Origin of the sequence: Achromobacter sp. UMC46, assembly GCF_014170335.1 — a bacterium.
GTDB lineage: Bacteria > Pseudomonadota > Gammaproteobacteria > Burkholderiales > Burkholderiaceae_B > Achromobacter.
Genome location: NZ_LZZS01000011.1, coordinates 1 through 57,671 on the forward strand (window position 1 = coordinate 1; position 57,671 = coordinate 57,671).

The window sequence follows — 57,671 nt, forward strand, 5'->3', positions numbered from 1 at the left end:
CCCTGGTAGTCCACGCCCTAAACGATGTCAACTAGCTGTTGGGGCCTTCGGGCCTTAGTAGCGCAGCTAACGCGTGAAGTTGACCGCCTGGGGAGTACGGTCGCAAGATTAAAACTCAAAGGAATTGACGGGGACCCGCACAAGCGGTGGATGATGTGGATTAATTCGATGCAACGCGAAAAACCTTACCTACCCTTGACATGTCTGGAATTCCGAAGAGATTTGGAAGTGCTCGCAAGAGAACCGGAACACAGGTGCTGCATGGCTGTCGTCAGCTCGTGTCGTGAGATGTTGGGTTAAGTCCCGCAACGAGCGCAACCCTTGTCATTAGTTGCTACGAAAGGGCACTCTAATGAGACTGCCGGTGACAAACCGGAGGAAGGTGGGGATGACGTCAAGTCCTCATGGCCCTTATGGGTAGGGCTTCACACGTCATACAATGGTCGGGACAGAGGGTCGCCAACCCGCGAGGGGGAGCCAATCCCAGAAACCCGATCGTAGTCCGGATCGCAGTCTGCAACTCGACTGCGTGAAGTCGGAATCGCTAGTAATCGCGGATCAGCATGTCGCGGTGAATACGTTCCCGGGTCTTGTACACACCGCCCGTCACACCATGGGAGTGGGTTTTACCAGAAGTAGTTAGCCTAACCGCAAGGGGGGCGATTACCACGGTAGGATTCATGACTGGGGTGAAGTCGTAACAAGGTAGCCGTATCGGAAGGTGCGGCTGGATCACCTCCTTTCAGAGCTTAAGTGCTCGTATTAAGTGTCCACTCTTATCGGTTGTTTTTTGTAGCTGGGGTCAAGAATGCTTGACCCCACGTAGAAGCTAACTCATAGCGCTGCTTGCAGCGTTATGAGTTGGGTTTTACTCAACAGCTATATCGTTCTTTAACAATCTGGAAGAAGCACAACGAAATGTACTTATCAAGTACTCGGCGCAAGTCGAAGAAGATAAGTACGGGTTGTGATTGCATTATTTTGTTCCAAGTTCTCAAGACTGAGGTGAATAACCTCAGACTGCTTTGAAACTTATGAACGGCACAAACGCTAATACTCAGGTCCTATAGCCTACAGCGTTATAGGATCAAGCGACTAAGTGCATATGGTGGATGCCTTGGCGATCACAGGCGATGAAGGACGTAGTAGCCTGCGAAAAGCTACGGGGAGCTGGCAAACAAGCTTTGATCCGTAGATGTCCGAATGGGGAAACCCACTGCAGCAATGCAGTATCCCTAGCTGAATACATAGGCTAGTGGAAGCGAACCGGGTGAACTGAAACATCTCAGTAGCTCGAGGAAAAGAAATCAACCGAGATTCCGAAAGTAGTGGCGAGCGAAATCGGAAGAGCCTTTACGTTTTAGCACGCAAGATAGTCGAACGGAATGGAAAGTCCGGCCGTAGCAGGTGATAGCCCTGTAGGCGAAATCTTGTGTGTGGAACTAAGCGTAAGACAAGTAGGGCGGGACACGTGAAATCCTGTTTGAAGATGGGGGGACCATCCTCCAAGGCTAAATACTCGTGATCGACCGATAGTGAACCAGTACCGTGAGGGAAAGGCGAAAAGAACCCCGGAAGGGGAGTGAAATAGATCCTGAAACCGTATGCATACAAACAGTAGGAGCCTCCTTGTGGGGTGACTGCGTACCTTTTGTATAATGGGCAGCGACTTACATTCAGTGGCAAGGTTAACCGAATAGGGAAGCCGTAGCGAAAGCGAGTCCGAATAGGGCGATTCAGTCGCTGGGTGTAGACCCGAAACCAGATGATCTATCCATGGCCAGGTTGAAGGCACGGTAACACGTGCTGGAGGACCGAACCCACTAATGTTGAAAAATTAGGGGATGAGCTGTGGATAGGGGTGAAAGGCTAAACAAATCTGGAAATAGCTGGTTCTCTCCGAAAACTATTTAGGTAGTGCCTCAAGTATTACTGCGGGGGGTAGAGCACTGTTATAGCTAGGGGGTCATGGCGACTTACCAAACTATGGCAAACTCCGAATACCCGCAAGTACAGCTTGGGAGACAGAGCACCGGGTGCTAACGTCCGGACTCAAGAGGGAAACAACCCAGACCGCCAGCTAAGGTCCCGAATTATCGCTAAGTGGGAAACGAAGTGGGAAGGCATAGACAGTCAGGAGGTTGGCTTAGAAGCAGCCATCCTTTAAAGAAAGCGTAATAGCTCACTGATCGAGTCGTCCTGCGCGGAAGATGTAACGGGGCTAAGCGATAAACCGAAGCTGCGGGTGTGCACTTTTAGTGCACGCGGTAGGAGAGCGTTCTGTAAGCCTGCGAAGGTGGCTTGTAAAGGCTGCTGGAGGTATCAGAAGTGCGAATGCTGACATGAGTAGCGATAAAGGGGGTGAAAAGCCCCCTCGCCGTAAGTCCAAGGTTTCCTGCGCAACGTTCATCGGCGCAGGGTGAGTCGGCCCCTAAGGCGAGGCAGAGATGCGTAGCTGATGGGAAACTGGTTAATATTCCAGTACCGTCGTACAGTGCGATGGGGGGACGGATCGCGGAAGATCATCAGGGTGTTGGATGTCCCTGTTGCTGCATCGAAGATGGCGCTTAGGCAAATCCGGGCGCGTAAATCAAGGGTGTGGCACGAGCGAGCATTGCTTGCGAAGTGATTGGAAGTGGTTCCAAGAAAAGCCTCTAAGCTTCAGCTGTACGAGACCGTACCGCAAACCGACACAGGTGGACGGGATGAATATTCCAAGGCGCTTGAGAGAACTCAGGAGAAGGAACTCGGCAAATTGATACCGTAACTTCGGGAGAAGGTATACCCCGGTAGTGTGAAGCGCCTGCGCGCTTAGCATGATGGGGTCGCAGAGAATCGGTGGCTGCGACTGTTTATTAAAAACACAGCACTCTGCAAAGACGAAAGTCGACGTATAGGGTGTGACGCCTGCCCGGTGCCGGAAGGTTAAGTGATGGGGTGCAAGCTCTTGATCGAAGCCCCGGTAAACGGCGGCCGTAACTATAACGGTCCTAAGGTAGCGAAATTCCTTGTCGGGTAAGTTCCGACCTGCACGAATGGCGTAACGATGGCCACACTGTCTCCTCCTGAGACTCAGCGAAGTTGAAGTGTTTGTGATGATGCAATCTACCCGCGGCTAGACGGAAAGACCCCATGAACCTTTACTGTAGCTTTGCATTGATCTGTGAACCGGCCTGTGTAGGATAGGTGGGAGGCTTTGAAGCGTGGTCGCTAGATCACGTGGAGCCAACCTTGAAATACCACCCTGGTTTGTTTGCGGTTCTAACCTTGGTCCGTTATCCGGATCGGGGACAGTGCATGGTGGGCAGTTTGACTGGGGCGGTCTCCTCCCAAAGTGTAACGGAGGAGTTCGAAGGTACGCTAGGTACGGTCGGAAATCGTGCTGATAGTGCAATGGCATAAGCGTGCTTGACTGTGAGACTGACAAGTCGAACAGGTGCGAAAGCAGGACATAGTGATCCGGTGGTTCTGAATGGAAGGGCCATCGCTCAACGGATAAAAGGTACTCTGGGGATAACAGGCTGATACCGCCCAAGAGTTCATATCGACGGCGGTGTTTGGCACCTCGATGTCGGCTCATCTCATCCTGGGGCTGTAGCCGGTCCCAAGGGTATGGCTGTTCGCCATTTAAAGAGGTACGTGAGCTGGGTTTAAAACGTCGTGAGACAGTTTGGTCCCTATCTGCCGTGGGCGTTGGATACTTGACGGAGCCTGCTCCTAGTACGAGAGGACCGGAGTGGACGTACCTCTGGTGTACCGGTTGTCATGCCAATGGCATTGCCGGGTAGCTAAGTACGGAAGAGATAACCGCTGAAGGCATCTAAGCGGGAAACTCGTCTGAAGATTAGGTATCCCGGGGACTTGATCCCCCTAAAGAGTCGTTCGAGACCAGGACGTTGATAGGTCGGGTGTGGAAGCGCAGTAATGCGTTAAGCTAACCGATACTAATTGCTCGTGAGGCTTGATCCTATAACACTGATGGTTATTGACCTGGTGATATAGCGTTCCAAGTGTCGTTCAATACAAAATCTGGCTGCACCGTCGGCAGCCAGCCAACACCAATTACACCCCCCTGTGCATGATCATCGAGCAAGCCTCTGATCATCACACGTTGTGTTTCTTCCAAGATTGGAGCGGTTGCGTTTAACACGCAGCAGCTCAACCAGTTACGCCTGATGACCATAGCAAGGTGGTACCACTCCTTCCCATCCCGAACAGGACAGTGAAACGCCTTCGCGCCGATGATAGTGGACGGACGTCTGTGAAAGTAGGTCATCGTCAGGCTTTTATTCCGCAAAACCCCACAGGTGATCCTGTGGGGTTTTGTCTTTGGGCGATCGGATTGAAGAAAACCCCCTCGTGGCTGACGCCACGAGGGGGTTTTTGTTTTGGGACCGGAATATGTGCGCTTAGAGATCCGCCGGGTTGATCAGTGCGGTCAATACGTGATCGTGCCAGGCGCCATTGATTTGAAGATAAGACCGTGCTTGGCCTTCGCGCTGGAAACCCAGACTGGCCAGCAATCGGGCGCTGCGCGCATTTTCGGGTCGGTAATTGGCCATGATCCGGTGGAGCTTCATGTTCTGGAAGACATGGGCGATCGCAGCGGTCAGCCCCTCGCGCATCAAGCCCTGGCCTTGCCATCGTTCAGCGATGGAGTAGCCCAGGTGGCAGGCTTGAAACGCGCCCCGGACGATGTTGGTGAAGTTGCAGACACCGGCAAGTTCTCCGCTTGCCCGGCTGAACAGCAACAGGTGAAGCGCCTCGCCCTCCCCATTCCGCTTCGCCATTCCCTGCAGCCGCTCGGCGACGGCATAGCGTTCAAAGAAGGCGGCGTGGCGTAGCGGTTCCCAGGGCTGGAGATAGTCGTGGTTGTCCAGCAGGTACGTTCGCAGGCTGGCGGCATGGGACACCGCCGCTGGCAGCAGATGCAGCCGCGGCGTGGCGAGTCCGGCGTCGGGGAAAGCGAGGGGCAGGAGGTTCACGGTGCGCTATTTGTCTGGACTGGGCAAATACTGTTGGCGGTCAATGCCGTGGCGTTGCAGCTTGTCGTAGAAGGTCTTGCGGGGAATACCCAGCGACTCCAGTGTGGCCTTGATGTCTCCTTGATGCGCCGAAAGCGTATCGCGGATGTGTTGGGCCTCGAAGCGCTCGATCCTTTCGGGCAGGCTGCAAGCCTCTGTGTGTGCGGGCGGGGCCTCCAACGCGGGACTGTCCAGGACACCCAGGACCACGCGTTCGGCGAAATGCGCGAGCTCCCGCACATTGCCCGGCCAATCATGGGTCATGACGTATTGCTTGATCGCGGCGGGCATGTCCGGAATATCGCGATTGAAGCGGCGCGACGCATGCCCGAGATAGTGGGCAAAGAGCAGGGGGATGTCGTCCCGGCGCTCGCGCAGGGGCGGAATGCGGATCGTGACGACATTCAATCGGTAGAACAGGTCTTCTCGGAACTTGGCGCGGATGGCGGGATTGCCCAGGTCTTCCTTGGTGGCAGCAACGACGCGCAGGTCCAGATTGCGGACGTCATTGCTGCCTAGTGGCGTTATCTGACGGGATTCGAGCACGCGCAGCAGCTTGACCTGTACGGCCAGGGGCATGCTTTCGATTTCGTCCAGGAACAAGGTGCCGCCGCTGGCGTGTTCGATGCGGCCAATGCGCTTCTTCTGGGCACCGGTGAAGGCGCCCGGCTCATGTCCGAATAGTTCGCTCTCGATGACGCTTTCAGGCAAGGCGCCGCAGTTGATGGCGACCAGTTCGCGATGGCGGCGGCGGCTGAGCCGATGGAGCGCGGTGGCCACCACTTCCTTGCCGGTGCCCGTCTCGCCTTCGACCAGCACGTCGACATCCGCGTCCGCGATATGGCGCAGGGTCTGCTTGATGCGTTGCATGGCGGGGGTGGTGCCGATGAAAGGCACATCGTCTGCTTCCACCGCAAACGCGGCTTCGCGCAGACGGCGGTTTTCGAGGATCAGCCGCCGTTTTTCGGCGGCGTGAGTGATGGCGGTGAGGAGTCTGTCGGGCGGGTAGGGCTTGGCGAGGAAGTCGTAGGCGCCATCGCGCATGCACTGTACGGCGGTGGCGATATCGCCGTGGCCTGTAATGAGGATGACGGGAAGCTCGGGGTCTATATCGCGTAAGCGTTGGAACAATTGCAGGCCATCGATATCGGGCATGCGTATATCCGTCACGACCACGCCGTTGAATTCACGGTGCAGAAGGGGCAGCGCCGCGCGGGCCAAGCCGTGGGCATCCACCTGCATGCCGTGCAGCTTCAAGGTCTGGACGTTCGCCCGCCGCAGTTCTTCGTCGTCGTCGATGAAGACGACGTGAGGCGGGGCGGGCGGACGGAGCCGATCGTCTTCCGGTGCGGAGATGGAAGGCGGGGAGTCGGAAGGAGAGGAGTCAGCGGCGCGGGTCATGGCGTGAAGGCCGGAATGGATGTTACTGAGGCTGCCTTGCGCAGCGTCAGGGTGAACATGGCGCCTTGCTGGGGGCCATGCGGAGCGGGGAAGCCGGGATCGCTCGGGTGGGCCGCGCGCAATTCGCCGCCGAATTCGGTGACGATGTCGCGGCAAATGACGAGCCCCAGGCCCAGGCCTTCCGGCTTGCTTGTATGAAATGGCGTGAACAGGCGATCCCTGTCGTTCGGTGACAGGCCGGGGCCGTTATCGCTGACGTGGATCTGGAGCGTTGCGCCCAGGTCTTGAAGGGCGACGATGACGCGGCCGTCCGGCCGGCCCTCCAGCGCTTCCAGCGCATTCTGGAGCAGGTTCACCAGCACCTGTTCCAACCGCACGCGGTTGGCGAGGACCAGGAAGTCCTGCTCTGCCGGCGGGCGTTGGAGGCTCACGCCTTGACGGCGAGCACGCGGGCCCACCAGCAACAGTGCGCCGTCCAGCGCTTCCGTCAGGCGGGTCGGGCCAACCGAGGCCCCGGCCTTGCGCGAAAACGCGCGCAGTTCGCCGGTGATGTGTCCGATGCGTTCGGTTAGCGAAGCGATGGTGCCGAGGTTTTCCTGCACCGAACCGGCATCGTGGCGCCGAAGGAATTCGGACGCATTGTCCGCGTAGGCGCGGATGGCGGAGACCGGTTGATTGATTTCGTGCGCGACGCCGGCCGCGACCTGGCCTAGCAGGGCAAGTTTGCTGGCTTGCACCAATTCCTCTTGCATGATGTGCAGCTTGGCTTCGGTGCGTTGGCGTTCATCCATTTCGTCCATCAATTGCTCGTTCACGTCCAGCAATTGGGCTGTTCGTTCGTCTACCAGCGCCGCCAACTGTGCCTGGATGGCCGCATGCTGTTCCGCGCGTTCGCGGTGGCGTTGGCGGCGAACCAGCACGATGCCGACCGCGGCGGCCAACAGGCTGAGTGCAAGCAGGGCGCCCAATTGGGCGTTGGTGCTGGCCTGGTTCATGGCGGTTTGCACGGGCGACAACAGATGCAGCGTCCAACCTGGCGATTCCACGATGGGCAGCGTGGTGTGCAACAAGGGCGCGCCCTTGGGCAGCGGCGGCACGGCGTCGTCGGGGCGCACCAGTTGGCCAGTGCTGACCGGCGCAAGCGGGGGGGAGAGCGGCAGGGGCCGGAACTGGGCATCGCCGAATTGCAGGCTGGTGCGCAGGCTTTGCGCCAATCCGGGCGCCAGCGGCGCCAGGACGTCGAAGCGCCAGTCGGCAATGCTGCCCAACAGCACCACGCCATGTTCGTCCGTAACGAAGATCGGCGCGCTGGACTGGCGCCAGTCGGACTCGAGGTCACGGAAATCGACCTTCAGCACGATGACGCCCACCAGGTCGCCGTTGGCGTCGTCGATGCGCCGCGACAGGTACAGGCCGGCTTCGTGGCTGACCGTGCCCAATGCGAAATGTTCGGCGAAGCCGCGGGTGACGGAACCCTGGAAGTAGGGCCGGAACTGGTAGTCCACGCCGACGAACGTCGCCGGTTCGCGCCAGTTGCTGGCGGCGATGGCCAGGCCTTTCTTGTCCAGCAGGTAGATGGCCGATGCGCCGACCCCGCGGCTGAGCGTGTCCAGCTTTTCATCCAGCGACTCGATCTGCTCAGCGGATGCGCCCTGCAAGGCGGCCCGCACGTCGACATCCCGCGTCAACACGAAAGGCAGGGCCCTGAACTTGTCCAGGTTGTTGCGTAGCAGCGCGGCATTGATCTGCCCGGCGGCACGTGCCTGCACGGCTGCGGCCTGTACCGCGCCGTCGCGCGCCCACTGCGTCGCGATGTGTAGCACGCCGAAAACGAGGCCGACGGCAAGCATTGCCATTGCCGTCTTTGCCAGCCACGAGCGGTTCGCCGGCGTTCGCCGAGGCGGCGGCAGGGGGGAGGGATCCCAGTCGTGGCGGCCAGATCGAGGGGATGGGGCGCGGTTGAGCATGTGTGTGCGGTTTTTCGCACATTCTATCCGGTTTTTGTGTGATTTTCCGCCTAATGGGCGGGCAGGAAATCACGGGAGCCATTGGGAAACGGCGAAATATCAATGGCTTGGCGGCACGGTCAGGCTGCTTGGCTGGTTGGCACGGCTCTTGCATATATCAATGTAAGCCGGCCATCGACTGCCCGGTGAAATGGGCTTGCGGCGATAACGCAATGCCACAAAACAGATAACGCTCCGTCGCCCGCTGCGCTCAAGCGCCCGGGGCAAGGGGCAATGGTGGGGACAAACCCAATGATCGACGTGGATCACGGCGCGCCTGCGCGCAAGCTCAAGTTCTATCAAATCCTCTATGTCCAGGTGATTTTCGCCATCGTGGTCGGCGTGTTGCTGGGCGCGTTCAAGCCCGAACTCGGCCAGCAGATGCAGCCGCTGGGCGACGCCTTCATCAAGCTGGTGAAGATGATCATCTCTCCGGTGATCTTCCTGACCGTGGCATCCGGCATCGCCGCCATGAGCGACCTGAAGAAGGTGGGGCGCGTGGCGGGCAAGGCCATGCTGTATTTCCTGGTCTTCTCGACGCTGGCCCTGATCGTCGGCATGCTGGTCAGCCATTTGGTCCAGCCGGGCGCGGGGATGCATATCGACCCCAATACGCTGGATCAGAAGGCGGTGGCGACCTACGTGGCCAAGGCGCACGATTCGACCATCACCGGCTTCCTGATGAACATCATCCCGACGACGATCTTCAGTCCGTTCGTGGGCGGGGACATCCTTCAGGTCCTGTTCGTGGCGGTGCTGTTCGGCATCGCGCTGGCGATGGTCGGCGAGCGCGGCAAGCCCATCCTGAACTTCATGACGGCACTGGCCCAGCCGATCTTCAAGCTGGTCGCGATTCTGATGAAGGCGGCCCCGATCGGTGCCTTTGGCGCGATGGCGTTCACCATCGGCAAGTACGGCATCAAATCGGTCGTGAACCTGGCGATGCTGGTGGGCACCTTCTATGCCACCTCGGTGCTGTTCGTGGTGGTGGTGCTGGGCCTGGTCGCCCGCTACAACGGTTTCTCGATCCTGAAGCTGGTCCGCTACATTCGCGAAGAATTGCTGCTGGTGCTGGGCACGAGCTCGTCCGAAGCGGCGCTGCCGACCTTGATGCAGAAGATGGAACGCGCCGGGTGTTCGAAGTCGGTGGTCGGCCTGGTGGTGCCCACGGGATACTCGTTCAACCTGGACGGCACCAACATCTACATGACGATGGCGGCGCTGTTCATTGCCCAGGCTTGCGATATTCCCTTGTCGCTGGGGGATCAGATCCTGCTGCTGGCTGTTGCGATGCTGAGCTCCAAGGGTGCTGCCGGCGTGACGGGCGCAGGTTTCATCACCCTGGCCGCGACCTTGTCGGTCGTGCCGTCCGTGCCGATCGCCGGCATGACGCTGATCCTGGGCGTGGACCGCTTCATGTCGGAATGCCGGGCGCTGACGAACTTGGTCGGCAACGCCACTGCCACGGTTGTAGTTGCCCGTTGGGAAGGCGAACTGGATCAGGAGCAGCTGCACGCGGCGCTTGACGGCCAGGCGCCGGCCCTGCCCGAACCGGCGCCGGCCGTCGCATCCCAGACGCCGCTGAGCCACAAGGCCTGATCCGCAGGGACCATCCCGCCATGAAAAATCCCCCGGGGCCGGATGGCCTGTCGGGGGATTTTTTTGTTCAGGGGCCGCGTCAGGGCGTCTGGATGCCCGCGGCCCTTAGCAAGCCGGAGGTTTCAAACAGCGGCAAGCCCATCACGCCGGTATAGCTGCCGGAGATATGCGCGATAAAAGTGCCGGCCAGCCCCTGGATGCCATAGGCACCGGCTTTGCCGAAGGGTTCGCCGCTGTCGCAGTAGCGGCCGATTTCATCGTCGCTCAGCTCGCGCATGCGGACTTGCGTGACGGAAACGGCTTCCAGCAACTGGTCGCCTGCCCAGACGGCCACGGCGGTATGCACCTCGTGGGTCGCCCCGGACAGGGCGCGCAGGATGCGGAGGGCGTCGTCGCGGTCGGCAGGCTTGCCCAGCACGGCGCCATCCAGGATGACGGTGGTGTCGGCGGCCAGCAGGGGCAGGGGCGGCAACGCCTGGCTGCGCATCCAGTCGCGGCCGCGCAAGGCCTTGTCGCGGGCGGTGCGCCGCACGTAGTCGGCGGCGCTTTCGCCCGAGTGCTGGGGTTCGTCTTCGCCAGGCGGCGCCGGCACCCGCAGGACCTCGTGGGCCAGGCCGATCTGGGTCAGCAATTCGCGCCGTCTCGGGCTGGCCGAGGCAAGGTAGAGGCGGGGGGAGTCGGAGCCGGTTGTCTGGGACATGCGGGAACAGGATGGGCGCCGGCCCGGTGGGCGGTCAGGCGCGGTGATAGGGGTGGTTGGTCATGATGGCCCAGGCCCGATAGAGCTGCTCGGCCAGCACCACGCGCACCATGGGATGCGGCAACGTCAGGGAGGACAGGCGCAGTTGCCCGCTGCACGAGGCTTTCAGGTCGGCATCCAGTCCGTCAGGACCGCCGACGAGGAAGGCGACGTCTTGTCCGCCCGCCCGCCATTGCTCAAGCTTTTGCGACAAGGCCATCGTGGTGAGGTCGCGGCCGCGTTCGTCCAGCGCCAGGCGCAGGGCGCCGGCGGGCAACGCGGCTTCGATGCGCTTGGCTTCCGCCGCCATCATCTGGGCCGGCGTCTTGCCCGTGGTGCGGGGTTCAGGCTTGATCTCGCGCAGTTCCAGCGCGCAATCGGCCGGAAGGCGTTTGGCGTAGTCGGACCAGGCGGTCTCCACCCAGTCCGGCATCCGCGTGCCCACGGCCGCAACGATCAGTTTCACGGCAGGGACTCAGCTTTCGACGTCGTCGTAGCCGCTGTCGGTGGGGATCGGCGCCACGCGAGTGGATTCGGGCAGGAGCTTCACGCGCACCGGCTTGCCGCCCCAGATCTCTTCCAGGTTGTAGTACTGGCGGATGGCGGGCTGCATGATGTGCACGACGACGTCGCCCAAGTCGACGACGACCCATTCACCGGTGTCTTCGCCTTCGATGGTGATGCCGGACAAGCTCAGCGCACGGCCGCTGTCGGCCACGCTGGAAGCAAGGGCGCGGGTCTGGCGGTTGGAGGTGGCGCTTGCAATCACGACGCGATCGAACAGGCTCGTCAGATGCGTGGTGTTGTAGACCTTGATGTCTTGCGCCTTGACGTCTTCGAGGGCATCGATGACGGCGCGTTGGAGTTTCGTTATATCCATAGCTGCAAATATAACCCGCGGACGGACGGCGGATGCCGGCTCCGTGGCGCTTTGGGCGCCCGGCGGGTGTGGGTTTATCGGTAAAGCTGGTGCGCCGCAATATAAGCGGCGACAGCGGGGGGCAGCAGGCCATCGGTGGACTCGCCGGCCGCCAGGCGCCGGCGGATCTCGGAGGCGGACACCGCCATGGGGGCAAAGGGCAGTTCTTCCAGGCGGTGCCCGTGATCGCCCAGCCAGGTGGCCAGCTCGGCCGGGGGGGTCAACGGGGTGCCGGGGCGGGTCGCTACGGCCAAGTCCACCAGGCTGGCGATGTCGCGCCAGTTGCGCCAGGTGCAGAAATTGGCCAATTGGTCGGCGCCCAACAGCCAGACATAGCGCGCGTGCTGGGGCAGGGCGCGCAAGGTGTCGATGGTGTAAGTTGCGCCGCCGCGTTCGATTTCAATGGGATTGACGGCCAGGCCATCGTGGCCGGCGATCGCCAGTTCAAGCATGTCGCAGCGCTGTTCGCCGGTGGCGTGCAAGGCCGCGCGCTGCCAGGGGTTGGCAGCGGGGATCAGTTCCACGGCCGCCAAGCCGAGCGTTTGCAGGGCGTTCTGCGCCAAGGCAAGGTGCGCGACGTGGACGGGGTCGAAGCTGCCGCCCAGGAGACCGATGCGCTTCAAATCCAGTCCCGCGGCGTCAGGTAGGCGGCAAGCCCGGCTTCTGGGCTGCCCGCTTCCGGCTGCCAGTCGTACCGCCACTGCGCCATCGGCGGCATGGACAACAGGATGGATTCGGTGCGGCCGCCCGACTGCAGTCCGAACAGCGTGCCGCGGTCGAAGACCAGGTTGAATTCGACGTAGCGGCCACGGCGGTAGGCCTGGAAGTCGCGTTCGCGTTCCGTGTAGGCCAGTTCGCGGCGGCGTTCGACGATGGGCAGATAGCTGGGCAGGAAGGCGTCGCCGACCGAACGGGTCAGGGCGAACGAGGCGTCGAATCCCGGGGCGTTCAGGTCGTCGAAGAAAATACCGCCGATGCCGCGTGTTTCATTGCGGTGCTTCAAGAAGAAGTACTCGTCGCACCAGCGCTTGTAGCGCGGATAGTAGTCGGCGCCGTGCGGCGCCAGCGCATCCCGGCACACGGTATGGAAGTGCCGGGCGTCTTCTTCGAAGGGGTAGTAAGGGGTCAGATCGATACCGCCGCCGAACCAGAAAACGTCGGATTCGGCGTGGCCGGGGCGGGCCGCCGCCATGAACATCCGCACGTTCATGTGCGTGGTGGGCACATAGGGGTTGCGCGGGTGCAGCACCATCGACACGCCCATGGCTTCCCAACCGCGCCCGGCAAGCTCGGGTCGGTGGGCGCTGGCCGAGGGCGGCAGCTTGGTGCCCTTGACGTGGCTGAACAGCACGCCCGCCCGCTCGAACAGCTTGCCGCCTTCCAGCAGGCGAGACAGGCCGCCGCCGCCTTCGGGCCGGACCCATTCATCGGCGCGGAAGGCGCCGCCTTCCGCGGTTTCCAGGGCGCCGACAATGCGGGCCTGCAAGCCGGTGAAGTAGTCTCGGACGGTGGCGACGGGCAAGGCGTTCATCTATCGCTTTCCGTTCAGGCTTGGGGCTTGGGCTTTTGCTGGGACGGCTTGAGCGCGCGCCAGCCGATGTCGCTGCGGTACTGGCGGCCATCGAAGTGGATGCCGTCGATGGCTTCGTACACGCGGTCGCGGGCCATCTTGACCGAGTCGCCCAGCGCCGTCACGCAGAGCACGCGGCCGCCGGTGGTCTTGGTTTCGTCGCCGTCGAGTTCGGTGGCGGCGTGGAAGACCATGCAGTCTTCAGTGCCGGCGGGCAGGCCGCGGATCACGTCGCCGGTGCGCGGCGTGTTGGGGTAGTTGTGCGAAGCCAGCACCACGCCAAGCGCCGTGCGGCGGTCCCAGATGATGTCGGCCTGGTTCAGTGTGCCTTCCACGGCGTGCTCAAGGGCGTCCAGCAGGTCGCTCTTGACGCGCATCATGATGGGCTGCGTTTCCGGATCGCCCATGCGGCAGTTGAATTCCAGGGTCTTGATGGCGCGGTCGGGGTCATCGCCGGGGGCGATCATCAGGCCGGCGTACAGGAAGCCCGTGTAGGGAATGCCGTCGCGCGTCATGCCCTGCACGGTCGGCAGGATGATTTCACGCATGATGCGGTGATGGAGTTCGGGCGTGACCACCGGGGCAGGCGAGTAAGCGCCCATGCCGCCCGTATTGGGGCCCTGGTCGCCATCTTGCAGGCGCTTGTGGTCCTGGCTGGTCGCCAGCGCCAGCACGTTGCGGCCGTCGCACATGACGATGAAGCTGGCTTCTTCGCCTACCAGGCATTCTTCGATAACGACGCGCGCGCCGGCAGCGCCCATGGAGCCGTCGCCCAGCATGGCGTCGACGGCAGCGTGGGCCTCTTCCAGCGTGGCGGCGACCACGACGCCCTTGCCGGCGGCCAGGCCGTCGGCCTTGATCACGATCGGGGCGCCTTCCTTATCGATATAGGCGTGGGCAAGCGCCGGGTCGGTGAAGGTTTCGTAGCGGGCGGTCGGGATGTTGTGCCGGACCATGAAAGCCTTGGCATAGTCCTTCGAGCTTTCCAGCTGCGCGGCGGCCTTGGTGGGCCCGAAGATCTTCAGGCCGCGGGCGCGGAACACGTCCACGACGCCAGAGGCCAGCGGCGCTTCCGGGCCGACGACCGTCAGGGCGATACCCTCGCGCTGGACGAAATCGGCCAATTCCTCGGCATTGGTGAGCGCGATGTTTTCCATCTGCTCGGCCCGTTGCGTGCCGCCGTTGCCCGGCGCGACGTACACCTTGTGTACGCGCGGGGAGCGGGCCAGCCGCCAGGCGAGGGCATGTTCGCGGCCGCCCGAGCCAATAACCAGGAGTTTCATGTTGCGTGAGTCTGAAGGTTGCCACTGGCGCGCGGGCGGCAAGGGCCGCCCGTGCGTCAACAGGGGGGATTTACTGCGCTTCGTCGAAAATGACGGTCGTATAGACTTCCTGCACGTCGTCCAGGCCCTCCAGGGCGTCGAGCAGTTTCTGCATCTTGATGGCGTCTTCGCCAGCCAATTCGGTTTCGTTCAGGGCCTTCATGACGATGCCGTCGACTTCGGCCTTCAGGCCGGCGTCGTCGAAAGCCTTGCGCACGGCGGCATAGTCGGCCGGCGCGCACACGACTTCGATCACGCCTTCGTCATCCGTCAGGACGTCTTCGGCGCCCGCTTCCAGCGCGGCTTCCATGACCTTGTCTTCCGGCGTACCGGGGGCGAACACGAATTGGCCGCAATGCTTGAACATGAAGGCCACCGAGCCTTCCTGGCCCAGGTTGCCGCCGTTCTTGGCGAAGGCGTGGCGGACTTCCGCCACGGTGCGGGTGCGGTTATCCGTCATGCAATCGACGATGACCGCCGCGCCGCCGATGCCGTAGCCTTCGTAGCGGACTTCCTCGTAGGCGTCGCCGTCGGCGCCGCCGGCGCCACGCTGGATGGCGCGCTGGATGTTGTCCTTGGGCATGTTGGCGTCGGTCGCCTTGTCCCAGGCCATGCGCAAGCGCGGGTTGCTGTCCGGGTCGGGGCCGCCGGCGCGCGCCGCCACGGTGATTTCACGAATGATCTTGGTCCAGAGCTTTCCGCGCTTGGCGTCTTGACGCCCTTTGCGGTGCTGAATATTGGCCCATTTGCTGTGTCCGGCCATGGCTTCCCAGGATAAATTGTCTGCAAAAAAGGCATTTTACCGTGCCGGCGGCCCGCGCGCCCGGGAGGCCGGCGCCTGTGTCCTTATTGCCACGCGCACAAGGCGGGCGGCAAGCTCTACACTTGGGCATCCCACTGATTTCCTGGTCCGGAGCGCTGCACATGCCCAACCCCATCGTCATTGCTAAAAATGCACAGGCCGAGTTGGCGCTGCTGCCCGCCCTGGCCAACCGGCACGGATGCATCACCGGCGCCACCGGCACCGGCAAGACCGTCACTCTGCAGGTGCTGGCCGAGTCCTTTTCCCGCATCGGCACGCCGGTCTTCATGGCTGACGTCAAGGGCGACCTGACCGGCATTTCCCAGGCGGGCGCGGCCAGCCCGAAGCTGGCGGAGCGCCTGAAGAGCCTGGGCCTGGCCGAACCCGCCTGGGGCGCCAGTCCGGTCACGCTATGGGACGTGTTCGGCGAGCAAGGGCTGCCGGTGCGGGCCACCATTACCGACATGGGGCCGCTGCTGCTGTCGCGCATCCTGGAATTGAACGACACGCAGGAAGGGGTATTGACCCTGGTGTTCAAGGTCGCGGACGACGAGGGCCAGCTGTTGCTGGACTTGAAAGACCTGAGGGCCATGCTTCAAAACGTGGCCGATCGCTCGGCCGAACTCAAGACCCGCTACGGCAACGTGTCGTCCGCCAGCGTCGGGGCCATCCAGCGCGGCCTGTTGGCGCTGGAGTCCCAGGGCGCCGAAAAATTCTTCGGCGAACCCATGCTGGACGTGGCCGATCTGATGCGCACGGATGCCCAGGGGCACGGCATGGTCAACGTGCTGGCCGCCGACAAGCTGATGCAGGCGCCGCGCCTGTACGCCATTTTCCTGCTCTGGCTGCTGGCCGACCTGTACGAAAAACTGCCTGAGGTGGGCGACATGGACCAGCCCAAACTGGTCTTCTTCTTCGATGAGGCACACCTGCTGTTCAACGACGCCCCGCCGGCGCTGCTGAACAAGATCGAGCAGGTCGTGCGACTGGTCCGCTCCAAGGGCGTGGGCGTCTATTTCGTGACGCAGAATCCGTTGGACATCCCCGATACCGTGCTGGGGCAATTAGGCAACCGCGTCCAGCACGCCTTGCGGGCGTTCACGCCGCGCGACCAGAAGGCCGTCAAGACGGCGGCGCAGACGATGCGCCCCAATCCGGGGGTGGACATCGAAGCGGCCATTACAGAACTGGGCGTCGGGGAAGCGCTGGTGTCCTTGCTGGACGCCAAGGGCCGGCCCATGCCGACCGAGCGTGCCTTCATCGTGCCGCCGGCCAGCCGGATCGGTCCGGCGACGGATGCCGAGCGCCAGGCGTTGCGCCAGGGCAGCCCGATGGCGGCCAAGTACGAAAAGGCCATCGATCGGGAGTCCGCCTATGAAGTCCTGGCTGGCCGGGCTTCCGCCCCGGCAGATCCGGCGCAGAAGCCCGGCGCCCCGGCCAAGCCGGCGGGCGCCGAACCGCCTGCCGAGGCGTCGGGGGGCGGACTGATGGACAGCCTGAACGACGTGCTGTTCGGATCGACCGGCCCGCGGGGCGGCAAGCGCGACGGCGTTGTCCAGACCATGGCCAAAAGCACCGTTCGCTCGATCGCCCGGGAGCTGACTCGGGGCATATTGGGGTCGTTGCTGGGATCCAAGAGCCGGCGCTGATACACCCGAGTTGCAATTCGCAGATTGCAACACCAACGTTTTGTAACGGGGGTGTTGTGGTGCGCCCGTTTATGCCTATGATTCTGGGCGGTCTATCAAAGGAAAACTAAGGAAACGTGGTGGCTAAGAAACACAAGATTGCGGTAATTCCAGGAGACGGGATTGGCAAGGAGGTCGTGCCTGAAGGATTGAAAGTGCTGGACGCCGTTGCGGCGCGCTTCGGCATCGATTTCCAGTGGGATCATTTCGACTGGAGCTGCGACCACTACGCCAAGCACGGCAAGATGATGCCGGACGACTGGAAGGCGCAGATCGGTCAGCACGAAGCGATCTTCTTCGGTTCGATCGGCTGGCCGGCCACGGTGCCGGACCACGAGGCCCTCTGGGGCTCGCTGTTCAAGTTCCGCCGTGAATTCGATCAGTACATCAATTTGCGCCCGGTACGCCTGATGCCCGGCGTGCCGTCGCCGCTGGCGGACCGCAAGCCTGGCGACATCGATTTCTTCATCGTCCGCGAGAACACCGAAGGCGAGTATTCCAATAGCGGCGGCCGCCTGTTCGAAGGCACCGAACGCGAAGTGGTCATCCAGGAAAGCGTGTTCACGCGCATCGGCGCCGACCGCGTGCTGAAATTCGCGTTTGAACTGGCCCAGAAACGCGGCAAGCATCTGACCGCCGCCACCAAGTCCAACGGCATTTCGATTTCGATGCCGTGGTGGGACGAGCGCGTGGCCGACGTGGCCGGGAACTATCCGGACGTGCGTTGGGACAAATATCACATCGATATCCTGTGCGCGCATTTCGTGCAGCATCCTGATTGGTTCGATGTGGTGGTGGCGTCCAACCTGTTCGGCGACATCCTTTCCGACCTGGGGCCGGCGTGCACGGGCACGATCGGCATCGCCCCGTCGGCGAACCTGAATCCGGAGCGCAAGTTCCCGTCGCTGTTCGAGCCCGTGCACGGTTCGGCGCCCGACATCTACGGCAAGGGTATCGCCAACCCGATTGGGCAGATCTGGAGCGGCGCATTGATGTTGGATTTCCTGGGATATCCCGAGGCGTCGGCCGCTGTGGTGGCAGCGATCGAATCGGTGCTGGCCGAAGGCCCGCGCACCCGGGACATGAAGGGCAACGCGTCGACCGTCGAGGTCGGCGACGCAATCGCGTCGCTGATCGCGGCCGGATAGGCGCACTCAGCGGATACGGTCGGACAAGTGCCGATGGAAAACTCAATCTCCCCCTTGCCCGCCGCGCCTGTCGGCGGGGGGCGGGCCGACCGTTTCGTGCGCAAGCTGTTCCGCTTGCTGCGCTCGCGTACGCAACGGCACAACCAGCATCTGTGGCCGTTCGTGCGGATCTGGCGGGACCGGTCGGGGGTGATCTGCGGTTTTCGCGCGTTTGGCCGGTCGCTTTCCATTACGCCATTGGCGCAAGGCTACGATCCTGCCGATGAAACGGTGCATCTGATCCTGAGCGGCCCGTCCGTCGCGCAGATTCCCTACGACCAGTTGGACATCGGTGTCGCGATGGGCGTCAACGGCGCGATCGCGCTGGCGCGCAAGTTCGATCTGCCGTTCAAGTACTACTGCATCATCGACCAGAACTTCGTGCGCGAACGTATCGACCTGGTGCGTGAAATCGTCGGGCGCGACCTGACGCTGTACGTGTTTCCGGAGGTGCTGCGCTACATCATGCAAGGCATCCCGCAAGATGAGATCCGTTGCCGGATCTGCATCATCGAACTGATCTCCGAACGCGCCTACCAGCGCAGCGCCGCACCCGCGATGCTCAAGCGTATCGCCGCGGCGACGCCCGACGTGCAATTGCTGGATGCCAAGCAAGGCCTGGGCTATAGCTTCAATGCCTCGCTGGGCGTGTTCGACGCCGACACGGTAGCCTATGCGGCGTTGCAGGTGCTGGTGTCCAGTGGCGCCCGTCAGGTGTATGTGCATGGCCTGGACCTGACCTTGCAGCACGGCCTGCGCTTCTATGACGAAGGGGGGAAACCCCAGTCCAGCCGTCTGGCGCGCAAGTTCGCGAATCTGATCGAACCGTCGTTCCGCTTCGCGTCGGCGCAGTGGCGGGCCCGTGGCGTGTCGGTATTCAACCTGTCTCCGGTCAGCGCCTTGTCGCCCGATATCATCGAGCGCAGGGATTGGCAGGTCTTGTTGAAAGACGAGCCGGCCATGCAAAAGGGTGCCTGACAGGCACCCTTTTTTTTGCGGTGACAGGCGGTTGTGCGTCAGTGTGCGCCGGCTGCCGCTTCCGCCGCGCCACCGCCGCCGCCGGCCTTGGTGGAGCGGGGGCGGGCGAACCAGACCAACCCGGTCAACAGCAGGAAGATGATCGCCGAGGCATAGAACACGTCCACCGCGGACATGGTGAACGCCTGCGCGTTGATCAACCCATCCACCATGGTCAGGGCCTGTTGATGTGACATGCCCATCCCGTTCTGCAACGCGTTCAGCGTCTGGTCGAAGGCCTGCTGGCCGGGTTTGGCGATTTCGGTCAGCTGCGAGTGGTGCATGGTGGCGCGGTTTTCCCACAGCGTGGTGGCGATCGAGGTGCCGAACGCGCCGGCGGTCAGGCGCAGGAAGTTCGACAGGCCCGAGGCGGCGGGAATGCGCCACGGCTCGATGCTGGACAACGTGATGGAAGTCAGCGGCACGAAGAACGCCGCCATCGCCGCGCCTTGGATGATGGTCGGCAACATCAGCGTGCGCACATCCGTCTGGGTGTTGAAGCCCGACCGCATGAAGCAGACCAGCGCGAAGATCAGGAAGGCCACCGTCACGATCTGGCGGGGATCGCGGGTCGCCAGCATCTTGCCCACCAGCGGCGTCAGCAGGATAGCCAGCAGGCCGACAGGCGCCGTCACCAGGCCGGCGTAGGTCGCCGTGTAGCCCATATTGCTTTGCAGCCACAGGGGCAGCAGCACGACGTTGCCGAAGAAGACGCCGTAGGCCACCGCCAGCGTCAGCGCGCCGACCGTGAAGTTGCGGAGCTTGAACAGGCGCAGGTCCACGACGGGGTGGGCGTCGGTCAGTTCCCAGATCAGGAAGAAGACGAACGCGACGAAGGCGGTCGCGGCCAGCGCGATGATGGTCGGGCTGGCGAACCAGTCCAGTTCCTTGCCCTTGTCCAGCATGATCTGCAAGGCGCCGACCCAGACGACCAGCAGCACCAGGCCCAGCTTGTCGATGGGCAGCTTGCGGGTCAGGGATTCGCGGTTGCCATAGATGCGCCAGCTGATCCAGGCGGCCAGCAGGCCGACCGGCACGTTGATGTAGAAGATCCACGGCCACGTGTAGTTGTCCGAGATCCAGCCGCCCAGCAACGGCCCCGCAACGGGGGCCACCAGTGTGGTCATGGACCAGACCGCCAGCGCCATGCCAGCCTTGGACTTGGGGAAGCTGGCCAGCATCAGCGTCTGCGACAGCGGGATCATGGGGCCGGCTACCGCGCCTTGCAGCACGCGGAAGGCGATCAGCGCCTCCAGGGATGGCGAAAAACCGCACAACCACGAGGCCAGCACGAACAGCAGCGTCGAAATCAGGAACAGGCGGACCTGGCCGAACCGTTGCGTCAGCCAGCCCGTCAGCGGCACGGTGATGGCGTTGGCGACGGCGAATGACGTGATCACCCAGGTGCCCTGGCTGGAACTCACGCCCAGGTCGCCCGAGATGGTGGGGATGGACACGTTCGCGATCGACGTGTCCAGCACGTTCATGAACACCGCCGTGGACAGCGCGATGGACCCGATGATGCGGGTTGCACCTTCCAGCGGCGGATAGGTGCCTGCCGGCAGGACCGGCGGCACGTCGGGCGCGCCAGCGCCCGCGGGCTGGGCGGTCGTGCTCATGATGCCAGGTTGTCCTGGATGATTTTGTTGATCATGGTGTCGACTTCATCATGCGCGGGTTCGAAGGCGCGGGTGGACCACGCCGGTTCCTTGCGGGAAATCTGCGTCAGCGGTTCACCTTCCTGCTTGCCGACATCGACTTCCACGTCCATGGACAGGCCGACGCGCAACGGGTGCGACTTCAGGTCTTCCGGGTCCAGGGTGATGCGCACGGGCACCCGCTGCACCACCTTGATCCAGTTGCCGGTGGCGTTCTGCGCCGGCAGCAGGGCGAAGGCGCTGCCGGTGCCGGCGTCCAGGCCCGAGATCTTGCCGTGATAGGTGATTGCGCTGCCGTACAGGTCGGCCACCATCTTGACGGGTTGGCCGATGCGCATCTTGCGCAACTGGCCTTCCTTGAAGTTGGCTTCCACCCAGACCTGGTCCAGCGGAACCACCGTCATCAGTGCATTGCCGGGGGCGACACGCTGGCCCACCTGCACGCTGCGGCGGGCGATCACGCCGCCCACGGGCGCCGGCAGCACCGTGCGGGACTGCGCCAGCCACGCATTGCGCAGGCCGGCCGCGGCCTGAAGCACGTCGGGATGGTTGGCGACGGTCGTGCCTTGCGTCAATGCCTGGTTGGTGGCCAGCTTGGCGCGCGACGCAGCCAGGGAGGCGCGGGCCTGCGCCAGGCCCGACTGGGCCGACTTCAACGCGGCTTCGGCGTGCAGGATTTCTTCACCGCTGACGCCGCCGGACTTGGCCAGTTGCTGGCGGCGGCTGACGTCGCTTTGCGCGCGGGTCAGTTCGGCCTGGGCGCGCATGATGTCGGCGTTGCGCAGGTCGACGTCGGCGGCCAGTGCGTCGTTCTGGACGTAATAGGTGCGGACCTGGCGCACCATCTGCGCCAGTTTGGCTTGCGCCTGTTGCAGCGCCACGTCGGTGTCGGCCGGGTCCAGGCGCACCAGCGGCTGGCCGGCGGTGACGGTTTCGGTGTCGTCGGCTTCGATGGCGATGACCGTGCCGGGCACTTGCGGCGTGATCTGCACCAGGTTGCCGTGCACATAGGCGTCGTCGGTGCTTTCGAAATGGGCGCCGAACAAGGCCCACCAGATGCCGTAGGCGATGGCGACAAGGATGAAGACGCCGGTGGCCAGCAGCAGCAGGCGTTTACGGGCGGGATTGGTCGTGGGGGTGGTGGCAGCGTTCATGACGTCTGAATCCGGGGATCGTTCAATGAATGGGGGGCGTGGCGGGGGCGGACGGCGCCTGGGAGGCCGAGGCGGGTTCGGAACCGGCTTCGGCTTCGGGGACGTAGCCGCCGCCCAGCGCATTGGCCAGATTGGCATCCAGCTGATAGGCGCGAATGCGCAGGTCGGTGTCCAGGCGGGCCTGGGTCAGCACGCCGGTCTGCGCGATGAGCACGGTGATGTAGTTGCCCAATCCGGCCTTGTAACGGTTCACAGCCAGTTCATACGCGGCTTCGATCGCTTCGCGGGCCTGGCGCTGCTGGGCCCGTTCCTGGTCCAGCAGGCGCAGGCCGTCCAGGGCGTCGGCGACCTGGTGCACCGCGTCCAGCACGGACTGGTTGTAGTCCGACACGGCCAGGTCGGCGTCGGCGCGGCGGCCCGCCAGGTTGGCGTTCAGTTCGCCGCCGTGGAAGATGGGCAGCGTGATGGCGGGGCCAAAGCCGGCGGTGCGGGCGGCGGCGCTCAACAGGTTGCCGGTGCCCAAGGCCTGGAAGCCGGCGAACGCCGTCAGATTGACGTTGGGATAGAACTCGGCCTTCGCGGTATCGATGGCGCTGCGGGCGGCTTCGGCGCGCCAGCGGGACGCGACGACGTCGGGGCGGTGGCCCAGCAGGTCCAGGGGGATCTGGGCCGGCACGACGCCCGCCGGGGCGGTCAGGTCGACGGCGACGAGCGATTGGCCGCGTTGCGGCCCGGCACCGGTCAGTGCGGCGACTTGATTGCGCAGTTGCGCCAGCGTCGTCTCGGTCTGCGTCAGCTCCACCTGGCCGGCGGCAAGCGAGGATTCCGCCTGCTTCACCTCGACCTGGGTGTCCAGGCCGGCGGTGTAGCGGCCCTGCGTCAGCGACAGCACGTCGGCGCGTTGCGCGATCACGCGTTTGAGCACGTCGCGCTGGGCGAAGGCGTTCTGCAGGTTCAGATAGGCGCGGACCGTGGCGCTGGCCAGCATGTTGCGGGCCGCCTGCGCATCGGCGACGGCAGCTTCGCGCTCGGATACGGCCGACTTCAGGCGCGACCGGTTCTTGCCCCAGAAGTCCAGCTCATAGCTGAAATCCAGCGCCAGCCGGTTGTCGCTGACCACCGAGCCGCCCAGCGGGGCCGGGTAGATGTAGTCCGATGACAGGTGTTCGCGGTTCAGCGAGTAATCGGCATCTACGCGCGGCAGCAGCGGCGCGCGGGCCGTGCTGACGGCGGCGTTGGCCTTGGCCAGCCGGGCTTGGGCGGCGCTCATCGACGGGCTGTTGGCCAAGGCTTCGTCCATCAGCGCATTGAGCTGGCTGTCGCTGTAGCGTTGCCACCATTGCGTGTTGGGCCAGGCCGTGTCTTGCCCGATCAGCCCCAGTTTGGCCGCGTCCAGCGCCGCAACGGGCGCCGGCCCGGACTCCATGAATGCGCAACCGCTCAGGGCCAGCACCAATACGGTAGAAAGAAGGCGTTTCATCCTGACTGTTTGCTGAAAGTAATTGATTAATCTGTATTTGCCTAGGCAAATATTATGCCAAATAAAACCCCAGGTCAGTGGGGTGGGCAGGAAAGGGGGGGCGAACGCCGTCAGCGTTCGGGAGCCGTGCTGGAAGCGGATCCGTTGGCGATCATGCGGCGCATGAAGTGCATCAGCTGGGTGACTTCGTCGGTGGAAAAACCGCGCAGGTGGTGGTTCAGCGACCGGGCGATATTCGGCGGGATTTCGCGGGCCTTGGATTCGCCCAGTTCGGTCAGTTCGATCTTGACGACGCGGCGGTCCGTCTGGCTGCGAGTACGGCGCAGCAGGCCTTTAGCCTCAAGACGGTCAAGCGCACGCGTCATGGCGCCGGTGTCCATGTCGTTCAAGCGGGCCAATTCAGCGGGGGTGTCGGCCCGGCCCAGGAAGACCATCGCCAGCGGACGCCATTGCATGGCGGTCAGGTCCAGCGGGGCCATTTCCTGGTCCAGCATCCGGTTCAGGGAATGGTAGGCCAGCTTGATCAGGTAGCCGGCGTTGTCTTCCGCCATGCAGCGGTTGTCGCTGCGGTAGTGGACGGGAGTATCGGACGACGGCGGGGAAGTTTCGGCATTCATGCGCCGAATTTTACTGCCTAGTCAGTTATTGTCAAGGCTGTGTTGTTGGGGGCGGGGCGGCGTCTGGCACCGCGCTCTTGCGCAGGCCGGACCACACGATGGCGGCCACGATCAGGGCGGCGCCCGCGATCATGCGCGGCGTGGGTTCCTGGCTGAACAGGGCCCAGGCGAAGGCGATGGCGTAGACGGGTTCCAGGGCGATGACCAGGCCGGCGCTTCGCGCGTTCAGGCGAGTCAGGCTGGAGACGAACAGATAGTGCGACAGCCCCGTGCAGAACACGCCCAGCAAGGCCAGCCAGAGCCAGTCCACGGCAGGCAGGGCGGGCAACTGGCCCACGGCGAACGGCATCATGACCAGCGCCACGACCACGTTCTGCCAGCACGCCACCTGCATCGGGTCCATGCCCGAGGCCGAACGCCGGTTGCTCAAGGCCAGCAGGGCGAAGGTCAGGCCCGACAGCAGGCCCCATGCCAAGCCGATCGTGCCCTGGTCGGCGAAGTCGAAAGACGGCGTGACGAGGACCAGGCCGGCGGTGACCAGCCCCAGCAGCATCCATTCGGCCGCGCGGATGCGCTCCCGGAAGATCAGGCCTTCGAACAGCGTGATGAAGGCCGGGAAACTGGCAAAGCCCAACGTGGCGATGGCGATGCCGCCCACCTTGACCGAAATGAAGAATGTGACCCAGTGGGTGGCCAGTAGCGCGCCGGCGATCACCAGCACGAACAATTGGGCAGGGGTCAGCACGCCCAGCAGGGGCTTGCGCCGCATGCGGGCGAACACGCCCAGTGAAATCACCGCGAAGACCGCCCGCCCCAGCGTGATGACGGCGGCGCTGGCCTGGATCAACTCCCCGAAGACGCCGGTCAGGCCGAACAGCACGGCGGCGATATGGATGTAGGTCAGAGCGCGTTGTCGGGTCATGCGATGGGAAATTTGATGCCAAAAAGCGGGGATGGGCGTGCAATTCGGTTTGCACTGAATCTAAAATCATCGCATGAATCGTCTTGCCAGGTTTTTGCCGCCTTCCCTCCCGTCCGGCCGCGCGGCCGGCATCCTCATGGCGACGCTTGGCGCGGTGCTGTTTTCAGCCAAGGCGATCGTCGTCAAGTTCACCTACCGCTACGGGATCGACGCCGTCACGCTCATCGCTTTCCGGATGCTGTTCGCCATGCCGTTCTTCGCGGCGGTCGCCTGGCACCAGTCACGCCGCGCCGCCCGAGGCGAGATCGTGGTGATGACGGCCAAAGAGCGCGCGCAAGTCATCGTGCTGGGCCTGCTGGGCTACTACCTGTCCAGCTTCCTGGATTTCCTGGGGCTGCGCTACATCACCGCCAGCCTGGAGCGCCTGATCCTCTTCCTGTCGCCGTCGCTTGTGGTGCTGTTGTCCGCGTTCTGGTTCAAACGCCCGGTGGAACGCCGGCAGTGGCTCGCCATGGTCTTGTCCTATGCGGGCGTGGTGCTGGTGTTCGCCCATGACCTGTCCTTCGGCGGCGGCGGCGAGGTGCTGTTAGGGTCTTTGTTCGTTTTTGGCTCGGCGGCAAGCTATTCTGTCTACCTGATTTGTTCTGGCGAACTGATCAAGCGGGTCGGGCCGACGCGCCTGGTGGCCTATGCCATGCTGGTGTCGTGCGTGGCCTGCATCATCCAGTTTTTCGTGATTCATCCACCGTCGATGCTGATTCAACCGGCCGGGGTCTACGGATATTCCGTGATCCATGCCACGCTGAACACGGTGGTGCCGGTCTTCATGCTGATGTGGGCGGTGTCGCTGATCGGCGCGCCCACGGCGTCGCTGCTGGGCATGGTGGGGCCGGTGTCGGTGCTGTTCCTGGCGTCGTGGTTCCTGAACGAGCCCATCACCGTATGGCAGATGGCGGGAACCGCGTTGGTGCTGGCCGGCGTGTTCGCCCTGATGGGCGTCGGCGCCGGCAAGCAGGCGTCCGCCGTGCCGCGCGAGGCCCGTCCGCCGCGTTGAAGTCTGGTTTTCCCGGTTACACCCCAATATTTCCAATGAAAGGAGGCCCGCATGGCCAGCAATCTCGTCAAGGCAATTCGTATCGAGCAGCACGGTGGTCCCGAAGTCCTGAAGCTGGTCGAGGTGGAAGTCCTGCCGCCCGCCTCCAATGAAGTCACGATCGAACAACACGCCGCCGGCCTGAACTTCATCGATATCTATTTCCGCACGGGCTTGTATCCGCATCCGCTGCCGCACGGCCTGGGCTTTGAAGCCGCCGGCGTCGTCACGGCGGTCGGCGCCGACGTCAAGCATCTGAAGAAGGGTGACCGCGTCGCCTATGGCCAAAGCCCCATCGGCGCTTACGCCAAGGCGCGCAACGTGCCCGCCAACCAAGTCGTCAAAGTGCCCAAGGGCATTGGCTTCGACGAAGCCGCCGCATTGATGCTCAAGGGCCTGACGGTGCAGTACCTGTTCCGCCAGACCTACCGCCTGCAAGGCGGCGAAACCATCCTGTTCCATGCGGCCGCGGGCGGCGTGGGCCTGATCGCATGCCAATGGGCCAAGGCGCTGGGCGTGAAGCTGATCGGTACGGTCTCCAGCCCGGAAAAGGCGGAACTGGCCCGCGCCAACGGCGCCTGGGAAACCATCGACTACTCGCGTGAGAATGTGGCGGAACGCGTGCTGGAACTGACCGGCGGCAAGAAGGTGCCGGTGGTATATGACGGCGTGGGCAAGGACACGTGGGAAACCTCGCTGGATTGCATTGAGCCGCGCGGCCTGATGGTCAGCTTCGGCAACGCGTCGGGCCCCGTTGCCGGCGTCAACCTGGCCGTGCTGAACCAGAAGGGCAGCCTGTATGTCACGCGTCCGTCGCTGGGCGTGCACGTGAACACGCTGGAAAAGCTGCAGGCCGCGTCGGAAGAAGTGTTCGACCTGGTGCTGAAGAAGAAGATCAAGGTCCGTATCGACCAGCGCTACAGCCTGGAGCAAGCAGGCGAAGCGCAGACCGCGCTGGCCTCGCGCAAGACTACCGGCGCCACGGTGCTGATGCTGGACTGATCGGCGATATCCGCTGCGCGGCCCCCTGGAGGGGCCGCCCCGATCCAGGCAAGACCGCGCTAACGCGGTCTTGCCTGTTTTTTTTGGAGGTGTGCGCAGAATGACAAATCGCCATGCACGGCCCGACAAGCCAGTCCGGAATGCCGTTGCTATTCTGGCTCCCACACTTTTCGTTGGAGCTTCAGATGTCTTTCCCAAGCGTTTCGACCGCCGGCCCCGCCGGGTCCGACCGACCGGAACTGGGCGCGATCAGGGAATTCATGCTGATCGATGGCAAGCCGGTGCACGAAGGGCAGGGCAAGCCGATTCCCGTCTACGACCCGGCCACGGGTCAGATCATCGCGCATCAGCCGGACGCCGGCGCCGTGCAAGTGGATCTGGCGGTGCAGGCCGCGCGCCGCGCCTTCGCCTCGGGGCCCTGGCACGACATGCTGCCCGCCGGGCGTGAACGGTTGCTGCTGAAGCTGGCGGACCTGCTGGAGCAACATGGAACCGAACTGGCCCGGCTGGAAACGCTGAACAACGGCAAGCTGCTGAGCATCGCCCAGGGCCTGGAAGTCGGCGCCGGCGCGCAATGGCTGCGCTACATGGCCGGATGGGCCACCAAGATCACGGGCGACACTCTGTCCCTGTCGATCCCTTTCCCCCCGGGCGTTCATTACAGCGCGTATACGCTGGCGCAGCCCGTGGGCGTCGTGGGCGCGATCATTCCATGGAACTTCCCGCTGCTGATGGCGGTGTGGAAGATCGCGCCGGCATTGGCCGCCGGCTGCACCGTCGTGCTCAAGCCTGCCGAAGAAACGCCGCTGACCGCCTTGCGGCTGGCCGAGCTGGCGCTGGAAGCCGGCTTTCCGCCCGGCGTGGTCAATGTGATCACCGGACGTGGCGAAACCGCCGGCGTGGCGCTGGTGGCGCATCCGGGCATCGACAAGATCGCGTTCACCGGCTCTACCGAGGTCGGCAAGCTGATCGGCCGGGCGGCGATGGACGACATGAAGCGTGTGTCGCTGGAACTGGGCGGCAAGTCGCCCGTGATCGTGCTGGACGATTGCGATCCCGATCGCGCCATTCAAGGCGCCGCTGCGGCCATCTTCTTCAACCAGGGCCAGGTCTGCACGGCGGGATCGCGCCTGTACGTGCAGCGGGGCCTGTATGACAAGGTCGTGCAGGGGCTGGCCGATGTGGCCGCCGGCCTGAAGCTCGGTTCCGGCTTCGACGCCGCCACGCAGGTCGGGCCGCTGATTTCGGCCCGGCATCAGCAGCGCGTCATGGACTACATCGGCATCGGCCGCGCGGAAGGCGGCCGTGTGCTGGCAGGCGGCGGCGCTGGCGACGGGGCGGGCTACTTCGTGCGCCCCACGGTGTTCGCCGATGTGCGGCAAGACGCACGCATCGCGCAGGAAGAGATCTTCGGCCCTGTCGTCGTGGCGCAGCCGTTCGACACCCTGGACGACGCCGTGCGGCTGGCCAACGATACCGCGTTCGGGTTGGGCGCCAGCCTCTGGAGCAATGACCTGTCCCGCGTGCAGCGCCTGATTCCGCGTATCGACGCGGGCACGGTGTGGGTCAACACCCACAACATGCTGGACCCCAACATGCCGTTTGGCGGATTCAAGCAGTCCGGCATCGGCCGCGAACACGGCCGTGCCGTGATCGAGATGTACCTGGAGAAGAAGTCCGTCTGCATTGCTTACTAGAACGTAGCGGCGCGTTGGCCAAGCCGGGATATACCGGCGGCGGCGCGTCCGCAAGACCAAGGGGAAGTGCATGGCAAGCAAGACACATGGCCGCGCCCGGGCGGGCGCCGCGCTGGTGCTGGCATGGGCGGGCGCGACGCAGCCGGCCTGGGCGGGCGACCCCAGCGCACGCGACTGGATCCCAGCGCCCGTGGGCACCAACATCGTGGCGGGGTATCTGGCGGGCCTGCGCTCGTCGGGACTGTACTCGGAAGGCAAGCGGGTAGACGGCGCGTCCCTGGATGTGAACGCACTGATCTATCGCCAGATGCACTACCGCGATTTCCATGGCAAGACCGTGCAGCTGGAATTCATCGTGCCCCTGTACCGGACCTCGCTGGACTTGCCTGGCGCGCCGGGTGATCACCAGACCGGCATCGGCGACGTGACGCTGGGGTCGGCGATCTGGCTCTACAACAATGAGCAGACCAAGACGTGGTTCGCCTGGGAGCCCTTCATCGTGGCGCCGGTGGGCCGCTACGACAGGTCCCGCCCCGACGTGTCGCCCGGCAAGAACCGGTGGTCGACCATCCAGGACTTCTCGTTCGTCAAGGGCGTGGGCGAATCCACGTACCTGGAGGCGATCGGCGAGGTGGAAATCTACGGCCGCAACACCGACTGGTACGGGCAGACGCTGAAGAAAGACCCGTCGTTCCGTTTCTTTGCGCTGGCTTCGACCAATCTGACTCCCGACACCTACACGGGCATCCGCTACCGGTACGAAACCGGCGGGCGCGAAACGTCCTCGGGCGAGACCGTCGCCACCCGGGCCCGCAATCACCAGCTGGCCGTCGAACTGACGCATCAGATCAACGACGCCAACCAGATTCAGATGCAGTACATCCACGACCTGAAGGTCGAAAACGGGCCGCGCATGCGTGGCGTGCAATTGCGCTATGTCTACGCGTTCTAGGAAACCGGATCATGAGAGGAGAACATCGATGATTGCGCTTCGAGCCACTTCCCGCGCATCGCGGGCCGGTCGGTGGGCGCTGTGCGCCGCCTTGGCAAGCGCCGCGAGCCTGGCCTGGGCGGACCTGCCCGTGGAGGAACTCAAGGGCGGCACGCGCTTGCCGCCGGCCACGCCGCACCGGCTGTACGTGATGGATGCGGTCTTCAACCACCTGGTCGACAGCCGGGTCAACATCTATGACGGCGATACCGGGAAATTCCTGGGGCTGGTGCCCACGTCGTTCAATGGCCACATGACGGTGTCCACCGACGGGCGCGACCTTTACGTCATGACGACCTATTACGAACGGCTCAACCGGGGCAAGCGCACCGACGTGATAGAGGCTTGGGACGCCGAGACGCTGACCCCCAAGTACGAAGTGCCGATTCCGCAGAAGCGCGCGCAGGCGCTGAACTACCGCAACTACCTGCGCCAGAGCACCGACGGCGAACTGCTGTTCGTGCAGAACGCGACGCCGGCGACGTCGGTCACGGTGGTGGACTTGAAGGCCCGCCAGTTCGCCGACGAGGTCACGGCGGCGGCCGGTTGCTGGAGCGTCATCCCGCTGCCTTCGCGCCCGCGCAGCTTCGCCACCATCTGCGGCGACGGCGCGCTGCTGACCATCGACCTGGATGCGGCGGGCAAGCCCGCCAGCCAGCATCGCAGCAAGCCGATGTTCGAGCTTGAGAAGGACCCCATCTTCACGCACACCGAGAATGTGGGCGACACCTTCTATTTCGTGTCCTACAACGGCAACGTCTACAGCGCCGATTTCAGCGGCAAGGAAGTCAGCTTCGGCGCCCCGTGGCCGCTGCTGGACGCGTCCGGCAAGGATCGCGGCTGGCGGCCGGGCGGCTACAACCTGCTGGCCATCAACCGGGCCTCGAAGCGGCTGTACGTGGGCATGCATCCGAACGGCGCGGAAGGCACGCACAAGACGCCCGCCGCCGAGATCTGGGTGTACGACCTGGCCACGCACAAGCGGCTGGCGCGCGTGCCCGGCAAGAACGCCTTGTCGATGTCGGTCTCGCAGGACGACAAGCCGCGCCTGTTCACCATCGATGGCGGCAACGTCAACATCTATGACGCGGCGCCTGCGGCCCCCGTGTTCAAGCGCACCATCCAGGCGGCAGGCGAGACCGCGCTGCAAGTCGAGCCGCAACCCGAGGCTCAGCCCGAGCCGATACCCGCGGGAGGCCCGAAATGAACGATCCGGTCCTGCTCTATGGCGGCAGCGCCGCATTGGCCTGCGTGCTGCTGCTGGGGGCGCTTGAAAAGCTGAAAGACCTGGCGGCGTTCTCCCGCGCCGTGGCGGCCTACGACCTCTTGCCTTCCGGCTGGAGCGGCGCATTCGCGCGGGGCTATGCGCTGGCGGAAGCCGCGGCGGGCGTCATGCTGCTGATGCCGTCGGTCCAGGCGCCGGGCGCGGCGCTGGCCTTGCTGGTGCTGGCGGTGGCGACGCTGGCGCTGGCGGTCAACCTGGCGCGCGGGCTCCGCGACATCGATTGCGGTTGCGGTGGTCCGGCATCCCGCGGGCGCGACGGCGCGCCGGGCGGCGGGCTGTCGTGGTGGCTGGTGCTGCGCAATGCGGTGCTGGCGCTATGGACGGCGCCCGTGCTGATCGCGGCGGCCGGGCAATCGCGCAGCCTGCAATGGGCGGACGCCGCCGCCGTCTTCGGCCTGGCGATGACCGCCGTGGGCCTGTATTTCACCGCCAATCATCTCTTGGCCTCGCATCTCAAGCTGCGGAATCTTTGAAGGAGTTCACATGGATGCCTTGATCATTTCCAATTTCCTGCTGTGGGGCGTGGTGCTGTGCCTGGTGCTGGTCATCCTGGCCCTGTCGCGTCAGATCGGCGTGCTGTACGAGCGCGTCGCGCCGATGGGGGCGCTGACGATGGACAAGGGGCCCGCCGTGGGCGAGGCCGCGCCGCGCTTCGAACTCCCCGACTTGCTGGGCCGCCGCATCACAATCGGCGAACGTGGCCAACATAGCCAGCTGTTGTTCTTCCTGTCGCCCACGTGTCCCGTATGCAAGAAGCTGCTGCCCATCCTGAAGTCGGTCGCCAGCACGGAAAGCGCGTGGCTGCGCATTGTGCTGGCCAGCGACGGCGATATGCCGGACCACCTGGCGTTTTACAAGCGGGCTGGGCTGGAGCGCTTCCCGTACCTGTTGTCCACCGAACTGGGCATGACGTTCCAGATCAGCAAACTGCCATACGCGGTGCTGATGGACGAGTCGGGCGTCTTGCGTGCCAAGGGCCTGATCAATTCCCGTGAGCAGCTGGAAAGCCTGTTCACGGCCAAGGAACTGGGCGTGGCATCGGTGCAGGACTTCCTGGCCGCAGGCACGCTGGACGAGACCCGAATTTCGCGCAAGGAGAGCAGCAATGCACTGGCTGGATAAACTAGGCGAGCGCGCTGCGCGCTCGGTCGCGCACGCCACGTCCCGCCGCAGCGTGCTCAACCGCATCGGCAAGTTGCTGGTAGGAACGGCCTTTCTGATGCCGGTGCTTCCGGTGGCGCGATCGGCCCCTGCGGCGGCCAAGAAGCCGCAGATGGACGACACGGCCTGCGACTACTGGCGCTATTGCGCGGTGGACGGATTCCTGTGCTCGTGCTGCGGCGGCAGCATGACGTCGTGTCCGCCCGGCACGTCGCCGTCCGCCGTGTCGTGGGTGGGGACGTGCCACAATCCCCTGGATGGCAAGGACTACCTCATCAGCTACAACGACTGCTGCGGCAAGACGGCATGCGGCAAGTGCATGTGCGCGGCGGCTGAACGCGAACGTCCGGGCTATCAGATGTTCCTGCACAACGATGTGAACTGGTGCATGTCCAACGAATCGTCGATTTTCCACTGCACGACCTCGGTGATCGTGGGGCTGGCCAAACCGCAACTGCCACCCAAGGCGTCACCAAAGCCATGAGATCCGGGGCGCGGCGGCAGGCTGGCGCGCGCAGGGGCTTGGCCCTTGCCCTCCTGCTGTGCGCGGTGCAGGGCGCGGCGGCGCAGGAGGGCGCTGCCGGGGGCGCGGCCGACGCTGACCGCCTGCGGCAAGCCGTGCGCGCCGACTACGTTCTGCAATGCGCGGGCTGCCACCGTGTGGACGGCCGGGGCAGCAGCCCGCACGGCATCCCGGACTTCCGCCAATCGGTCGGAGCGTTCACGCATCTGCCGACGGGCCGCGAATACCTGATCCGCGTGCCTGGCGCCGCCCATTCCCAGCTGAGCAACGCCGAACTTGCAGCGGTGCTGAACTGGGTGCTGGGCGAATTCAGCGCAGCCCAGCTGCCGGCGAATTTCCAACCCTATACCGAGGCAGAGGTCGCGGCGGCAAGGCCGAATCGCTATGACGACGTGGTGCCTGTGCGTCACAAGCTGGCAGAAACGCTGTCGTCGATGGGGTTCACCCTGTCTGACTATTCGTATGGCAGCGACCGGAAACCGTAGTCCGGCCGGTAGTTAGGGGTTGTCACGGATACTCCCCCCAGACGCGCAGTGCTAGAAAGAGGCAGCACCGGAGTCGCCATGTCATCATTCCTTTTGCACAGCGCGCCCAGGCATTTCCTGGATTGCGCCAGCTGGCAGGAAAGCATCAGCAGTACCTTCGTGCCACTGGAAGTATCGGCCGTGTTCCCCACGCGTTTCCGCAACAGCGTGGCGGTGGGCTGCCTGGGCTGGATGCAGGTCAGCGAATTGCACAGCAGTGCGCAGCGCGTGCGCCGCAGCAAGCTGCTGGCCGCCCGTGCCGAGGAAGCCGGCTACAAAGTCACGTTGCAACTGGCGGGCCGCAGCGAAATCCGCCAATCCAATCGCACCGCCTTGCTGATGCCCGGGGAATGGAGCATCTACGACACCACCCGGCCGTACGAGGTCGACGTGGATGACGGCGCGCATTTCCTGGTGATGCAGGTGCCGGGCAAGCAGACCGACGCCTGGCAGCCATACATGCAGAACGCCGTGGCCCGCACTTTCAGCGGCCAGCACGGTTGCGGCCGCATGGCGATGGACCTGCTGCGCGTTGCGTTGGGCGAACAGGCCCACTTGTCGGAAAGCGCGGCGCGCGATGCCGCCAATGCGGTGTTGCAGATGATGGGGCTGGATATCAGCGAGCGGGCAGGGGGGCTGGCCGAGCAGGACCAGGCGGGCCTGAGGCAGGCGCAGTTGCGCCGCGTCCAGCAGCACATCCTTGAAAACCTGCACGATCCGGCCTTGTCGCCGGCGTCCGCCGCCGCGGCGTTCCGGATGTCGCGGCGCTATCTTTACAACCTGTTCGCGCTGGCGGCCACCACGCCTGCCGACTTCATTCTCAGCGCCCGGCTGGAGCGCAGCCGCGACGCGCTGTGCGACGCCACGCAGTCCGTGCGGCAGATCGGCGATATTGCGTACCGGTTCGGCTTTTCCGACGCGGCGCGTTTCAGCCACGCGTTCCGCAAGCGTTACGGCGCGTCGCCGTCGGAATACCGCCGGCAGGCGCGGTAGCGCTGCCCGCGGGGATCAACGCTGCCCGGGAATCAGAGCAGCTCTTCGTTGATCAGGTCTTCCTTGCCGTAGAACTTCACGCCGATATGGATGCGGTCGCGGCCTTGCGAGCGGCGGTGGCGGTTGGTGTCGCGCAGGGAATAGACGCAGCCGCAATATTCCTGTTGGTAGAAGTTCTCGCGCTTGCTGATTTCGATCATGCGGGCAGACCCGCCGCCCTTGCGCCAGTTGTAGGTCCAATAGACCAGGTCGTCGTAGCGGGCCGCCGCGCGTTCGCCGCAACCGTTGATCTGGTTCATGTCTTTCCAGCGCGAGATGCCAAGCGAACTGGTGATGGTGTCGAACCCGTGCTCGTGCGCGTACAGCGCGGTGCGTTCGAAGCGCATGTCGAAGCAGGCCGTGCAGCGTTCGCCGCGTTCGGGGGCGTCTTCCATGCCCTTCACGCGATCGAACCAGTTGTCCATGTCGTAATCGGCATCGATGAATTCGATGCCGTGCTGTTCGGCGAAGCGGATGTTTTCCTGCTTGCGGATCTCGTACTCTTTGACCGGATGGATGTTCGGGTTGTAGAAGTAGATCGCGTAATCGATGCCGGAGGCCGTCATGGCTTCCATGACTTCGCCGGAACAGGGCGCGCAGCACGAGTGCATCAGCACCTTGCTGCGGCCAGCGGGAAGGTCAAGCGTGGGGCGGACGAGTTCGGACATGGCTTGCAAGCGGAAAAGGCGGAAAACCCCTTATTTTACCGCGAGTTGCCGCCCGTCGGGAGGGGCTAGCCCAGCACGGCGTCCCATAGCTCGCGCACCGCCGCGCGTTCGTCCACCAATTGTTCCGGCCCGACCCGCGCTTTTTCCACGCCCTGCATGCGCAGCTGATGCTGCACGCGGCGCAAGATGCGATAGGCGTCGCCGGCGCGCGCGGCCAGCTCGGGCGGGATCAGGCCGGACTCGCCGGCCAGGCGCAGCAGGGTGATATTGCCCAGGTTGCGCACCAGCACCGGATGGGTGCCCGCGTAGCACAGCACCAGGTACTGCGTGACGAATTCCACGTCGACCATGCCGCCCCGGTCATGCTTCAGGTCGAACTTCTGGCTGGTGTTCGGATGGCCGGCGTTGATCTTTTCACGCATGGCCAGCACTTCGGCGCGCAGCGCGGCCTGGTCGCGGGGCTGCACCAGGATGGCTTCGCGGATTTTCTCGAAGCGGGCGCCCACGTTGGCGTCGCCCGCGGCATGGCGCGCACGCGTCAACGCCTGGTGTTCCCAGGCCCAGGCATGCTTGTTCTGGTATTCCTCGAAAGCTTCCATCGAGACGGCCAGCAACCCGGCGTCGCCGTCCGGCCGCAGACGCAGGTCTACCTCGTAGAGCCGGCCGGAGGACGTCATGGTCGACAGCCACGACGTCATGCGCCGGCCAAGTTTCGCGTAGACCTCGGCCGCGTCCTCGCGCGAATCATCGAACAGGAACACCAGGTCCAGGTCAGAGGCATAGCCCAGTTCCTTGCCGCCCAGCTTGCCGTAGGCGATGACGGCGAAATGCGGCAGTGCGCCAGGCACCTTGTTCACCAGCGGCCACGCACGGCGGATGGTCTCGGTCAGCAGCAGGTCGGCCAGCGCGGACAACTGGTCCGCCAGTTTCTCCACCGTCAGCTCGCCTTCCAGATCCTGCGCCAGCAACTGGAAGCTGGCCTGGCGCTGCACATCGCGCATCAGGTTCATCTGGCGCTCGATGTCGGGATCGCCATCGGGCAGCCGGCAGGCGTCCAGGTCGGCGGTCAGTTGCCGGGCGATCTGCGTGAAATCCAGCGGTTCGAACAGCGTGCGCCAATCGATCAGGCTGTCCAGCAGCAACGGGTGCTGGGTCAGGTATTGCGCGGCCCAGGGGCTGGCGGCGACCATCCGCGCGACGCGCGCCAACGTGTCCGGGTATTCGGCCAGCAGCGCCAGATAAGCGCTGCGCTGTGCGATTTTCTCGATCAGGTCGAAGAGGCGGATGGCCGCATCCAGCGGCGCCGGGGTCTGGCGCGCGGCGCGCAGGGCGGCGGGCAGCAGGGCTTCCATGCGGCGGCGGCTGCTATCAGGCAGGCTGCGCACGCGGTGGCTGCCCAGCAGGGTTTCGGTGCGGCGCAGCAGGTCCTGCGCCTCGTCGCCGAAGGCCTGGCGGATCTGTTCGGCCAATTCGCATTCGTCGTCGGGCGTGTCGGGGGCGTCGTCCGCCGGCGTGCTGGTATCTTCGGCGTCGCCCATGCCCACCATGCGGAATACGTTGCGGAAGGTCTGCGAGACGAACTTGCGGTGCTCGGTAAGCGTGCTTTCGAAATCTTCCGGGCTCATGCCCAATGCGGCGGCCAGCGCGGCGCGCTGGGCCGGATCGCCGGGCAGCAGGTGGGTCTGTTCGTCTTCGCGGTACTGCAAAGCGTGTTCGGTGCGGCGCAGGTAGCGGTAGGCTTGTTCCAGCCGCCGCGCGTCCTCTTCCGGCACGAGGCCCGCCAGTTGCTCGGCGTGCAGCGCTTCCAGCAGGCCGCGCTTTTGCAGCGCGGGCATGCGGCCGCCGCGGATCAACTGGGCCAGTTGCACCACGAACTCGATCTCGCGGATGCCGCCGTCGCCCAACTTGATGTTGTTGGCGCTGTCGATGCCGTTGCGCGCCATGGCGCGACGCTGCCAGTCCTGACGGATGCGCTCGCGCAGCGCACGCAGCGCGGCCAGCGCGTCAAAGTCAAAATACTTGCGGTAGACGAAAGGCACGCGCAGGCTTTCCAGCTGCCGGGCCTGCGGCGCGCTGTCGCTGCCTTCGAAGGCCTGGGCCGGCATCAGGCGGGCCTTCAGCCAGGCGTAGCGTTCCCATTCGCGGCCTTGGCCGATCAGGTAGTGCTCAAGCGCGTCCAGGCTCCAGGCCAGCGGACCGGAGTCGCCGTCGGGGCGCAGGCGCAGGTCGGTGCGGAAGACCTGGCCATTGGCGTCCACCTCGGAGATGACCGGCATCATGCGCCGCGTCAGGCGGCCGTAGAACTCGTGGTGGCTGATTCGGCGCGGGCCGTCCGTGTCGCCTTCCTCGCCATACAGCATGATCAGGTCGATGTCGGACGACACGTTCAGTTCGCAACCGCCCAGCTTGCCCATGCCCACAATCAGCATTTCCTGGGGCTTGCCGGTGGCGGGGTCGCGCGGCACGCCATGCACGGCCGCCAGTTCCGCCGCCACGCTGCGGTAGGCCGCCGCCACCGCGATGTCGGCCAGCGCGGTCATCGCCCCGACCACTTCTTCCAGATCGGCCTGGCCGGCAAGATCGCGCACGATCAGCGCGCTGAATACCCGTTCGCGCAGTTTGCGCAGCACCATGCGGCACGTGTCCACCGGCAGCGTGGCGGGCGCGTCGGGCCCCGCCAGTTCAGACTGCCATTGCGTCAGGCGCGCCGGCGTGACCGGCTGCTGCACGGCATCGGCCAGCCAGGCGGCCAGGTCGGGGTGGGCATCCAGACGGCGGCGCAAGTGACCGGACCAGGCAAGGGCGGGGGCAAGCATAGGGGACGATGACATGGCGTAAGGGCGGCAGACGAATGGGCGCGTTTCAGGTATAAGTGGGGACGATACCGCAAGACATCTTCTCCTGCCCACCACACGACCCGTGTCTGTTTCAAATACCGCTCCCACGCCGCACGCGCGTCGCGTGCTCTGCTGCCTGTTTTGGGTCGCGCTGACTATTTATGGCGTGGTGGCCATCGGGTTCCTGGGCGTGCGTTACTGGGTGTTGCCTCGGGTGGACCAATGGCGTCCGCAGATCGAGGCCTACGCCAGCAAGGCGCTGGGCGCCCGGGTCGAGATCGGCGGCATCCAGGCCAATTGGCAGGGGTTGAATCCCAAGCTGGATCTTACCGCCGTGCAGGTGTTCGACGACGACGCGGCCCCGGTATTGACGCTGCCCTCCGTGTCCGCCGTGCTGGCGTGGCGCAGCATCCTGGCGCTGTCGCCCACGCTGGTTCGCTTGCGGGTTGAAAAACCGGAACTGACGCTACGTCGCGATCCCGCCAACCATCTGTGGGTGGCCGGGCAGGACATCGACCTGAACGTCAGCGACCACCAGTCAGACTTGAATCACCCGGCCTTGCGGTGGCTGGTCGCGCAGCGGGAATTGCTGATACGCGACGCCACCATCGTCTGGCAGGACGATTTGCGCCAGGCGCCGGCGCTGACCTTGAACGGCGTGGATTTCCTGATGCGCAACGGCAGCTTGTCGCATCGCTTCGTGCTGCGGGCTTCCGCGGGCGATGCGCTGGCTCGCAAGGTGGAACTGCGTGGCGAATTCAACCGCAGCCTGTTCACCGCCAACGCCGCGAATGCCGCGAACTGGAGCGGGCAGCTCTACGCCGAACTGGATGACGTCGAACCGCTGGCCTGGTCGCCCTGGGTCAGGCCGCCGCCCGTCGCGGGCCGGATAGCGGGCCGGGCATGGCTGCAGCTTGACCGTGGCAAGTTCACCGAACTGACGTCGGACGTTGCCGTCAGGGGCGTGGACTGGTCGGCGGGAAAGGACGGCCCCGCCGTGCGTGGCGGCTCGGCCCGGGTCCGCGTACAGGGCCGGCCCGGCGATTTCATGCAGGTCGACGGCGTCCCGCTAGCCCGCAGCTCGGGGGCGGCGGACGTCTCGGTCAAGGGGGCGGTGCAGCAGCTGCGCGTCACGTTGCCCGGCGTGTTCGAAGAACCCACCCTGGCGGCGCGCGAAATCTCGCTGGACGCCCAGGTCAAGGGTCCGGACGCGCAGAACTGGTTCGTGGACGTGGCGCAACTGCAAGTGGTCAATGATGACCTGGACGTGCGCCTGCAGGGCCAATGGCGGCGCGAAGGCAAGACGGCGGCGGGCAGCGTGGACATGCGCGGCACGATGGTGCGCGGGTCGATGTCGGCCATTCACCGCTATCTGCCCCTGGAGGTCAACGCGGACGCTCGCGAGTGGCTGGCCATCGGCTTGCCGGCAGGCGAGATGCGGTCCGCCGCCATTACGCTAAAAGGGGACCTGGACGACTTTCCATTCAGTTCGCCGGGTGCCGCGGGTGAGTTCGTGATCGCAGGCGCTTACACCGGGGCCAAGGTGGACTACGCGCCGGCAGGGCCGCATCGCAAGGGCTGGCCCGTGCTGGAAAACCTGTCGGGCAGCTTCCGCATCGACAAAGTGAGCTTGGCGCTGGACAGCCCGGGCGGCGCCATCGCGCATACCGGTCCGGGCCAGACGGTCAACCTGGGCACGGTGACGGCGACGATTCCCGATATGGACCATAACGCCGAACTGCGGCTTGATGGCGAGACCTCGGGCCCGGTGCCGGCCTATCTGGCGATGGCGGCGAATTCGCCGTTGGGCGAGCTGCTGGACGGCGCCTTGGACGAGGCCCGCGGCACCGGCGACTGGCGCATGCCGCTGAAGCTGAAGGTGCCGCTGATGAACACCGACGACACCGAGGTCCAGGGACGCATCGTATTCGGGGACAACACCTTCACCTTCATGCCCGAAATGCCCTTGCTGAGCCAGATGCACGGCGATCTGGAATTCTCCGAAAAAGGCGTCCAGGCCAAGGATATCCGCGCCCAGTTCCTGGGCGGGCCGGTGAAGATCTTCGGCACGCTGGCGCAAAGTTCCGACGTCTTGCGTTTCGAGGGCACCCTGGCCGGCTCCGGGCTGTCGCAACTGAGCCAGAGCCCGTCCCTGTCGCGCTTTAGCGGCAAGGCGGCATACAAGGGCCGCGTGGGATACCAGAAGGGCGGTTCGGTCGAGATCTCGATGGAATCCGACCTGGCCGGCATGGCGATCGATATGCCGGCGCCTGCCGGCAAGCCCGCCTCGTCATCCCAATTGCTGAAGCTGCAATGGGGCGCGGCGCAGGACCGTGGCGCCAAGGGCCGCCGCTGGCTGACGGCCAGCCTGGGCGACAACGTCAATGCGCTGTTCGAACGCGATCCCGGCGATGCCGCCCCGGCCTACTTCGCCCGAGGCGCGTTGGGCATCGGGCGCCCCGCCAGCTTGCCCGAGCGCGGGATGAGCCTGAACGCCAGCCTGCCGGAACTGGACATGGACACTTGGGAAACCGTGCTGGACGGGTTCGATACGCCGGCGGGCAAGGGCGGGGCCAAGAAAGCGGCATCGAAGCCCGTCTTCCCGCAACCCGAGCGCATCAGCCTGGCGACGGGTTTGCTGCGCGCCAGCGGCTATACGCTGAACGACCTGACGCTGTATGCGACGCGGCCCGGGCCCGCGCAGTGGCGGGTCGATATCGAATCGCGCCAGGCGGCAGGGTCGTTGGAATGGCGGGAGGCCTCGGGCGCGATCGCAGGCCAGATCACCGCCCGCATGAAGCATCTGTCGTTCGGCGGCGCCGACGACTCCAACGAGGCCGACAAAGCCCTGGCGTCCGGCAATGATTTGTCGGATATCCCGGCGATCGATCTGCAGGCCAAGGAGTTCCTCCTGTATGGCAAGAACGTGGGCGAGCTTCAAGTGGTCGGCACCAACCTGGAGCGCGGCCGGCAATGGCGCCTGGACAAGCTGTCGATCACCAATGACGCCGCGAATCTGAACGCCACGGGCAGTTGGCGCCTGGAAGGGCCCGACCGGGGGCTGACCGTGGACGCCACGGCAAAATTCGTCGACCTGGGCAAGTTCATGACGCAGATCGGTTTCGAGGGCATGGTGTCCGGCGGCGAAGGCTCGGCGGTGGGCAAGGCGACGTGGCGCAACCTGCCCTGGACCCACAATATCGCGGACGTGGCGGGCGAGGTCGACATCAGCCTGGACAAGGGCCGCTTCATGCATGTGAATTCCCGCACGGCACGGCTGCTGGAATTGCTGTCGCTGCAATCGCTGCAGCGGTTGGCGCGGCTGGACGTGAATCCGACCAATCTGCTGCGCGACGGGTTCCCGTTCGACACCATCCGCGGGCGCGTGAAGATGGCGGACGGGTCGATGTCCACCGAAGGCTACAAGATCAACGGGCCGGTAGCCACGATCGTCCTGGCGGGTGGCGTCAATATCATCCGCGAGCGCTGGGACCTGACGGCGGTCGTGATTCCGAACCTGGACGCCAGCGGTGCGGCCATGGTGACGGCGCTGGCCGTGAATCCGCTGATCGGCCTGGGCGCGTTCGTCACGCAATGGCTGCTGAAGCAACCGCTGGCGCGGGCGATGACCATGGAGTATTCGGTGACCGGCAACTGGGACGATCCCAAGATCGAGCCGATCGACGGGGCGGGCAGGGCGCCGGACAAGCAAACGCCGCGGCCCGCCGATTCGACGCCCCGCCGCAGCCCGATGTCGCCCTATATCGAGCACTGAACCGAATAATTTTCCCGCCCATGAAAAAACCGCCTGACGGCGGCTTTTTCATGGGGCAAGACCTGTCTTACTTCTTCTTCATCATGTCGAAGAATTCGGCGTTGGTCTTCGTGGCGCGCATCTTGTCCAGGATGAATTCCATGGATTGCACTTCGTCCATGTCGTGGATGAACTTGCGCAGCACCCAGACCTTTTGCAGCAGGTCCGGCGCGATCAGCAGTTCTTCGCGGCGGGTGCCCGACTTGTTCAGGTTGATCGACGGGTAGACGCGCTTTTCAGCCAGGCGGCGCTCAAGGTGGACTTCGGAGTTGCCCGTGCCCTTGAATTCTTCGTAGATGACTTCGTCCATGCGGCTGCCGGTTTCGATCAGCGCCGTACCCAGGATGGTCAGCGAACCGCCTTCTTCCAGGTTGCGGGCCGCGCCGAAGAAGCGCTTGGGGCGTTGCAGGGCATTGGCGTCCACACCGCCGGTCAGCACCTTGCCGGAGGCCGGCACCACGGTGTTGTAGGCGCGCGCCAGACGGGTGATCGAGTCCAGCAGGATCACGACGTCTTTCTTCATTTCGACCAGGCGCTTGGCCTTTTCGATGACCATTTCAGCCACTTGCACGTGACGGGTAGCGGGTTCGTCGAAGGTCGACGCCACCACTTCGCCGCGCACCGTGCGTTGCATTTCGGTCACTTCTTCCGGGCGTTCGTCGACCAGCAGGACGATCATGACCGCGTCGGGGTAGTTGGTGGTGATGGCATGCGCAATGTGCTGCATCATCACCGTCTTGCCGGACTTGGGGCTGGCGACGATCAGGCCACGCTGGCCCATGCCGATCGGGGCGAAGACGTCGAGGATACGGCCCGTCAGGTTCTCTTCGCTCTTGATGTCGCGTTCCAGACGCATCGTCCGGTTCGGGTGCAGCGGCGTCAGGTTTTCGAACATGATGCGATGCTTGATCGCTTCAGGCGCCACGCCGTTGACCTTGTCCACCTTGACCAGGGCGAAGTAGCGCTCGCCATCTTTCGGCGTGCGGACTTCACCTTCGATCGAGTCGCCGGTGTGCAGGTTGAAACGGCGGATCTGCGACGGCGAGATGTAGATGTCGTCCGTGCTGGCCAGATACGAGGTCTCGGGCGAGCGCAGGAAACCAAAGCCGTCGGGCAGGACTTCCAGGACGCCGTCGCCAAAGATCTGCTCGCCTTGCTTGGCGCGCCGTTTCATGATGGCGAACATCAACTCCTGCTTGCGCAGGCGGTTGGCGTTCTCGATTTCCAGGCCAGCGGCCATTTCCAGCAGCTGCGAGACATGCAGCGCCTTCAGTTCGTTGAGGTGCATCGCGGTGATTGGTGGGGGAAAAGTAAAGGAGGGCTCTGGCGGCGCGCCACGGACGGGCTCGCGCGGTATTGAATGAGCGCCGCCTCCAGGGCGGCGCCTTCGTTCACAGCACGCAGTTTACAACGCGCCGTCCAGGAATGCGGTGAGTTGCGACTTCGACAGCGCGCCAACTTTGGTGGCGGCGGCTTGGCCGTCTTTAAAGAGCATAAGGGTCGGGATGCCGCGGATGCCATATTTGGTGGCGGTACCCTGGTTTTCGTCCACGTTCAGCTTCGCGATCGTCAGGCGACCTGCGTACTCGGTGGCGACTTCTTCCAGGATCGGGGCAATCATCTTGCAGGGGCCACACCAGGCAGCCCAGTAGTCCACCAGCACCGGCTGGCCGGATTTCAACACATCGGCATCGAAGCTTGCGTCACTGACGTTCTTGATTTGGTCGCTCATGATGGTGATTCTCGGTTCGGCAGCAAAAGGCGCGTAAAAAGGGACGCGCCTTGCCGTTGTTCTTGTATGTGGAATGGATTAAAGCATACCACTGTCAATAACAACAGGCATACCACTGTTAATAACAACAGGGTTTGCTGGTTTTGTGTAGGATGTTGCGGCGCAGTCGTCGTGATCCGGGTGATTGAACCCTGACGCGCTGGCTGTGACTGTCATCATCCTACCGAATTCGGAGCTGGTCAGGTCGTGCGCATCCTACTGGGAGCCGCGCAGAATCTAGGCTTATCCGTAAAATGTCGGTTTTTTTCCACAGATGTTGGGGATAACTTGGCCACTCCACGTTACACCGAGGCGTCCATTCGCGTCCTGAAGGGGCTGGAGCCCGTGCGCCAGCGCCCGGGCATGTACACCCGCACCGAAAACCCGCTGCACGTCGTGCAAGAGGTCATTGATAACGCCGCAGACGAGGCCTTGGCCGGCTACGGCAAGCAGATACAGGTCACGCTGCACATTGACGGCAGCGTGTCCGTCGAGGACGACGGGCGGGGCATTCCCGTCGGCCTGCACCCCGAAGAAGGCGCTCCCGTCGTGGAGCTGGTCTTCACCCGCCTGCACGCGGGTGGCAAGTTCGACAAGGCGGGCGGCGGCGCCTATGCCTTTTCGGGCGGCCTGCACGGCGTGGGCGTGTCCGTCACCAATGCGTTGTCCACCCGGCTGGAAGTGGTGGTGTGGCGCGACGGCGCGGTCAACCGGCTGGTGTTCAAGGGAGGCGACGTCGCCGAACCGCTGGCGGCGTATGCCGAGGGCGGCCGCAAGAAATCGGGCACCCGCGTGCGCGTCTGGCCCGACGCCAAATACTTCGACAGCCCCAACATCCCGTTGGGCGAACTGACACACCTGTTGCGCAGCAAAGCCGTGCTGCTGCCTGGCGTCAAGGTCACGCTGGTCAACGAGAAATCCGGCGACACCAAGACCTGGCAATACCAGGACGGCCTGCGCGGCTATCTGGCCGAGGCGCTGACCGGTGCCGAGTTGATGGTGCCGTTCTTCGAAGGCCAGCAGTACGCGGGCGCCGACCATGAGAACTTCGCCGAAGGCGAGGGCGCGCAATGGGTGGTGGCCTGGACCGAAGACAGCAACGCCGTGCGCGAGTCCTACGTCAACCTGATCCCCACGCCGGCCGGCGGTACCCACGAATCCGGGCTGCGCGAAGGCCTGTTCGGCGCGGTGAAGGGCTTTGCCGAATTGCACAGCCTGCTGCCCAAGGGCGTGAAGCTGCTGCCGGAAGACGTGTTCGCGCGCGCCAGCTTCGTGCTGTCGGCCAAGGTGCTGGACCCGCAATTCCAGGGCCAGATCAAGGAACGCCTGAACAGCCGCGACGCGGTGCGCCTGGTGGGCGGCTTTTCCAAGAGCGCGCTGGACCTGTGGCTGCACAGCAACGTGGAATACGGCAAGAAGCTGGCTGAGTTGGCGATCCGCCAGGCCCAGGCGCGCCAACGTTCCGCCCAGAAAGTCGAAAAGCGCAAGAGTTCGGGCGTGGCCGTGTTGCCCGGCAAGCTGACCGACTGCGAATCCAGCGACGCGACCCGCACCGAAGTCTTCCTGGTCGAGGGCGACTCCGCGGGCGGTTCCGCCAAGATGGGCCGCGACAAGGAATTCCAGGCCATCCTGCCGCTGCGCGGCAAGGTGCTGAATTCCTGGGAAGTGGATCGCGACCGGCTCTTCGCCAACAATGAAATCCATGACATTTCGGTCGCGATCGGCGTGGATCCGCACGGCCCGGGCGATACGCCGGACCTGTCGGGCTTGCGCTACGGCCGCATCTGCATCCTGTCCGATGCAGACGTTGACGGCTCGCACATCCAGGTGCTGCTGCTGACCTTGTTCTACAAGCACTTCCCCAAGCTGGTCGAGGCTGGGAACGTGTATGTGGCCAAGCCACCGCTGTTCCGCCTGGAAGTGCCCGCGCAGGGCAAGCGTCCGGCCCGCAAGATCTATTGCCTGGATGAAGGCGAGCTTGAGGCCGCGCAGGACAAGCTGCGCAAGGAAGGCGTGCGGGAAGGCGCCTGGTCGGTCAGCCGCTTCAAGGGCCTGGGTGAAATGAACCCCGAACAATTGTGGGAAACCACAATGAATCCGGACACGCGTCGCCTGCTGCCCGTGGGCTACGGCGATCAGACCCCTGAAGACACCACCCGCATGTTCGACATGCTGATGGGCAAGGGCGAATCCTCGCAACGCCGCGCCTGGATCGAAGAGAAGGGCAACCTGGCGGAGCTGGACATCTGATGACGACCGCCACGCCCGGCCAAGCCCGGATGACCGTCGCCATGACGGCCGACGACTACGCGGAGTTCGCGGCTTACGTGTACAAGCGTCCCGAACTGCGCCGCCGCCGCTACCGGTCCCACCTGCGTTTCGCGGTCTTGATGATCGTGGCTTTGATGGCCTACCTGATCTGGCAGACCTGGGACGGCAAGGGGCCTGATTGGGGGCGGATCCTGCCCGTGTATTTCCAGGGGCTGGCCGTAGGGCTGGGCATCCTGGCGCTGCTGGCGCTGGCCTACGAGTTCGCCTTGCCGCCGCTGGTCAGGATGAACACGCGGCGAATGCTGAAAAGGCAGCCCGACGACCTGTTCCTCGGCCAGCATCAGCTGGACTTCGGGCCCGAGGGCATCTCGGATACGACCGCCACGGCCTCCGGGCGCATGGACTGGTCCGATATCCGCCGGGTCGAGGAAACCCCGCAGCATCTGTACGTCATCCTGGGCACCTTGCAGGGCGTGATCATTCCCAAGCGCGGCCAGGACGCCGCGACGTTGGAGGCGGTGCGCGCCGTGTTGCGCACGCACGTCGCCGATACGCAGCTGGCGCCGTCCGCTTGAGGCGCATTGACGCCGTTTCGATGAATTTGTCTACCTGAACCATCATGACCGACAGCAATCAACCCGGCTTGTTCGACCCTACCCCGCCTGACGGCGATGGCGACGCCAACGCGGCCATCACGCTGGCGCGCTACGCCGAGCAGGCTTATCTGGACTATGCGGTTTCCGTCGTGCGGGGCCGTGCCTTGCCCGACGTGGGCGACGGGCAGAAGCCCGTGCAGCGCCGCATCCTGTTCGCCATGCAGGCCATGGGCCTGGCCGCGGGCGCCAAGCCCGTGAAGTCCGCGCGGGTCGTGGGCGACGTGCTGGGCAAGTACCACCCGCACGGCGACCAGGCGGCCTACGACGCCATGGTGCGCATGGCGCAGGACTTTTCGCTGCGCTACCCGCTGATCGACGGCCAGGGCAACTTCGGTTCGCGCGACGGCGACAACGCCGCCGCGATGCGATACACCGAAGCCCGCCTGACGCCCATCGCCAAACTGCTGCTGGATGAGCTGGACGAGGGCACGGTCGATTTCGTGCCCAACTACGACGGCAGCCAGCAAGAACCGCAGATGCTGCCGGCGCGCTTGCCCGTGATGCTGCTGAACGGCGCGTCGGGCATCGCGGTGGGCATGGCGACCGAAATCCCGTCGCACAACTTGCGTGAAGTGGCCCAGGCCTGCGTGGCGCTGATCAAGCACCCGCAGTTGCCGGATGCGGAACTGCACGCCATGATCCCCGGCCCGGACTTCGCCGGCGGCGGCCAGATCATCACGCCGGCCGCCGATATCGCGCAGATCTATGGCGGCGGGCGCGGGTCGCTGAAGGTGCGCGCGCGCTGGCAGTTCGAGGAAATGGCGCGCGGCCAATGGCAGCTGGTCATCACCGAACTGCCGCCGGGCACGTCGGGCCAGAAGGTGCTGGAAGAGATCGAGGAAATCACCAATCCGAAGGTCAAGTCGGGCAAGAAGAGCCTGACGCCCGAGCAGACGCAGGCCAAGGCGGTCATGCTGAACCTGCTGGACGCCGTGCGCGACGAATCCGGCAAAGACGCTGCGGTGCGTCTCGTCTTCGAGCCGAAGACCTCGCGCGTGGACCGCGACGAATTCGTCAACACGTTGCTGGCGCAGACCAGCATGGAAAGCAGTTCGTCGATCAACCTGGTGTGCATCGGCACCGACGGGCGGCCGCGCCAGAAGGGCCTGCGCGACATCCTGGTCGAATGGGTGGCGTTCCGCACCAATACGGTCGTGCGCCGTACGCAGTTCCGACTGGACAAGGTCACCGACCGCATCCACGTGCTGGAAGGCCGCATGCTGGTCTATCTGAACGTGGACGAAGTCATCCAGACGATCCGCGAATCCGACGAGCCCCGCGCCGCGCTGATGGAACGCTTCAAGCTGTCCGAGCGCCAGGCCGAAGACATCCTGGAAATGCGCTTGCGCCAGTTGGCCCGTCTTGAAGGCTTCAAGATCGAGCAAGAGCTGGCCGACAAGCGGAAGGACCAAGTGTCGCTGCAAGAGCTGCTGGACAATCCGACGACGCTCAAGCGCCTGCTGATCAAGGAAATCGAGGCCGACGCCAAGCAGTACGGCGACGATCGCCGCACCCTGATCGAGACGGCCGAACGCGCCGTGCTGGAAACCAAGGTGCTGGACGAACCCGTCACGGTCGTCGTGTCGCAAAAGGGCTGGCTGCGCGCCCGCCAGGGCCATGGCCACGACGCCTCGCAATTCGCCTTCAAGCAGGGCGACGACCTGTACGGCGCCTTTGAATGCCGCACCACCGACACGCTGATCGCGATGGGCGACAACGGCCGGGTGTATTCCGTGCCGGTCGGGGGGCTGCCCTCGGCGCGTGGCGACGGCCAGCCGGTCACCACCATGATCGACCTGGAATCCGGCACGCGCATCGTGCATACCATCGCCGCGTCGCCGGATACGCGTTGGCTGCTGGCCACGCGCGGCGGCTACGGCTTTGCGGCCAAGCTGTCCGACATGGTCAGCCGCCAGCGCGCCGGCAAGCAGTTCATCACGCTGGAGACGGGCGACGAGATGCTGCGCCCGGTGCCGCTCTTCGACGGCGCCACGCAGTTGGCGCTGCTGTCCGCCAAGGGCAAGTTCCTGGTCTTCGGCCTGGACGAGTGCAAGTCCTTGTCCGGCGGCGGGCGCGGCACGATCCTGATGGGCCTGGATGCCTCGGACAAGCTGGACCAGACGGTGCCGATCGGCGCCCGCGGCCTGCGCGCCACGGGCATCTACCGCAACAAGATGACCGAGGACATCCTGGCCGGCGACGCGTTGGCCCCCTATGTGGGCAAGCGCGCGCGCAAGGGCCGCCAGTTGGATGTGCGCCCCAAGCAGCCGGTGCTGTCGCCCGTGCTGGGGTAATGGCGCGGATGTACGGCAAGGGAAGGGCGAGCCGATGGCTCGCCCTTTTTCTTGCCGGATCCCGGGCTTTGCTATTTAATAGATAGACCAGTCAGTCTATTAATAAGCGATGCGTAAAACAGACCCCATCAAGCAGCAGGAACGCCGCCGCCACATCCTGGAGGCCGCCGCGCATTGCTTTGCCGAACACGGTTTCCATGCGACCTCCACCGCGCAGATCTGCGAACGGGCGGCGATGAGTCCCGGCAACCTTTTCCATTACTACGCCAGCAAGGCCGACATCATCGAGGCGCTGATCGCCTCGGATACCGACGACATCCAATCGAGGACGCAGGCCGCGATCGTGGCGCCGGATGCCTGCCAGGCCCTGCGTGAATGGGTCGGCGGCCAACTGGCGCTGTATCAGGATCCGGCTTTTGTGCGCCTGGGCATGGAGGTGCTGGCCGAGGCGGTGCGCAATCCCCGCGTGCACGCGCTGGTGATGGCGAACGAGGCGGAACGCAAGGCCGGCCTGCTGACGCTGCTTGCGGCGGTCTGGAAAGGGCGGGACGCCCCCCGGCCGATGGCCGAGATGGCGGACGTGCTGTTGCTGCTGCTGGACGGCGTCTATAGTCGGTCGGTGGTGGACCCCGCGTTCGGCGCCCAAGCTGCGGCCAAGCTGCTGGATCAGGCGCTGGAACACAGCCTGCCGCCCGCGGTTGCCTCGGGAGGCCCCGCGCCGCGCCGCCCGCAAGCCGCGAAGGGGCGCGCATGAATCCGGTCTTTCAACCCCATGCCGCCCTTCGGACGCCCGGCCGGCTGGACCACGTGGATGCGTTGCGAGGCTTTGCGCTCTTCGGCATCCTGATCGTGAACATCGGCGTCTTCTCGTCGCCGTTCTATGGCGCCGGCATCGCCGACCCGGCCTATTCCCGGCCGATGGACCTGGCCGTGCGCTGGGTGATCGCGTGGCTGTTCGAGACCAAGTTCTACCTGCTGTTCTCCTTCCTGTTCGGCTACAGCTTCACCCTGCAGATGTCGGCGGCCGAACGCAGCCAGGCCGCTTTTGCGCCGCGCTTCCTGCGGAGGCTGGCGGGGCTGGCGCTGCTGGGCGCGGCGCATGCGGTGCTGTTCTATCAAGGCGACATCCTGCTGACCTACTCGCTGCTTGGCCTGGGGCTGCTGCTATGCCGCGCAATGGAACCCAAGCGCGCGCTGCGCGCCGCGCTGTGGCTGATCGTGCTGGCCGCATCGGTCTGGGGGATCCTGGGGGCCTTGAGTTTCCTGGATCCCGTGCCCACCGGCTATCAGGCGCTATACAAGGCCGAAGCGCTGGCCGCCATCGAGGCGTACCGGGGCACGATCGGCACGACGATCTTGCAGCACATCAAGGAACTGACCGAGAGCATCTGGTTCATGGTCCTGTTCGTGCAGGGGCCGTTCGTCTTTGCGATGTTCCTGGCCGGTTACGCGCTGGGCCGGCGCGATGCGCTGGCGGATCCGTGGCATCAGCCGCGCGTGCTGGGGCTGCTGTGCGCTTTCGGGCTGCTGCCGGGGTTGGCCGGGTCGGCGTTGTATGCCACGTCTTCGTTGCCGTTCGCCGGCGCCGCCTGGGAGCTTCCCGGACTGGCGGTGGATTTGCTGACCGCGCCGTTGCTCAGCATGTCGTACGCCGCGGCCTTCCTGCTGGCCCTGCGGACACGGGCGTTTGGATTCGCCGGTGCCTGGCTGGCGCCGGCGGGGCGGATGGCGCTGACCAACTACCTGATGCAGTCCATCGTCTGCGCATTCCTGTTCACGGGCTGGGGCCTGCGCCTATTCGCGGCGGTGTCGCCGTTGATGGCCACGGGCATTGCCGTGGCCATCTTCGGGGCGCAATTGCCATTGTCCGCATGGTGGCTGCGCCGCCATGCCTATGGCCCGGTGGAATGGTTCCTGCGCGCGCTCACGATCGGGGCGTTGCCGCCCTGGCGGCGGCCCTGACGCATCCACAGGCCCGCCAGCAGCAGCAAGGCGGGCAGGTAGACCCAATGGTCCGACCAGCGCTGAGAGTTCGGCGACTTGACTTCCAGCACGTCCCAGCCTTGCTCCCAGCCTGACCGTTGAGCGCGGCTGCCGAACCGCACGCCGCCGATTTGCGTCTGATCTCCCAGGCTCATGAGCGTCACGCCCGCCTCGGCCAGGCGCCGGCGGCCGGTGTCAGGCGCGTCGGCCCCCGTTTCCAGCGCCGGCAAGGCGACGGCGACGGTCTTGGTCAGCTCATCGCCTTCCAGGTTGATTCCCCGCAGCACCACGGTCAGGCGGCCGTTGTCCGGCATCGCGGCGGCGATCGCCTGGATGTCGCCGGCGGGACGGCTTTCGTAGGGCGACGCGATCCGGTCCATGAACCAGTCAGGGCGGAACAGCATGAACGTCGCAAGTAGCAGCACGCCCACTTCGGCCCACGTGCAGCGCGTGCGGAACCACCGCATGGTGGCCGCGGCGAAGGTCAGGGACGCCAGCGTCGCGCCCGCCACGACGAGTGCCAGCTCCCAGCCGTAGTTGACATCGATCAGCAGCAGGGTCGGGTTGAACACGAACATGAACGGCAGGATGGCGGTGCGCGCCGCGTAGGTGACGCCCTGGATGCCGGTCTTGATGGGGTCTTCGCCCGATATCGCCGCCGCCGCGAACGTGGCCAGGCCCACGGGTGGCGTGATGTCGGCCATGATGCCGTAATAGAACACGAACATGTGCACGGCGATCAGCGGGATGACCAGGCCGTTCTGCGCGCCCAGTTCCACGACGACCGGCGCCATCAACGTCGCCATCAGGATGTAGTTCGCGGTTGTGGGCATGCCCAGGCCCAGGACCAGGCAGACCAGCGCGGTGAAGATCAGCATCAGCAATACGTTGCCCATCGACACCAGCTCGACGAAGGCGGTCATGCGCAGGCCCAGGCCGGTCAGCGTGATCGCGCCGACGATCAGGCCGGCGGTGCCGCATGCGATCGCGATGCCGATCATGTTGCGCGCGCCGTCCTGCAGGCCGCCGATGGCGTCGCGCCAACCATGGCGCCAGGCCGGGGCCGCGTCCTGTTTGCGGAACCAGGCGATCAACGGGCGCTGCGTCACCATCTGGAACAGCATGGCGGTCGCCGCCCAGAAGGCCGACAGGCCCGCCGACAGTTCCTCCACGCTCAGGCACCACACCAGGATGCCGATGGGAATCAGGAAATACAGGCCGGCGCGAACCGTCGGCCATGGTTGCGGCCGCACGGGATGATTGACGTCGATGTCCTGCGGCAGGTCGGGATGCGACGCGGCCACGCGCAGCAGCCACAGGTAGAGCGCCGCCAGGATCGCCAGCAGCACCCAGATGGCCGCGGCGCCCGCCGCCGCCTGCACACCGGTGCCGATCCAGTAGGCGGCACCCATCACCAGCAGCGTGCCGCTGATCCCCATGCCCCATCCCGCCAGCTTCTGCAGCGGCGTGCGCGACGGGCCTGCGGCCATCATGGGCTGGATGCCCAGTTTCAGCGCTTCCAGGTGGACGATGTAGAACAGCGCGATGTAGGAGATCGCCGCCGGCAGGATCGCGTGGCGGATGATGTCCGTGTAGGGGATGCCGACGTACTCGATCATCAGGAAGGCGGCCGCGCCCATGACGGGGGGCATGATCTGGCCGTTGACGGATGACGCGGTCTCGATCGCGCCGGCCCGCACGCCGCCGTAGCCGGCTTTTTTCATGAGGGGGATCGTGAAGATCCCGCCCGTCACCACGTTGGCGACCGAAGACGCCGACACCAGGCCGTTGACCGCCGACGACACCACGGCCACCTTGGCCGGCCCGCCGCGCAGATGGCCCAGCAGGGCGAACGAGACTTGCATCATGTAGTTGCCCGCGCCGCACTTGTCCAGCAGCGACCCCAGCAGCACGAAGATGAAGATGTACGACACCGACACGCCCAGCGCGACGCCGTACACGCCTTCGGTCGTCAGCCACATATGCGACATCAGGCGTTCGAGCGACGCGCCTCGGTGCGCCAGCACGTCAGGCAGCCAGGGGCCCGCCAGCGCGTAGGCCACGAACACCAGGCCGAGCACGGTCATGGGTAGTCCCAGCGCGCGGCGCGTGACTTCCAGCAGCAGCGCCAGGCCGATGACTGCGGTGGCCACGTCCATCGGCGTGGGTTGCCCGGGGCGGCCGGCCAGCTCGTTATAGAAGACATACAGGTAGCTGCCGCAAAAGCCGGCGGCCAGCGCCAGGACCCAGTCGTACCAGGGCATGCGGTCGCGCGCGGAGCGCTTGCTGGCGGGGTAGGCCAGATAGCCCAGGAACATCGCGGTGCCCAGATGCAACGCGCGCGCCTCGGTGTCGTTGAAGATGCCCCAGCTGAACGAAAACGGCAGCGGCGACGCGTACCAGAGTTGGAAGAAAGACCAGATCAGCGCGCCCGCGGCCAGCGTGGCGCCGGCGACGCCGCCCACGTTGCGGCCGCCGCGGTCGGCGTCGGCGACAAGCTGTTCCAGGTCCGGGGCCGGCGTGTGCGGCTCTTTTGTCATGAAATTCCCCTACGTGTCATGGCGCGCGCCGGCAGGGCGGCGCGCGTTGTGTCCTGGCGCGCGGCTGGCGCGCGGCTGGCGCGCGCTGGCCATGCCTTAGAGCAGGCCCTTTTCCTTGAAGTACTTTTCGGCACCGGGATGCAGGGGCGCCGACAAGCCGTTCTTGACCATGTCCGCCGGCTTCAGGTTGGCGAATGCCGGGTGCAGCTTCTTGAAGTCGTCGAAGTTGTCGAACACCGCCTTGACCACGGTGTAGACCGTGGCGTCGGGCACGTCGGCGGACGTGACGAACGTGGCGGTCACGCCGTACGTCCGGGTTTCGGCAGGATTGTTCGGATACAGCCCGGCCGGGATCGTGGCGTAGGCGTAGTAGGGGTATTTTTCGACGAGCTTGTCCACCGCCGGACCCGTCAGCGAGACGAGCTTGGCGCCGCAGCTGGTGGTGGGGTCCTGGATGTTGGCCGACGGGTGGCCGACGCCATAGAAGAAGCCGTCGATCTTGCCGTCGCAGACGGCGGAACCGTGCTCGTCAGGGCGCAGTTCCGAGGCCAGCGAAAAATCTTTCAGCGTCCAGCCCATCGTGGCCAGCAGTTCCTCCATCGACGCGCGCGTGCCCGAGCCTGGGTTGCCGACGTTGAAGCGCTTGCCCTTCAGGTCCTCGAAGCTCTTGATATTCGCGTCTTTGCGTGTGACAACGGTGAAGGGCTCGGGGTGGATCGAAAACACGGACCGCAGTTTCGGGTAGGGGCCGGCCTGCTTGAACTGGCCTTCGCCGTTGTAGGCGTTGAAGCCGACGTCGGACTGCACTACGCCCAGGTCGAGTTCGCCCGCTTTGATGGTGTTGGCGTTGAACACCGAGCCGCCGGTGGATTCGACGGAACAGCGGATGCCGTGCGTGGCGCGGTCCTTGTTGACCAGGCGGCAGATGGCGCCGCCGGCGGCATAGTAGACGCCGGTGACGCCGCCCGTGCCGATGCTGACGAACTTCTGTTGGGCGGCGGCGGGTGCTGGCGCCATGGACAGCAATGCCGTGGCCAAGCCCGCCGCGGCGAGCGTGAAGGCATTGCGATGGCCCAAGGGATGTTTGACGGACGTGGTCATGCAAACTCCTTCTGGGGTTTTTCCCCGTGATTTGCCGGTCTCTGCCGGCGGTTGGGCCGCCCCGCGAGCCGGCGGGGCGTCCTGTGCGAATCATCACGTGCCCGCGTGGCAGGCGGCGCACGGCGGATCCCCCCCGCCGTGCGCGCAGGCGAGCGCTACGCGCGGGCCTGTGCAATGGCGGCGTCGATGGCGCCCGCCAGGCGTTCGGTCAATTGGTCCAGTTCGTCGTCGGAAATGATGAAGGGCGGGGCCAGCAGCACGTGATCGCCCTGGCGGCCGTCGATCGTGCCGCCCATCGGGTAGACCATCAGGCCCCGCGCCATGGCTTCGCGCTTGATCCGCGCATGCAGCGTCACCGCCGGGTCGAACGTCTGTTTCGTGCCGCGGTCCTGCACCAGTTCGATGCCCATGAACAGGCCCCGGCCGCGGATGTCGCCCACATGCGGATGTTCACCCAGGGCGTGTTCCAGGCGCTGGCGCAAGCCGGCGCCTTGCTCGCGCACCCGCGCCAGCAGGTTGTCGCGGCGGATCACGTCCTGCACGGCAAGCGACGCGGCGCAGGCGATGGCGTGGCCCAGATAGGTGTGGCCGTGCTGGAAGAAGCCGCTGCCTTGCTGCATGGCGTCCACGATGCGTTGCTGCGCCATCACCGCGCCGATGGGCTGGTAGCCGCCGCCCAGGCCCTTGGCGATCGTGATCAGGTCGGGCACGACGCCTTCTTGCTCCACGGCGTAGAGCGTGCCGGTGCGGCCCATGCCACACATCACTTCATCGGCGATCAGCAGTACGCCGTGGCGGTCGCAGACCTCGCGGATCCGGCGGAAATAGCCCGGCACCGCCGTCACGGCGCCGGACGTGGCGCCGACCACCGGCTCGGCCACGAAAGCCATCACCGTGCCGGCACCCAGCTTTTCAAAGGTCTGATCCAGCTCCTGCGCCAGCCGCTCGCCGTACTGTTCGGCGCTTTCGTCCGGCCGCTGGTCGCGGTAGGCGTAGCAGGGCGAGACGTGTTCGACGTCGATCAGCAGCGGCGCGAATTGGGCGCGGCGCCAGGCGTTGCCGCCCACTGCCAAGGCGCCGAGCGTGTTGCCGTGATAGCTCTGGCGGCGCGCCACGATGTGGCGGCGTTCCGGCTGGCCGGTTTCCACGAAGTACTGGCGTGCCATCTTCAGCGCCGCCTCGACGGCTTCGGAGCCGCCCGATACGAAATAGGCGTGGGAAATGCCTTCAGGGGCGTCGGCCACCAGACGGTCGGCCAACTGCTCGGCGACGTCGGTCGTGAAGAAGCTGGTGTGGGCGTAAGCCAGCGCGTCGATCTGCGCGTGCATGGCGGCCTGGATGTCGGGGTGGTTGTGCCCCAGGCAGGAAACGGCCGCGCCGCCCGAGCCGTCGAGATAGGCGCGGCCGGCGCTATCGTGGATCCACACGCCGTGGCCGCGTACGGCGACAGGCGGCGTCTGGCGTAGGGAGCGATGAAGGACGCGGGTTTGGCTCATGGCGATTCCGTGAAGCGAAGGTAGGGGAGGGTTGGGGGATCGTTGGATGGGGCGCGGTCAGCCCGGCCGCCGCGAGGCGGGGGCGGTCCAGTAGACGTTATCGGTACGTAGCCGTGCTTCGACTTCTGTCAGGCGGTTCAGCACGTCGGTGCCGCCGCGGGCGGTCAGGCGGGCGATCAAGTGTTCGGCCAGGCCCAGCAGGCCCGCGGTCGTGTGGAAGAACGAGCCGGGCCCTTGCCGCGCAGGCCGCGCCTGGACGCCGTCGCGGTCGGGCGGCGCGAATCGCAGCGTATGGCGGGCCTCGACGGCCAGCGGAGACAGGGGGTCATCGGTCAGCGCGATCAGCGCGACCCCGCGCTGGCCCGCCTGGCGCGCCAGTTGCACCGTGGCCGTGGGGTAGGGAGCCTGCGAGATGACGATCAGCGCATCGCCGGCATCCAGGTTGTCGGCCTGCTCGGCGGGTGCGCCGCCCAATCCGTCGATGAGCACGCTGTTGCGGCGTACGAGCTGATACGCGTAGCGCATCTGGAAGGCGATGCCGAACGCCGATCGCGTGCCCAGGAAGCCGACCTGGCGGGCGTTCAGCAAGGTCTGCACCGCGGCGTCGAACGCGTCCGGCGGGTTGAGCGTGCAAACCGAGCTCATGGCCTGGATCTGGTAGTCGGTCAACACATCGTGACCAGGGGCGTCGGGGGCGCCGGCGGCGGCCTGCAAGGCGGCCGCGCGATCACGCAGGCCGGTGCTGCCCGCGCCCGCAAGCGCCTGTTGGAACGGCTGCCGGAAATCTTCGTAGCTGGCGTAGCCGATCGCCCGCGCCAGCCGCAGCATGGTGGCCGGCGCCACACCCAGCGCCTGCGCCTGGCGGCGCATGGACCACAACCCGACTTCGGCCGGATGCGCCACGACCCAGTGCGCCGCGCGTTGCAGCTCGGGCGGCAGGGACTCCAGTTTTTCCTGCAGGGTCAGGGCGACGTCGGTAGGCAGAGGCATGGCTTGCGCCGCTTAAAAAAACAAATGATAAATCTTGTTCTTTTAAAAAAACATATGTTTTATATCGGGATTTTCACTAGGTCAGGCATGCCGGGTGCTGTCCCCGGGAAGCATCGTCAAGTCCGGTAATCCTGCTGTCATCTCCTGCAATTCCGTGTTCATTTATTTACATCATGCCGGGGGTTTTTGTTTGACTCAAATAAATCGGGCGCATATCATTTGTGTAGAAATCAATTTGACCGAAGCTTTATTTCCATGAACAACGCCGCGCAATCCGATCCGACACAGCAGTACGACCTGCGCATCTTGCGGGCCCTGCGCCGCATCACGCGCTCGATCGCATTGCATTCGCGCCAGTTGTCCGCGGTCAGCCACATCACCGCGCCCCAGTTGATGTGCTTGCGCACGGTGATGGCCAACGGCCCGATGACGGCCACCGCCATCAGCCGCGAGATGCACGTCAGCCCCAGCACGGTGGTCGGCATCCTGGACCGCCTGGAAGATAAAGGGTTCATCCGCCGCGAACGCGGCCGTGAAGACCGCCGCATCGTGTTCGTCACGGCCACCGACGCCGGCCGGGAATTGGCGCAGGGCGCGCCGTCGCCGTTGCAGAAGCACCTGGCTGACGCGCTGAACGCCTTGCCTGAACTCGAGCAAGCCACGATCACGCTGTCGTTGGAACGCATCGTGGCGCTGATGGAGCAAGAAGGCCAGGCAGTCGCCGCGGAAGCACACGGCGACGTGTCGTCGCCCATCCTTGAAGTGCCCACGGGCGGGGCACCACCAGAATCGGGAATCGTTGCATGAAGAAAATCGAACTGGACACACCTACCCTCT

At 64.8% G+C, this 57,671-nt stretch carries 45 protein-coding genes and 3 rRNA genes (1 of these 48 running past the window's edge); 25 read left to right on the plus strand and 23 right to left on the minus strand.

Annotated features, from left to right (window positions below; translation table 11 throughout):
• From A9973_RS12410 to rrf, 3 genes are all read left to right on the plus strand, one after another.
• A 16S ribosomal RNA gene (locus A9973_RS12410) occupies positions 1-743 on the plus strand; the annotation flags it as partial.
• Positions 744-1,085: 342 nt separating this feature from the next.
• Positions 1,086-3,969 (plus strand): 23S ribosomal RNA (locus A9973_RS12415).
• Between the two features lie 202 nt (positions 3,970-4,171).
• Positions 4,172-4,284: ribosomal RNA gene (gene rrf, locus A9973_RS12420) — 5S ribosomal RNA — on the plus strand.
• A 125-nt stretch (positions 4,285-4,409) separates the two neighbouring features.
• Here the strand turns inward: rrf and A9973_RS12425 are convergent.
• The 3 genes from A9973_RS12425 to A9973_RS12435 are packed head-to-tail and all read right to left on the minus strand — an operon-like array spanning position 4,410 to position 8,281.
• The gene (locus A9973_RS12425; protein ID WP_183014077.1) at positions 4,410-4,985 is read right to left on the minus strand and encodes a GNAT family N-acetyltransferase; all 576 of its coding nucleotides are present in this window, start codon (positions 4,983-4,985) and stop codon (positions 4,410-4,412) included.
• 6 nt (positions 4,986-4,991) lie between these two features.
• A complete protein-coding gene (locus A9973_RS12430; RefSeq protein ID WP_220805489.1) occupies positions 4,992-6,425 on the minus strand; it encodes a sigma-54 dependent transcriptional regulator in 1,434 nt (477 codons plus the stop codon).
• A complete protein-coding gene (locus tag A9973_RS12435) occupies positions 6,422-8,281 on the minus strand; it encodes an ATP-binding protein (RefSeq protein ID WP_183014078.1) in 1,860 nt (619 codons plus the stop codon). The genes A9973_RS12430 and A9973_RS12435 overlap by 4 nt, the downstream gene beginning before the upstream one ends.
• A 402-nt stretch (positions 8,282-8,683) precedes the next feature.
• On the opposite strand from A9973_RS12435, the gene A9973_RS12440 reads away from it, so the two are divergent.
• A complete protein-coding gene (locus A9973_RS12440; protein ID WP_183014079.1) occupies positions 8,684-10,030 on the plus strand; it encodes a dicarboxylate/amino acid:cation symporter in 1,347 nt (448 codons plus the stop codon).
• 79 nt (positions 10,031-10,109) lie between these two features.
• On the opposite strand, the gene A9973_RS12445 is transcribed toward A9973_RS12440, so the two are convergent.
• The 7 genes from A9973_RS12445 to A9973_RS12475 all read right to left on the minus strand — a co-directional run bounded on the left by A9973_RS12445 (position 10,110) and on the right by A9973_RS12475 (position 15,343).
• Positions 10,110-10,730, minus strand: coding sequence for a nucleoside triphosphate pyrophosphatase (locus A9973_RS12445; RefSeq protein ID WP_183014080.1), 621 nt, complete (start codon positions 10,728-10,730; stop codon positions 10,110-10,112).
• 34 nt (positions 10,731-10,764) lie between these two features.
• Positions 10,765-11,235, minus strand: a complete 471-nt coding sequence (rlmH, locus tag A9973_RS12450; protein ID WP_183014081.1) for a 23S rRNA (pseudouridine(1915)-N(3))-methyltransferase RlmH — start codon at positions 11,233-11,235, stop codon at positions 10,765-10,767.
• Between the two features lie 9 nt (positions 11,236-11,244).
• Entirely contained in the window at positions 11,245-11,649 is a 405-nt protein-coding gene (rsfS, locus tag A9973_RS12455) for a ribosome silencing factor (protein ID WP_183014082.1), read from the minus strand.
• 74 nt (positions 11,650-11,723) lie between these two features.
• A complete protein-coding gene (nadD, locus tag A9973_RS12460; protein ID WP_183014083.1) occupies positions 11,724-12,311 on the minus strand; it encodes a nicotinate (nicotinamide) nucleotide adenylyltransferase in 588 nt (195 codons plus the stop codon).
• Positions 12,308-13,219, minus strand: a complete 912-nt coding sequence (gene hemF / locus A9973_RS12465) for an oxygen-dependent coproporphyrinogen oxidase (protein ID WP_183014084.1) — start codon at positions 13,217-13,219, stop codon at positions 12,308-12,310. Before hemF ends, nadD begins: the two co-directional genes overlap by 4 nt.
• A 14-nt stretch (positions 13,220-13,233) precedes the next feature.
• Entirely contained in the window at positions 13,234-14,541 is a 1,308-nt protein-coding gene (gene purD / locus A9973_RS12470; RefSeq protein ID WP_183014085.1) for a phosphoribosylamine--glycine ligase, read from the minus strand.
• Between the two features lie 70 nt (positions 14,542-14,611).
• Positions 14,612-15,343, minus strand: coding sequence for a YebC/PmpR family DNA-binding transcriptional regulator (locus A9973_RS12475; RefSeq protein WP_183014086.1), 732 nt, complete (start codon positions 15,341-15,343; stop codon positions 14,612-14,614).
• Positions 15,344-15,504: 161 nt separating this feature from the next.
• Between A9973_RS12475 and A9973_RS12480 the strand changes: the two genes are divergently transcribed.
• From A9973_RS12480 to A9973_RS12490, 3 genes are all read left to right on the plus strand, one after another.
• Positions 15,505-17,031, plus strand: a complete 1,527-nt coding sequence (locus A9973_RS12480; RefSeq protein WP_183014087.1) for a helicase HerA-like C-terminal domain-containing protein — start codon at positions 15,505-15,507, stop codon at positions 17,029-17,031.
• 119 nt (positions 17,032-17,150) lie between these two features.
• Positions 17,151-18,218 carry a tartrate dehydrogenase gene (locus tag A9973_RS12485; protein ID WP_183014088.1) on the plus strand — a complete coding sequence of 356 codons (1,068 nt, stop codon included), beginning with the start codon at positions 17,151-17,153 and terminating at the stop codon, positions 18,216-18,218.
• Between the two features lie 33 nt (positions 18,219-18,251).
• A complete protein-coding gene (locus A9973_RS12490; RefSeq protein ID WP_183014089.1) occupies positions 18,252-19,235 on the plus strand; it encodes a hypothetical protein in 984 nt (327 codons plus the stop codon).
• Between the two features lie 38 nt (positions 19,236-19,273).
• Here A9973_RS12490 and A9973_RS12495 read toward each other — a convergent pair whose 3' ends face one another.
• The 5 genes from A9973_RS12495 to A9973_RS12515 all read right to left on the minus strand — a co-directional run bounded on the left by A9973_RS12495 (position 19,274) and on the right by A9973_RS12515 (position 25,105).
• The gene (locus A9973_RS12495; protein ID WP_255469140.1) at positions 19,274-20,893 is read right to left on the minus strand and encodes a DHA2 family efflux MFS transporter permease subunit; all 1,620 of its coding nucleotides are present in this window, start codon (positions 20,891-20,893) and stop codon (positions 19,274-19,276) included.
• Positions 20,890-22,086: an efflux RND transporter periplasmic adaptor subunit gene (locus A9973_RS12500; protein WP_183014090.1), complete on the minus strand. Its 1,197-nt coding sequence runs from the start codon at positions 22,084-22,086 to the stop codon at positions 20,890-20,892. Before A9973_RS12500 ends, A9973_RS12495 begins: the two co-directional genes overlap by 4 nt.
• A 22-nt stretch (positions 22,087-22,108) precedes the next feature.
• Positions 22,109-23,566 (minus strand): efflux transporter outer membrane subunit, encoded by a 1,458-nt coding sequence (locus A9973_RS12505; RefSeq protein WP_183014091.1) that lies wholly within the window; start codon positions 23,564-23,566, stop codon positions 22,109-22,111.
• Positions 23,567-23,676: 110 nt separating this feature from the next.
• Complete coding sequence (locus A9973_RS12510) at positions 23,677-24,183, minus strand: MarR family winged helix-turn-helix transcriptional regulator (protein WP_183014092.1); 507 nt, start codon at positions 24,181-24,183, stop codon at positions 23,677-23,679.
• Positions 24,184-24,214: 31 nt separating this feature from the next.
• Complete coding sequence (locus A9973_RS12515; protein WP_183014093.1) at positions 24,215-25,105, minus strand: DMT family transporter; 891 nt, start codon at positions 25,103-25,105, stop codon at positions 24,215-24,217.
• Between the two features lie 73 nt (positions 25,106-25,178).
• Here A9973_RS12515 and A9973_RS12520 point away from each other — a divergent pair, with 73 nt between their 5' ends.
• The 10 genes from A9973_RS12520 (at position 25,179) to A9973_RS12565 (ending at position 34,374) form a co-directional block, all read left to right on the plus strand.
• Positions 25,179-26,159 carry a DMT family transporter gene (locus tag A9973_RS12520; RefSeq protein ID WP_183014094.1) on the plus strand — a complete coding sequence of 327 codons (981 nt, stop codon included), beginning with the start codon at positions 25,179-25,181 and terminating at the stop codon, positions 26,157-26,159.
• Between the two features lie 51 nt (positions 26,160-26,210).
• A complete protein-coding gene (locus A9973_RS12525; protein WP_183014095.1) occupies positions 26,211-27,200 on the plus strand; it encodes a quinone oxidoreductase in 990 nt (329 codons plus the stop codon).
• Between the two features lie 185 nt (positions 27,201-27,385).
• Complete coding sequence (gene styD / locus A9973_RS12530) at positions 27,386-28,897, plus strand: phenylacetaldehyde dehydrogenase StyD (RefSeq protein WP_183014096.1); 1,512 nt, start codon at positions 27,386-27,388, stop codon at positions 28,895-28,897.
• Positions 28,898-28,967: 70 nt separating this feature from the next.
• Positions 28,968-29,849, plus strand: coding sequence for a transporter (locus A9973_RS12535; RefSeq protein WP_183014097.1), 882 nt, complete (start codon positions 28,968-28,970; stop codon positions 29,847-29,849).
• A gap of 28 nt (positions 29,850-29,877) precedes the next feature.
• Positions 29,878-31,095: an amine dehydrogenase large subunit gene (locus tag A9973_RS12540; RefSeq protein ID WP_183014098.1), complete on the plus strand. Its 1,218-nt coding sequence runs from the start codon at positions 29,878-29,880 to the stop codon at positions 31,093-31,095.
• Complete coding sequence (locus A9973_RS12545; RefSeq protein WP_183014099.1) at positions 31,092-31,646, plus strand: MauE/DoxX family redox-associated membrane protein; 555 nt, start codon at positions 31,092-31,094, stop codon at positions 31,644-31,646. The genes A9973_RS12540 and A9973_RS12545 overlap by 4 nt, the downstream gene beginning before the upstream one ends.
• Before the next feature lie 10 nt (positions 31,647-31,656).
• A complete protein-coding gene (gene mauD / locus A9973_RS12550) occupies positions 31,657-32,295 on the plus strand; it encodes a methylamine dehydrogenase accessory protein MauD (RefSeq protein WP_183014100.1) in 639 nt (212 codons plus the stop codon).
• Positions 32,279-32,818 carry a methylamine dehydrogenase light chain gene (locus tag A9973_RS12555; protein WP_183014101.1) on the plus strand — a complete coding sequence of 180 codons (540 nt, stop codon included), beginning with the start codon at positions 32,279-32,281 and terminating at the stop codon, positions 32,816-32,818. Before mauD ends, A9973_RS12555 begins: the two co-directional genes overlap by 17 nt.
• 38 nt (positions 32,819-32,856) lie before the next feature.
• The gene (locus A9973_RS12560; RefSeq protein WP_255469141.1) at positions 32,857-33,342 is read left to right on the plus strand and encodes a cytochrome c; all 486 of its coding nucleotides are present in this window, start codon (positions 32,857-32,859) and stop codon (positions 33,340-33,342) included.
• 78 nt (positions 33,343-33,420) lie between these two features.
• On the plus strand, positions 33,421-34,374 hold the full coding sequence (locus A9973_RS12565) for a helix-turn-helix domain-containing protein (protein WP_183014102.1): 954 nt from the start codon (positions 33,421-33,423) through the stop codon (positions 34,372-34,374).
• Positions 34,375-34,406: 32 nt separating this feature from the next.
• Here A9973_RS12565 and A9973_RS12570 read toward each other — a convergent pair whose 3' ends face one another.
• A complete protein-coding gene (locus A9973_RS12570) occupies positions 34,407-35,081 on the minus strand; it encodes an epoxyqueuosine reductase QueH (RefSeq protein WP_183014103.1) in 675 nt (224 codons plus the stop codon).
• A gap of 65 nt (positions 35,082-35,146) precedes the next feature.
• Positions 35,147-37,912 carry a bifunctional [glutamate--ammonia ligase]-adenylyl-L-tyrosine phosphorylase/[glutamate--ammonia-ligase] adenylyltransferase gene (gene glnE / locus A9973_RS12575; RefSeq protein ID WP_183014104.1) on the minus strand — a complete coding sequence of 922 codons (2,766 nt, stop codon included), beginning with the start codon at positions 37,910-37,912 and terminating at the stop codon, positions 35,147-35,149.
• Positions 37,913-38,042: 130 nt separating this feature from the next.
• Between glnE and A9973_RS12580 the strand changes: the two genes are divergently transcribed.
• The gene (locus A9973_RS12580) at positions 38,043-41,693 is read left to right on the plus strand and encodes a YhdP family protein (protein WP_183014133.1); all 3,651 of its coding nucleotides are present in this window, start codon (positions 38,043-38,045) and stop codon (positions 41,691-41,693) included.
• A 67-nt stretch (positions 41,694-41,760) separates the two neighbouring features.
• Here A9973_RS12580 and rho read toward each other — a convergent pair whose 3' ends face one another.
• Together rho and trxA are read right to left on the minus strand one after the other, a co-directional pair.
• Positions 41,761-43,020, minus strand: a complete 1,260-nt coding sequence (rho, locus tag A9973_RS12585) for a transcription termination factor Rho (protein WP_006218533.1) — start codon at positions 43,018-43,020, stop codon at positions 41,761-41,763.
• Between the two features lie 117 nt (positions 43,021-43,137).
• On the minus strand, positions 43,138-43,464 hold the full coding sequence (gene trxA / locus A9973_RS12590; RefSeq protein ID WP_006218534.1) for a thioredoxin TrxA: 327 nt from the start codon (positions 43,462-43,464) through the stop codon (positions 43,138-43,140).
• Positions 43,465-43,791: 327 nt separating this feature from the next.
• Here trxA and parE point away from each other — a divergent pair, with 327 nt between their 5' ends.
• The 5 genes from parE (at position 43,792) to A9973_RS12615 (ending at position 50,686) form a co-directional block, all read left to right on the plus strand.
• On the plus strand, positions 43,792-45,753 hold the full coding sequence (gene parE, locus A9973_RS12595; RefSeq protein WP_183014105.1) for a DNA topoisomerase IV subunit B: 1,962 nt from the start codon (positions 43,792-43,794) through the stop codon (positions 45,751-45,753).
• The gene (locus tag A9973_RS12600) at positions 45,753-46,349 is read left to right on the plus strand and encodes a YcxB family protein (RefSeq protein WP_183014106.1); all 597 of its coding nucleotides are present in this window, start codon (positions 45,753-45,755) and stop codon (positions 46,347-46,349) included. The genes parE and A9973_RS12600 overlap by 1 nt, the downstream gene beginning before the upstream one ends.
• 44 nt (positions 46,350-46,393) lie before the next feature.
• Positions 46,394-48,724, plus strand: coding sequence for a DNA topoisomerase IV subunit A (gene parC / locus A9973_RS12605; protein ID WP_183014107.1), 2,331 nt, complete (start codon positions 46,394-46,396; stop codon positions 48,722-48,724).
• A gap of 109 nt (positions 48,725-48,833) precedes the next feature.
• A complete protein-coding gene (locus A9973_RS12610) occupies positions 48,834-49,478 on the plus strand; it encodes a TetR/AcrR family transcriptional regulator (protein WP_183014108.1) in 645 nt (214 codons plus the stop codon).
• Entirely contained in the window at positions 49,475-50,686 is a 1,212-nt protein-coding gene (locus A9973_RS12615; protein ID WP_183014109.1) for a DUF418 domain-containing protein, read from the plus strand. The genes A9973_RS12610 and A9973_RS12615 overlap by 4 nt, the downstream gene beginning before the upstream one ends.
• Here the strand turns inward: A9973_RS12615 and A9973_RS12620 are convergent.
• From A9973_RS12620 to A9973_RS12635, 4 genes are all read right to left on the minus strand, one after another.
• Entirely contained in the window at positions 50,617-53,247 is a 2,631-nt protein-coding gene (locus A9973_RS12620; protein WP_183014110.1) for a TRAP transporter fused permease subunit, read from the minus strand. The genes A9973_RS12615 and A9973_RS12620 overlap by 70 nt on opposite strands.
• Before the next feature lie 96 nt (positions 53,248-53,343).
• The gene (locus A9973_RS12625) at positions 53,344-54,348 is read right to left on the minus strand and encodes a TAXI family TRAP transporter solute-binding subunit (RefSeq protein WP_183014111.1); all 1,005 of its coding nucleotides are present in this window, start codon (positions 54,346-54,348) and stop codon (positions 53,344-53,346) included.
• 155 nt (positions 54,349-54,503) lie between these two features.
• Positions 54,504-55,844 carry an aspartate aminotransferase family protein gene (locus tag A9973_RS12630; protein WP_183014112.1) on the minus strand — a complete coding sequence of 447 codons (1,341 nt, stop codon included), beginning with the start codon at positions 55,842-55,844 and terminating at the stop codon, positions 54,504-54,506.
• Positions 55,845-55,901: 57 nt separating this feature from the next.
• Positions 55,902-56,834, minus strand: coding sequence for a MurR/RpiR family transcriptional regulator (locus A9973_RS12635; RefSeq protein ID WP_183014113.1), 933 nt, complete (start codon positions 56,832-56,834; stop codon positions 55,902-55,904).
• Positions 56,835-57,089: 255 nt separating this feature from the next.
• Between A9973_RS12635 and A9973_RS12640 the strand changes: the two genes are divergently transcribed.
• On the plus strand, positions 57,090-57,641 hold the full coding sequence (locus A9973_RS12640; protein WP_183014114.1) for a MarR family winged helix-turn-helix transcriptional regulator: 552 nt from the start codon (positions 57,090-57,092) through the stop codon (positions 57,639-57,641).
• Positions 57,638-57,671 carry the start of a diaminobutyrate acetyltransferase gene (gene ectA / locus A9973_RS12645; RefSeq protein ID WP_183014115.1) on the plus strand. The gene runs 527 nt beyond the window's last position, so 34 of the gene's 561 nt are visible here — the first part of the coding sequence; the start codon lies at positions 57,638-57,640; the stop codon falls past the right edge of the window. Before A9973_RS12640 ends, ectA begins: the two co-directional genes overlap by 4 nt.

What these genes read in the sequence shown, in the direction of transcription:
- A9973_RS12430 (WP_220805489.1), bottom strand. Translation starts at nt 6,425, where the DNA reads ATGACCCGCGCCGCTGACTCCTCTCCTTCCGACTCCCCGCCTTCCATC.
- A9973_RS12435 (WP_183014078.1), bottom strand. Translation starts at nt 8,281, where the DNA reads ATGGCAATGCTTGCCGTCGGCCTCGTTTTCGGCGTGCTACACATCGCG.
- A9973_RS12440 (WP_183014079.1), top strand. Translation starts at nt 8,684, where the DNA reads ATGATCGACGTGGATCACGGCGCGCCTGCGCGCAAGCTCAAGTTCTAT.
- A9973_RS12445 (WP_183014080.1), bottom strand. Translation starts at nt 10,730, where the DNA reads ATGTCCCAGACAACCGGCTCCGACTCCCCCCGCCTCTACCTTGCCTCG.
- rsfS (WP_183014082.1), bottom strand. Translation starts at nt 11,649, where the DNA reads ATGGATATAACGAAACTCCAACGCGCCGTCATCGATGCCCTCGAAGAC.
- hemF (WP_183014084.1), bottom strand. Translation starts at nt 13,219, where the DNA reads ATGAACGCCTTGCCCGTCGCCACCGTCCGAGACTACTTCACCGGCTTG.
- purD (WP_183014085.1), bottom strand. Translation starts at nt 14,541, where the DNA reads ATGAAACTCCTGGTTATTGGCTCGGGCGGCCGCGAACATGCCCTCGCC.
- A9973_RS12475 (WP_183014086.1), bottom strand. Translation starts at nt 15,343, where the DNA reads ATGGCCGGACACAGCAAATGGGCCAATATTCAGCACCGCAAAGGGCGT.
- A9973_RS12480 (WP_183014087.1), top strand. Translation starts at nt 15,505, where the DNA reads ATGCCCAACCCCATCGTCATTGCTAAAAATGCACAGGCCGAGTTGGCG.
- A9973_RS12490 (WP_183014089.1), top strand. Translation starts at nt 18,252, where the DNA reads ATGGAAAACTCAATCTCCCCCTTGCCCGCCGCGCCTGTCGGCGGGGGG.
- A9973_RS12495 (WP_255469140.1), bottom strand. Translation starts at nt 20,893, where the DNA reads ATGAGCACGACCGCCCAGCCCGCGGGCGCTGGCGCGCCCGACGTGCCG.
- A9973_RS12500 (WP_183014090.1), bottom strand. Translation starts at nt 22,086, where the DNA reads ATGAACGCTGCCACCACCCCCACGACCAATCCCGCCCGTAAACGCCTG.
- A9973_RS12505 (WP_183014091.1), bottom strand. Translation starts at nt 23,566, where the DNA reads ATGAAACGCCTTCTTTCTACCGTATTGGTGCTGGCCCTGAGCGGTTGC.
- A9973_RS12510 (WP_183014092.1), bottom strand. Translation starts at nt 24,183, where the DNA reads ATGAATGCCGAAACTTCCCCGCCGTCGTCCGATACTCCCGTCCACTAC.
- A9973_RS12515 (WP_183014093.1), bottom strand. Translation starts at nt 25,105, where the DNA reads ATGACCCGACAACGCGCTCTGACCTACATCCATATCGCCGCCGTGCTG.
- A9973_RS12520 (WP_183014094.1), top strand. Translation starts at nt 25,179, where the DNA reads ATGAATCGTCTTGCCAGGTTTTTGCCGCCTTCCCTCCCGTCCGGCCGC.
- A9973_RS12525 (WP_183014095.1), top strand. Translation starts at nt 26,211, where the DNA reads ATGGCCAGCAATCTCGTCAAGGCAATTCGTATCGAGCAGCACGGTGGT.
- styD (WP_183014096.1), top strand. Translation starts at nt 27,386, where the DNA reads ATGTCTTTCCCAAGCGTTTCGACCGCCGGCCCCGCCGGGTCCGACCGA.
- A9973_RS12535 (WP_183014097.1), top strand. Translation starts at nt 28,968, where the DNA reads ATGGCAAGCAAGACACATGGCCGCGCCCGGGCGGGCGCCGCGCTGGTG.
- A9973_RS12540 (WP_183014098.1), top strand. Translation starts at nt 29,878, where the DNA reads ATGATTGCGCTTCGAGCCACTTCCCGCGCATCGCGGGCCGGTCGGTGG.
- A9973_RS12545 (WP_183014099.1), top strand. Translation starts at nt 31,092, where the DNA reads ATGAACGATCCGGTCCTGCTCTATGGCGGCAGCGCCGCATTGGCCTGC.
- mauD (WP_183014100.1), top strand. Translation starts at nt 31,657, where the DNA reads ATGGATGCCTTGATCATTTCCAATTTCCTGCTGTGGGGCGTGGTGCTG.
- A9973_RS12555 (WP_183014101.1), top strand. Translation starts at nt 32,279, where the DNA reads ATGCACTGGCTGGATAAACTAGGCGAGCGCGCTGCGCGCTCGGTCGCG.
- A9973_RS12565 (WP_183014102.1), top strand. Translation starts at nt 33,421, where the DNA reads ATGTCATCATTCCTTTTGCACAGCGCGCCCAGGCATTTCCTGGATTGC.
- A9973_RS12570 (WP_183014103.1), bottom strand. Translation starts at nt 35,081, where the DNA reads ATGTCCGAACTCGTCCGCCCCACGCTTGACCTTCCCGCTGGCCGCAGC.
- glnE (WP_183014104.1), bottom strand. Translation starts at nt 37,912, where the DNA reads ATGTCATCGTCCCCTATGCTTGCCCCCGCCCTTGCCTGGTCCGGTCAC.
- rho (WP_006218533.1), bottom strand. Translation starts at nt 43,020, where the DNA reads ATGCACCTCAACGAACTGAAGGCGCTGCATGTCTCGCAGCTGCTGGAA.
- trxA (WP_006218534.1), bottom strand. Translation starts at nt 43,464, where the DNA reads ATGAGCGACCAAATCAAGAACGTCAGTGACGCAAGCTTCGATGCCGAT.
- A9973_RS12600 (WP_183014106.1), top strand. Translation starts at nt 45,753, where the DNA reads ATGACGACCGCCACGCCCGGCCAAGCCCGGATGACCGTCGCCATGACG.
- parC (WP_183014107.1), top strand. Translation starts at nt 46,394, where the DNA reads ATGACCGACAGCAATCAACCCGGCTTGTTCGACCCTACCCCGCCTGAC.
- A9973_RS12610 (WP_183014108.1), top strand. Translation starts at nt 48,834, where the DNA reads ATGCGTAAAACAGACCCCATCAAGCAGCAGGAACGCCGCCGCCACATC.
- A9973_RS12615 (WP_183014109.1), top strand. Translation starts at nt 49,475, where the DNA reads ATGAATCCGGTCTTTCAACCCCATGCCGCCCTTCGGACGCCCGGCCGG.
- A9973_RS12620 (WP_183014110.1), bottom strand. Translation starts at nt 53,247, where the DNA reads ATGACAAAAGAGCCGCACACGCCGGCCCCGGACCTGGAACAGCTTGTC.
- A9973_RS12625 (WP_183014111.1), bottom strand. Translation starts at nt 54,348, where the DNA reads ATGACCACGTCCGTCAAACATCCCTTGGGCCATCGCAATGCCTTCACG.
- A9973_RS12630 (WP_183014112.1), bottom strand. Translation starts at nt 55,844, where the DNA reads ATGAGCCAAACCCGCGTCCTTCATCGCTCCCTACGCCAGACGCCGCCT.
- A9973_RS12635 (WP_183014113.1), bottom strand. Translation starts at nt 56,834, where the DNA reads ATGCCTCTGCCTACCGACGTCGCCCTGACCCTGCAGGAAAAACTGGAG.
- A9973_RS12640 (WP_183014114.1), top strand. Translation starts at nt 57,090, where the DNA reads ATGAACAACGCCGCGCAATCCGATCCGACACAGCAGTACGACCTGCGC.